The organism is Pseudomonas sp. BF-R-24 (assembly GCF_019947335.1).
Classification (GTDB): domain Bacteria; phylum Pseudomonadota; class Gammaproteobacteria; order Pseudomonadales; family Pseudomonadaceae; genus Aquipseudomonas; species Aquipseudomonas jessenii.
Genome location: NZ_JAGYGG010000001.1, coordinates 55,391 through 112,143 on the forward strand (window position 1 = coordinate 55,391; position 56,753 = coordinate 112,143).

General features: G+C 61.6%; 53 protein-coding genes (2 of these 53 running past the window's edge). 28 read left to right on the forward strand and 25 right to left on the reverse strand.

The annotated features are described in order from the left end of the window. Window positions 1–3,218, reverse strand: the 5' portion of a protein-coding gene (locus KGA98_RS00330) for a DEAD/DEAH box helicase (protein ID WP_223499962.1). Its footprint begins 1,099 nt before the window's first position; 3,218 of the gene's 4,317 nt are visible here — the first part of the coding sequence; it begins with the start codon at window positions 3,216–3,218; the stop codon falls past the left edge of the window. A 306-nt stretch (window positions 3,219–3,524) separates the two neighbouring features. Between KGA98_RS00330 and KGA98_RS00335 the strand changes: the two genes are divergently transcribed. After that, window positions 3,525–4,409, forward strand: coding sequence for a sugar nucleotide-binding protein (locus KGA98_RS00335; protein WP_008053852.1), 885 nt, complete (start codon window positions 3,525–3,527; stop codon window positions 4,407–4,409). After that, entirely contained in the window at window positions 4,402–5,331 is a 930-nt protein-coding gene (locus tag KGA98_RS00340; RefSeq protein WP_223499972.1) for an NAD-dependent epimerase/dehydratase family protein, read from the forward strand. Before KGA98_RS00335 ends, KGA98_RS00340 begins: the two co-directional genes overlap by 8 nt. A gap of 200 nt (window positions 5,332–5,531) precedes the next feature. Here the strand turns inward: KGA98_RS00340 and KGA98_RS00345 are convergent, their stop codons facing one another. The 5 genes from KGA98_RS00345 to KGA98_RS00365 form a co-directional block, all read right to left on the reverse strand. Further along, window positions 5,532–6,230, reverse strand: a complete 699-nt coding sequence (locus KGA98_RS00345; protein WP_090451676.1) for an OmpW/AlkL family protein — start codon at window positions 6,228–6,230, stop codon at window positions 5,532–5,534. A 221-nt stretch (window positions 6,231–6,451) separates the two neighbouring features. Continuing rightward, window positions 6,452–6,970 (reverse strand): DUF3299 domain-containing protein, encoded by a 519-nt coding sequence (locus tag KGA98_RS00350; RefSeq protein WP_057713118.1) that lies wholly within the window; start codon window positions 6,968–6,970, stop codon window positions 6,452–6,454. A gap of 11 nt (window positions 6,971–6,981) precedes the next feature. Further along, a complete protein-coding gene (locus KGA98_RS00355) occupies window positions 6,982–8,247 on the reverse strand; it encodes an ABC transporter permease (protein WP_223499974.1) in 1,266 nt (421 codons plus the stop codon). A 1-nt stretch (window position 8,248) separates the two neighbouring features. After that, window positions 8,249–8,959: an ABC transporter ATP-binding protein gene (locus tag KGA98_RS00360; RefSeq protein ID WP_223499976.1), complete on the reverse strand. Its 711-nt coding sequence runs from the start codon at window positions 8,957–8,959 to the stop codon at window positions 8,249–8,251. Between the two features lie 135 nt (window positions 8,960–9,094). Further along, window positions 9,095–9,685, reverse strand: coding sequence for a DUF2796 domain-containing protein (locus KGA98_RS00365; RefSeq protein ID WP_223499978.1), 591 nt, complete (start codon window positions 9,683–9,685; stop codon window positions 9,095–9,097). Between the two features lie 135 nt (window positions 9,686–9,820). On the opposite strand from KGA98_RS00365, the gene KGA98_RS00370 reads away from it, so the two are divergent. Next, on the forward strand, window positions 9,821–10,162 hold the full coding sequence (locus KGA98_RS00370) for a hypothetical protein (RefSeq protein WP_223499980.1): 342 nt from the start codon (window positions 9,821–9,823) through the stop codon (window positions 10,160–10,162). A 103-nt stretch (window positions 10,163–10,265) separates the two neighbouring features. On the opposite strand, the gene trxA is transcribed toward KGA98_RS00370, so the two are convergent. The 3 genes from trxA to KGA98_RS00385 form a co-directional block, all read right to left on the reverse strand. Next, window positions 10,266–11,138, reverse strand: a complete 873-nt coding sequence (gene trxA / locus KGA98_RS00375; protein WP_223499988.1) for a thioredoxin — start codon at window positions 11,136–11,138, stop codon at window positions 10,266–10,268. 183 nt (window positions 11,139–11,321) lie between these two features. Beyond that, window positions 11,322–11,975 (reverse strand): class I SAM-dependent methyltransferase, encoded by a 654-nt coding sequence (locus KGA98_RS00380; protein ID WP_223499996.1) that lies wholly within the window; start codon window positions 11,973–11,975, stop codon window positions 11,322–11,324. Further along, window positions 11,972–12,436, reverse strand: a complete 465-nt coding sequence (locus KGA98_RS00385; RefSeq protein WP_057713125.1) for a YbaY family lipoprotein — start codon at window positions 12,434–12,436, stop codon at window positions 11,972–11,974. The genes KGA98_RS00380 and KGA98_RS00385 overlap by 4 nt, the downstream gene beginning before the upstream one ends. Before the next feature lie 127 nt (window positions 12,437–12,563). On the opposite strand from KGA98_RS00385, the gene nrdR reads away from it, so the two are divergent. From nrdR to KGA98_RS00445, 12 genes are all read left to right on the forward strand, one after another. Further along, complete coding sequence (gene nrdR / locus KGA98_RS00390) at window positions 12,564–13,028, forward strand: transcriptional regulator NrdR (RefSeq protein ID WP_003228656.1); 465 nt, start codon at window positions 12,564–12,566, stop codon at window positions 13,026–13,028. Continuing rightward, on the forward strand, window positions 13,025–14,158 hold the full coding sequence (gene ribD, locus KGA98_RS00395) for a bifunctional diaminohydroxyphosphoribosylaminopyrimidine deaminase/5-amino-6-(5-phosphoribosylamino)uracil reductase RibD (RefSeq protein WP_223499998.1): 1,134 nt from the start codon (window positions 13,025–13,027) through the stop codon (window positions 14,156–14,158). The genes nrdR and ribD overlap by 4 nt, the downstream gene beginning before the upstream one ends. 47 nt (window positions 14,159–14,205) lie before the next feature. Beyond that, window positions 14,206–14,871, forward strand: a complete 666-nt coding sequence (locus KGA98_RS00400; protein WP_008018158.1) for a riboflavin synthase — start codon at window positions 14,206–14,208, stop codon at window positions 14,869–14,871. Between the two features lie 16 nt (window positions 14,872–14,887). Then, window positions 14,888–15,979, forward strand: coding sequence for a bifunctional 3,4-dihydroxy-2-butanone-4-phosphate synthase/GTP cyclohydrolase II (ribBA, locus tag KGA98_RS00405; protein WP_090451662.1), 1,092 nt, complete (start codon window positions 14,888–14,890; stop codon window positions 15,977–15,979). A 91-nt stretch (window positions 15,980–16,070) separates the two neighbouring features. Then, a complete protein-coding gene (ribE, locus tag KGA98_RS00410) occupies window positions 16,071–16,547 on the forward strand; it encodes a 6,7-dimethyl-8-ribityllumazine synthase (RefSeq protein WP_003228649.1) in 477 nt (158 codons plus the stop codon). Then, the gene (gene nusB / locus KGA98_RS00415; protein WP_057713127.1) at window positions 16,544–17,044 is read left to right on the forward strand and encodes a transcription antitermination factor NusB; all 501 of its coding nucleotides are present in this window, start codon (window positions 16,544–16,546) and stop codon (window positions 17,042–17,044) included. Before ribE ends, nusB begins: the two co-directional genes overlap by 4 nt. A 176-nt stretch (window positions 17,045–17,220) precedes the next feature. Then, complete coding sequence (gene thiL, locus KGA98_RS00420; RefSeq protein ID WP_154862096.1) at window positions 17,221–18,186, forward strand: thiamine-phosphate kinase; 966 nt, start codon at window positions 17,221–17,223, stop codon at window positions 18,184–18,186. Next, window positions 18,183–18,686, forward strand: coding sequence for a phosphatidylglycerophosphatase A (locus KGA98_RS00425; protein WP_007970166.1), 504 nt, complete (start codon window positions 18,183–18,185; stop codon window positions 18,684–18,686). The genes thiL and KGA98_RS00425 overlap by 4 nt, the downstream gene beginning before the upstream one ends. 53 nt (window positions 18,687–18,739) lie before the next feature. Continuing rightward, window positions 18,740–19,480, forward strand: coding sequence for a substrate-binding periplasmic protein (locus tag KGA98_RS00430; protein ID WP_223500000.1), 741 nt, complete (start codon window positions 18,740–18,742; stop codon window positions 19,478–19,480). A 251-nt stretch (window positions 19,481–19,731) separates the two neighbouring features. Beyond that, entirely contained in the window at window positions 19,732–20,349 is a 618-nt protein-coding gene (ribA, locus tag KGA98_RS00435) for a GTP cyclohydrolase II (protein WP_008053837.1), read from the forward strand. Further along, entirely contained in the window at window positions 20,346–20,765 is a 420-nt protein-coding gene (locus tag KGA98_RS00440) for a hypothetical protein (protein WP_057713130.1), read from the forward strand. The genes ribA and KGA98_RS00440 overlap by 4 nt, the downstream gene beginning before the upstream one ends. Continuing rightward, window positions 20,765–21,610, forward strand: coding sequence for a cobalamin-binding protein (locus KGA98_RS00445; protein ID WP_223500002.1), 846 nt, complete (start codon window positions 20,765–20,767; stop codon window positions 21,608–21,610). The genes KGA98_RS00440 and KGA98_RS00445 overlap by 1 nt, the downstream gene beginning before the upstream one ends. Window positions 21,611–21,705: 95 nt before the next feature. Here the strand turns inward: KGA98_RS00445 and KGA98_RS00450 are convergent, their stop codons facing one another. The 4 genes from KGA98_RS00450 to KGA98_RS00465 all read right to left on the reverse strand — a co-directional run bounded on the left by KGA98_RS00450 (window position 21,706) and on the right by KGA98_RS00465 (window position 26,861). Further along, window positions 21,706–23,589, reverse strand: a complete 1,884-nt coding sequence (locus tag KGA98_RS00450; RefSeq protein ID WP_223500013.1) for a TonB-dependent receptor domain-containing protein — start codon at window positions 23,587–23,589, stop codon at window positions 21,706–21,708. A gap of 152 nt (window positions 23,590–23,741) precedes the next feature. After that, entirely contained in the window at window positions 23,742–25,643 is a 1,902-nt protein-coding gene (gene dxs, locus KGA98_RS00455; protein ID WP_223500022.1) for a 1-deoxy-D-xylulose-5-phosphate synthase, read from the reverse strand. Between the two features lie 91 nt (window positions 25,644–25,734). After that, a complete protein-coding gene (ispA, locus tag KGA98_RS00460) occupies window positions 25,735–26,622 on the reverse strand; it encodes a (2E,6E)-farnesyl diphosphate synthase (protein ID WP_154862102.1) in 888 nt (295 codons plus the stop codon). Next, window positions 26,619–26,861, reverse strand: coding sequence for an exodeoxyribonuclease VII small subunit (locus KGA98_RS00465; protein ID WP_007970180.1), 243 nt, complete (start codon window positions 26,859–26,861; stop codon window positions 26,619–26,621). Before KGA98_RS00465 ends, ispA begins: the two co-directional genes overlap by 4 nt. Before the next feature lie 463 nt (window positions 26,862–27,324). On the opposite strand from KGA98_RS00465, the gene KGA98_RS00470 reads away from it, so the two are divergent. The 6 genes from KGA98_RS00470 to KGA98_RS00495 are packed head-to-tail and all read left to right on the forward strand — an operon-like array spanning window position 27,325 to window position 37,493. Continuing rightward, window positions 27,325–28,113: a YfaP family protein gene (locus tag KGA98_RS00470; protein WP_223500033.1), complete on the forward strand. Its 789-nt coding sequence runs from the start codon at window positions 27,325–27,327 to the stop codon at window positions 28,111–28,113. A gap of 39 nt (window positions 28,114–28,152) precedes the next feature. After that, on the forward strand, window positions 28,153–29,865 hold the full coding sequence (locus KGA98_RS00475; RefSeq protein ID WP_223500042.1) for a DUF2138 domain-containing protein: 1,713 nt from the start codon (window positions 28,153–28,155) through the stop codon (window positions 29,863–29,865). After that, window positions 29,862–30,500 (forward strand): DUF1175 domain-containing protein, encoded by a 639-nt coding sequence (locus KGA98_RS00480; protein ID WP_223500051.1) that lies wholly within the window; start codon window positions 29,862–29,864, stop codon window positions 30,498–30,500. Before KGA98_RS00475 ends, KGA98_RS00480 begins: the two co-directional genes overlap by 4 nt. Further along, on the forward strand, window positions 30,497–35,056 hold the full coding sequence (locus KGA98_RS00485) for an alpha-2-macroglobulin family protein (RefSeq protein WP_223500059.1): 4,560 nt from the start codon (window positions 30,497–30,499) through the stop codon (window positions 35,054–35,056). Before KGA98_RS00480 ends, KGA98_RS00485 begins: the two co-directional genes overlap by 4 nt. A 1-nt stretch (window position 35,057) precedes the next feature. After that, window positions 35,058–36,677 (forward strand): DUF2300 domain-containing protein, encoded by a 1,620-nt coding sequence (locus tag KGA98_RS00490; RefSeq protein ID WP_223500075.1) that lies wholly within the window; start codon window positions 35,058–35,060, stop codon window positions 36,675–36,677. Between the two features lie 3 nt (window positions 36,678–36,680). Then, window positions 36,681–37,493: a YfaP family protein gene (locus KGA98_RS00495; RefSeq protein WP_223500090.1), complete on the forward strand. Its 813-nt coding sequence runs from the start codon at window positions 36,681–36,683 to the stop codon at window positions 37,491–37,493. A 337-nt stretch (window positions 37,494–37,830) separates the two neighbouring features. On the opposite strand, the gene KGA98_RS00500 is transcribed toward KGA98_RS00495, so the two are convergent. From KGA98_RS00500 to KGA98_RS00540, 9 genes are all read right to left on the reverse strand, one after another. Then, window positions 37,831–38,577, reverse strand: coding sequence for a S24 family peptidase (locus tag KGA98_RS00500; protein WP_057713140.1), 747 nt, complete (start codon window positions 38,575–38,577; stop codon window positions 37,831–37,833). Between the two features lie 229 nt (window positions 38,578–38,806). Continuing rightward, entirely contained in the window at window positions 38,807–39,334 is a 528-nt protein-coding gene (gene ppa, locus KGA98_RS00505) for an inorganic diphosphatase (protein ID WP_007990564.1), read from the reverse strand. Window positions 39,335–39,447: 113 nt separating this feature from the next. After that, complete coding sequence (locus KGA98_RS00510; RefSeq protein WP_057713141.1) at window positions 39,448–40,260, reverse strand: zinc-dependent peptidase; 813 nt, start codon at window positions 40,258–40,260, stop codon at window positions 39,448–39,450. Between the two features lie 4 nt (window positions 40,261–40,264). Further along, window positions 40,265–40,921: a DedA family protein gene (locus KGA98_RS00515; protein ID WP_090451611.1), complete on the reverse strand. Its 657-nt coding sequence runs from the start codon at window positions 40,919–40,921 to the stop codon at window positions 40,265–40,267. A gap of 270 nt (window positions 40,922–41,191) precedes the next feature. Beyond that, window positions 41,192–41,653, reverse strand: coding sequence for a GNAT family N-acetyltransferase (locus KGA98_RS00520; protein WP_007990572.1), 462 nt, complete (start codon window positions 41,651–41,653; stop codon window positions 41,192–41,194). A 114-nt stretch (window positions 41,654–41,767) separates the two neighbouring features. Beyond that, on the reverse strand, window positions 41,768–42,592 hold the full coding sequence (gene eutC, locus KGA98_RS00525) for an ethanolamine ammonia-lyase subunit EutC (protein ID WP_090451709.1): 825 nt from the start codon (window positions 42,590–42,592) through the stop codon (window positions 41,768–41,770). Window positions 42,593–42,600: 8 nt separating this feature from the next. Then, window positions 42,601–43,995, reverse strand: a complete 1,395-nt coding sequence (locus KGA98_RS00530) for an ethanolamine ammonia-lyase subunit EutB (RefSeq protein ID WP_223500092.1) — start codon at window positions 43,993–43,995, stop codon at window positions 42,601–42,603. Between the two features lie 190 nt (window positions 43,996–44,185). Further along, window positions 44,186–45,559: an ethanolamine permease gene (gene eat, locus KGA98_RS00535; protein WP_057713144.1), complete on the reverse strand. Its 1,374-nt coding sequence runs from the start codon at window positions 45,557–45,559 to the stop codon at window positions 44,186–44,188. A gap of 271 nt (window positions 45,560–45,830) precedes the next feature. Further along, window positions 45,831–47,351: an aldehyde dehydrogenase family protein gene (locus KGA98_RS00540; protein ID WP_034148108.1), complete on the reverse strand. Its 1,521-nt coding sequence runs from the start codon at window positions 47,349–47,351 to the stop codon at window positions 45,831–45,833. Between the two features lie 299 nt (window positions 47,352–47,650). On the opposite strand from KGA98_RS00540, the gene KGA98_RS00545 reads away from it, so the two are divergent. The 4 genes from KGA98_RS00545 to KGA98_RS00560 all read left to right on the forward strand — a co-directional run bounded on the left by KGA98_RS00545 (window position 47,651) and on the right by KGA98_RS00560 (window position 51,977). Next, the gene (locus KGA98_RS00545; protein ID WP_223500094.1) at window positions 47,651–49,564 is read left to right on the forward strand and encodes a sigma-54-dependent Fis family transcriptional regulator; all 1,914 of its coding nucleotides are present in this window, start codon (window positions 47,651–47,653) and stop codon (window positions 49,562–49,564) included. A 157-nt stretch (window positions 49,565–49,721) separates the two neighbouring features. After that, complete coding sequence (gene mpl, locus KGA98_RS00550; RefSeq protein ID WP_090451605.1) at window positions 49,722–51,071, forward strand: UDP-N-acetylmuramate:L-alanyl-gamma-D-glutamyl-meso-diaminopimelate ligase; 1,350 nt, start codon at window positions 49,722–49,724, stop codon at window positions 51,069–51,071. Next, entirely contained in the window at window positions 51,068–51,700 is a 633-nt protein-coding gene (gene ubiX / locus KGA98_RS00555) for a flavin prenyltransferase UbiX (RefSeq protein WP_057713147.1), read from the forward strand. Before mpl ends, ubiX begins: the two co-directional genes overlap by 4 nt. Continuing rightward, window positions 51,693–51,977, forward strand: coding sequence for a YceK/YidQ family lipoprotein (locus KGA98_RS00560; RefSeq protein WP_090451603.1), 285 nt, complete (start codon window positions 51,693–51,695; stop codon window positions 51,975–51,977). Before ubiX ends, KGA98_RS00560 begins: the two co-directional genes overlap by 8 nt. Window positions 51,978–52,162: 185 nt before the next feature. Here KGA98_RS00560 and KGA98_RS00565 read toward each other — a convergent pair whose 3' ends face one another. The 3 genes from KGA98_RS00565 to KGA98_RS00575 all read right to left on the reverse strand — a co-directional run bounded on the left by KGA98_RS00565 (window position 52,163) and on the right by KGA98_RS00575 (window position 55,121). Beyond that, on the reverse strand, window positions 52,163–52,804 hold the full coding sequence (locus tag KGA98_RS00565; protein WP_057713149.1) for an oxidoreductase: 642 nt from the start codon (window positions 52,802–52,804) through the stop codon (window positions 52,163–52,165). A gap of 27 nt (window positions 52,805–52,831) precedes the next feature. Continuing rightward, window positions 52,832–54,550: a C13 family peptidase gene (locus KGA98_RS00570; protein WP_223500103.1), complete on the reverse strand. Its 1,719-nt coding sequence runs from the start codon at window positions 54,548–54,550 to the stop codon at window positions 52,832–52,834. 115 nt (window positions 54,551–54,665) lie between these two features. Further along, window positions 54,666–55,121, reverse strand: a complete 456-nt coding sequence (locus KGA98_RS00575) for a MaoC family dehydratase (RefSeq protein WP_057713151.1) — start codon at window positions 55,119–55,121, stop codon at window positions 54,666–54,668. A 193-nt stretch (window positions 55,122–55,314) separates the two neighbouring features. Between KGA98_RS00575 and KGA98_RS00580 the strand changes: the two genes are divergently transcribed. The 3 genes in view from KGA98_RS00580 to KGA98_RS00590 are tightly spaced (at most 10 nt apart) and all read left to right on the forward strand, a layout consistent with a single transcriptional unit that may run on beyond the window. Then, the gene (locus KGA98_RS00580) at window positions 55,315–55,677 is read left to right on the forward strand and encodes a CidA/LrgA family protein (RefSeq protein WP_057713152.1); all 363 of its coding nucleotides are present in this window, start codon (window positions 55,315–55,317) and stop codon (window positions 55,675–55,677) included. Then, complete coding sequence (locus KGA98_RS00585) at window positions 55,674–56,390, forward strand: LrgB family protein (RefSeq protein WP_057713153.1); 717 nt, start codon at window positions 55,674–55,676, stop codon at window positions 56,388–56,390. Before KGA98_RS00580 ends, KGA98_RS00585 begins: the two co-directional genes overlap by 4 nt. Window positions 56,391–56,400: 10 nt before the next feature. Then, on the forward strand, window positions 56,401–56,753 hold the 5' portion of the coding sequence (locus KGA98_RS00590; protein WP_218497955.1) for an LON peptidase substrate-binding domain-containing protein. Its footprint extends 238 nt past the window's final position; the window shows 353 of its 591 coding nt (coding positions 1–353); its start codon is at window positions 56,401–56,403; its stop codon lies off the right edge, out of view.

Genomic DNA, 56,753 nt, shown 5'->3' on the forward strand with positions numbered 1-56,753 from the left:
ATGAAATCCTGCAACGCCACCGGTTCGATTTCCCGGCGCAGGCGCTTGACCGTATAACGGTGAATCCGCGCCAGCAAATGCCGCTCGCACCATTCTTCCCGGGTGGCACCCGGGGTAAAGCGACCGCGCAGCACATAGCCTTCGCGTTCCAGTTGCGCCAGGGCCTGGTTGACCTGCGCAGCGGGCAAGCCGAGTGGTTCGGCAATTCGATCGAGCGCCAGCGGCCCGAAGGCACTGAGCCGCGCGCGGATCAGTTCGAGGATGGCGTCGTCGGCTTCCCAGACCTCGTCGAAGTCCGGCAGCGCTTGCAGCGACGGCGTCAATTCGGCCTGGGGATAAATCGCCTGCAGGCAGGTCAGGCGCTCCAGCGCCAGCCACAGCGATTGCCCGGCGTTGATCTGCAAACGGCTCGCGCGGCCGCTGTCGGCCAGGGTCTTGAGCCAGTCGAGCCACTGCGGATTGGCGCCGGCCTCGGTATCGGTGATGCACGCCAGGCTCATCAAGGCCTCGTGCATTTCGTCGACCCCGCAGGGCGCCGGCCAGGCTTCGTTGCGCACGGCGGCAATCGGCTCGGCGTCCAGGGTGCCGAGGTCGTCGGTGGATTGCGGGTCGCTCCAGCGCCGATTGAGCACTGCCTGGGTTCTACGTTCCTCCAGTGGCGCATCGTCGAGAAAGGTATAGGGCCGGGCGCTGAGAATCTCCGCCGCCAGCGGTGAAGGCGCCGGCAAGTCGCGGCTGATCAGGCGAATGTCGCCGCGTTCCATGCGCCGCAACAAGGCCAGCCAGCCTTGGCTGTCCATGGCTTCGTGCAGGCAATCGTCGAGGGTCTGTTCCACCAGCGGATGGTCGGGAATCTCCCGTTCGCCGGCGAGGTTCTCCACGCAGGCGATCTGATCGGGAAACACGCTGGCGATCAGGTCTTCGCTTTTCATCCGCTGGATCTGCGGTGGGACTTTGCGCCCGCCGCTGTAGCGCGGCAGCGCCAGGGCCACGCCGGCATTCCAGCGCCAGCGCACGCCGAACAGCGGCGCGTCGAGCACGGCTTGAATCAGGATGTGTTCGGCACTGTTGCTGTGCAAGTAGCGCCAGACGTCGTCCAGTTCAAAACTGTGGCTGGTGGACAGCGACAGCACGATGGCGTCTTCGCTGGCGGCGGCCTGCAATTCGAAATTGAAGGTGCGACAGAAACGCTTGCGCAGGGCCAGGCCCCAGGCGCGGTTGATGCGGCTGCCGAACGGCGTGTGAATGACCAGTTGCGTGCCGCCGGACTCGTCGAAAAAGCGCTCCATCAGCAGCGTGTCTTGGGATGGCAGGGCACCCAGCGTTTGTCGCGCACGGGCCAGGTAATCCACCAGTTGTTCGGCGCTGGCGATGTTCAAACCCAGGGTCTCGGTCAGCCAGTCGAGCGCTGGCTGCAAGTTACCTGGCGCAGCCCCCAGCAGGTCATCGAGTTGTGCCTGCAAGCGCGCCACCGCCGAGGACAATTCGGCACTGCGCCCCGGTGCTTCACCGAGCCAGAACGGAATGGTTGGCGGTTGGCCCTGGGCATCCTCGACCCGGACTTTGCCGGTTTCCACCCGCAGGATCCGATAGGACGTGTTGCCTAACTGGAAGATATCCCCGGCAATGCTTTCCACGGCGAAGTCTTCGTTGATGGTGCCGATGTTCAGCCCTTGAGGCTCCAGCAGCACGTTGTAGTCGGCGTTGTCCGGAATGGTCCCGCCACTGGTCACCGCTGTCAGTTTCGCGCCCCGGCGGCCGCGCAGGGTGCGGCTCATAGCGTCGCGATGCAGGTAGGCGCTACGGATGCCCTGACGACCGTTGTAACCCTCGGCGAGCATGTGCAGCAGCGCCTGGTAGTGTTTGTCGTCGAGTCCGGCGTAGGGCGAGGCGCGGCGCAGCATCTCCAGTAGCGCTTGTTCCGGCCACTCCTGGCAACTGACCTCGGCGATGATCTGCTGCGCCAGCACGTCCAGCGGCGCTTGCGGGATCAGCAAGGTATCGAGTTCGCCCCGGCGCACGCAGTCGAGCAGCGCGGCGCATTCGATCAGGTCGTCCCGGGTGGTGGCGAACAAACGGCCCTTGGGCGTGCCGCCGACCTGGTGCCCGGAACGGCCGACCCGCTGCAGAAACCCGGCAATCGAACGCGGCGAGGCGATCTGGCACACCAGGTCGACGTCGCCGATGTCGATCCCCAGTTCCAGCGACGCCGTGGCGATCAGCACTTGCAGGTCGCCGCGCTTGAGTCGCTGCTCGGCATCCAGGCGAAATTCCTTGGCCAGGCTGCCGTGGTGGGCGGCCACGGCATCCTTGCCCAGGCGCTCGCTCAGGTGCCGGCTCAGGCGTTCGGCCAGACGTCGAGTGTTGACGAAGATCAGCGTGGTCCGGTGTTCCCGGGCGAGGGCGGCGAGGCGGTCGTAGACCAACTCCCAGACATCGTTGGCCATCACGGCCGATAGCGGCACGGGCGGTACTTCGATGTCCAGGTCGCGGGGGCGGGCGTGGCCGATGTCGACGATCTCGCACGGGCGGTCGCGACCGACAAGGAAGCGCGAGACCGCTTCGATGGGCTTTTGCGTGGCCGACAGCCCGATGCGCAGCAGTGGCTCCGGGCAGAGGGCTTGCAGGCGTTCAAGGCTCAGTGCCAGGTGGCTGCCGCGTTTGCTGGCAGCCATGGCGTGGATCTCGTCGACGATCACTGTTTGTGCGGTGCCGAGCATCTGCCGGCCAGAGTCGGAACCGAGCAGCACATACAGGGATTCCGGCGTGGTCACCAGTATGTGCGGCGCGGTCTTGCGCATTGCCGAACGATCTTTCTGCGGTGTATCGCCGGTGCGCACGGCGGTGCTGATCTGCAGTTCGGGCAGGCCCATCACGCGCAATTGCTCGGTAATGCCGGCCAGCGGGTTTTGCAGGTTGATCTGGATGTCGTTGGACAGGGCCTTGAGGGGCGAGACGTAGACCACCAGGGTTGCGTCGGGCAAGCCTTCGGGGCTTTCCAGGCCGCGGTGCACCAGGTCATCGATGACGGCGAGAAAGGCGGTGAGGGTCTTGCCGGAACCGGTGGGCGCGGCGACCAGGGTTGAGCGACGCTGGCGGATCAACGGCCACGCCCGGGCCTGGGCGGCGGTGACCGCCGGGAACGTGTGGCTGAACCAGGCGCTGACGGCAGGGTGGAAGCCGCTCAGGGCACTGTCTGCGGGAATGGGCAGGTTCATGCAGCAAGTTATGCGGGTGGGGACGGGAAGTTGCAAGTACCGCTCAAGACCTTCGCTGGTCTTCAGGGCCTCTTCGCGAGCAGGCTCGCTCCCACCAAGGATTTGTGTTCACCGCCCCTCTGTGGGAGCGAGCCTGCTCGCGAAGGGGCCGGAGGCAGCACCACAAATCCCGGACATCTACACTTTACGGGTGACGGTTGCGCACTAAACCCGCAAAATGCAACGATTCCGGCAATTATCAACGACATCGCCTGGGCGCGATGTCGATAAAGCCATCGTTTCAATCAGACTGGGCCTGCTGACTCTATGCGAATGCGCCTTATGTTACTGGGCGGCGGAAATGCCCTTGGGCAGGCGCTGATTCGCCTCGGTGCGGAGGAAGACATCGGTTTCCTCGCCCCCCGCCCGCCCGAAGACGGCTGGGATGCCGCGAGCCTGACACAACTGCTCGACGACACCCGTCCCGATGCATTGATCAACCTTGCCTACTACTTCGACTGGTTTCAGGCCGAGGCGGTGAGCGAATCGCGCCTGGCCGGCCAGGAGCGCGCGATCGAGCGTCTGGCGGAACTGTGCCAGCACCACAACATCGTCCTGCTGCAACCCTCCAGCTATCGCGTGTTCGACGGCTCCCGCGCCACCGCCTACAGCGAAAAAGACGAACCGGTGCCCCTGGGCCTGCGGGGTCAGGCGTTGTGGCGGATCGAGCAAAGCGTGCGCGCCACCTGCCCGCAACACGTGCTGCTGCGTTTCGGCTGGCTGCTGGACGACAGCCCGGACGGTGCCCTTGGCCGCTTCCTCGCCCGTGCCGAACAACCCGAAGAGCTGCTGATGGCCGACGACCGGCGCGGCAATCCGACGCCGGTCGACGATGCTGCCCGTGTGATCATATCAGTGCTCAAGCAACTCGATTGCGCGGCGCCGCTGTGGGGCACCTACCACTACGCCGGGCATGAGGCGACCACGCCGCTGGCGCTGGGGCAGGCGATTCTGACCGAAGCCCGCAGCCTGCATCCGCTGGCCATCGAAGCCCCGACCGCCCAGGCCCACGCCGCGCGTCCGGATGCCGCCGAAGAACCGCAACACGCGGTACTGGCCTGCAAAAAAATTCTGCACACCTTTGGAATCAAACCACGCGCCTGGCGTGCGGCGCTTCCCGGTCTACTGGACAGGTTCTATCGCCATGGCTGACAGCCCCGTTTTGATCACCGGTGGTGCCGGTTTCATTGGTTCACACCTGACTGACGCCCTGCTTGCCAGGGGCCATGCGGTGCGGATTCTCGATGACCTGTCCACCGGCAAGCACAGCAATCTGCCGCTGGATAATCCCAGGGTCGAACTGATCGTCGGCGACGTGGCCGATGCGGCTTTGGTTGCCCAGGCGATGGCCGGATGCAGCGCCGTGGCGCACCTGGCCGCCGTGGCTTCGGTGCAGGCCTCGGTGGACGATCCGGTGCGCACACACCAGAGCAACTTCATCGGCACGCTGAACGTCTGCGAAGCCATGCGCCAGACCGGGGTCAAACGCGTGCTGTTTGCCTCCAGTGCGGCGGTATATGGCAACAATGGCGAAGGTGAGTCGATCGACGAAGACACGCCCAAGGCGCCGTTGACGCCTTATGCGGTGGACAAGCTGGCCAGCGAGCAATACTTCGACTTCTACCATCGCCAGCATGGGCTGGAACCGGTGATTTTCCGCTTCTTCAACATCTACGGCCCACGCCAGGATCCGTCCTCGCCGTACTCCGGGGTGATCAGCATTTTCAGCGAGCGCGCCCTGAAGGGCTTGCCGATCACGGTGTTCGGCGATGGCGAGCAGACCCGGGATTTTGTCTACGTCGAAGACCTGGTCGACTTGCTGGTGCAGGCCATCGAAATGCCCCGGGTCGAAGTCGGTGCGGTCAACGTTGGCTGGAACCAGGCGACGACCCTCAAGCAAATGCTCGAAGCGCTCGAAGCCGTGGTCGGCAAGTTGCCACCGGTGAGCTACGGCCCGGCGCGCTCCGGTGACATTCGTCATTCCCGGGCGAACAACCGGCGCCTGTTGGAACGCTTCAGTACCACAGAGCAGACACCGATGCGCGTGGGGCTGACGCGGTTGCTGGGGCGATAGATCGCTTCCCTGCGGACATGAAAAAGGCGCCTTTTTACAGGCGCCTTTTTCACGGCCGGAATTTACTTTCAGCTTGTGTAATTCCTGTGGCGAGGGGGCTCGTCGGATCGCCGCATCGCCCCCGTTCGACTGCGCAGCAGTCGCCGTCATTTTTAAGTCTGCTCACCACCAAGCCTCATTCACCACCACGTGAACGTTCTTTAGAACTTGTAACCCAGACCCACCATGTAGATGAACGGGTCTACATCGACGTCCACCCGTGCCCGGGTGCCTGGTGCGATCGAGTTGTTCTCGACGGTGGCGCGGGTATCGATGTCGATGTAGCGCACCTGGGCGTTGATCATGATGTTATCGGTCAGCATGTAGTCAGCACCGACCTGCCACGCCAGACCCCAGGAGTTTTCCGCCTTGAAGTTGCTGAAACCGGCGGACTGGGCCTGGCTGCCAACGTGTTCGTCGTAGATATAGGTGTAGTTGATGCCGCCGCCGACGTACGGCTGGAAGGCCGACTTCGGATCCAGCGGGTAGTACACCAGGCTCAAGGTCGGTGGCAGGTGCTTGAGGGTGCCGAGTTTGCCGTTGGCCGCGCTCAGGGCCGTGCCCTTGAGTTTCACGTCATGCTCGAACGGTGTGGCCGCCAGCAGCTCGATACCCAGGTGGTTGGTGAGCATGTAGGCGAAGTTCAAGCCCAGTTGCGTGTCGCTGCTCATGGTCGCCTTGCCGCCCAGGTCGGCGCCCGCCAGCGGGCCTTGATCGACCTTGACGCTGGAGCTGTCGGCTTCCGGGTTGACGGTGATGGCGCCGGCACGAAGGAGGATGTCACCGGCTTCGAAGGCATTGGCGAGCGGGGCTGCGAGCGCAAGGGCAACCAGCGAAGCGCTGAGCATGGACTTGTTCATGGGGGCTCCAGAGGACGTTAAAAATTTTGATGTCCAATGGTAAGGCGGCTAACGATTTGGTCTTTTGATGTAGCTCAATGAAAGTGGCAAGGACTGGAGTTTGTAGCGATTTCGAGGGCCCCTTCGCGAGCAAGCCCGCTCCCACAGGGGGGAACGCATTCCAGTGTGGGAGCGGGCTTGCTCGCGAAGGCGGTATTTCTGACAACACAAAACCACCGGACTCACTCCGGCAGTTCATACAGATAAATCTTGTCCGCCTCCATCTGATACCCGGCATCCGCCAACTCGCTGGTGGACGCCTTGACCTGCAACGCGCCTTCGATCCAGTAAGGCTGATACAGCTCGTCCAGCTTCACGCCGACTTCGCTCTTGACGTGCACGATCTGGTTCGATGGCGGTGGCGGCACATGGATGCAGGCGCCGAAATACGGCACCAGCAGAAACTCCGTGGTACGTCCTTCCTCGCTCACCTCCAGCGGCACGATGTAACCCGGCAGGCGAATGTTCTGGCCGTCGAGGGTCTTGACCACCGGTGCGTTGGGCATGTCCTGCTTGGCTGCTGGCGCCGACTCTGCAGAGAGCGTGCTGCTCATCTGCGACAGATCATGCAACGGCGTCATGTTCGGCACTTCTTTCGGCGCGTCGGGCGGGATCATCTCCGACCAGGCCAGGTCTTTTGGCTGGGCCGCCCACAGGGGCAGGGCGACCAGCATCAACAGCGCAAGTACAGCGCGGGGCATTTTCAACGTCCTCATAAACGGATCGACAAGCCATCGGCCAGGGATTGGCGATAGGCGCGCCAGGCCGGCACGCTGCCCATCAGCAACGCGGCGATCAGGATGCCACCGAGCAGCGTCCATTCATACTCGCTCGGCCAGGACAGCGGCAGGAACAGGCCGTAGTTGGCTTGCACATAACCTTGGGCCGCCGCGATGCACACATACAGCAACGCCACGCCGGCGATCACGCCCGACAGCGCCAGGGCAAAGGCTTCGAGTACCAACAGCGTCGCGATGTGCCAGGGGCGTGCGCCCACCGAGCGCAGGATCGCCATTTCCCGACGGCGCTCGTTGAGGCTGGTGAGAATCGCTGTGAGCATGCCGATCAACCCGGTCAGCACCACAAACAGCGATACCACGAACAAGGCTTTTTCTGCAGTGCCCATCAGACTCCACAGCTCTTGCAACGCTACGCCTGGCAGGATCGCCAGCATCGGCTCGCCACGGAACTCGTTGATTTCCCGTTGCAGGGCAAAGGTCGAAATCTTGTTGTTGAGGCCGAGCATGAACGCGGTGATCGCTTGCGGCGTGAGGTCCATGTTGCGCGCCTGATCAGCCGTGATGCGGCCCTCGCCCCGGGCCGGTACGCCGTTATGCCAGTCGATGTGAATCGCTTCCATGCCACCGAGGCTGATGTGCAGCGTGCGGTCCACCGGTGTGCCGGTGCGCTTGAGAATGCCGACCACAGTGAACGGTTTGTCGTCGTGCTTGACCAGGCTGATCGCCGCCACGCCGTGGGCCAGCACCAGTTTGTCACCGAGTCTGTAGTGCAGTGCATCGGCCACTTCGGCACCGAGCACCACTTCGAACGGGTCGGTTTCGAAGGCGCGGCCATCGCTCAGTTGCAGGTGTTGCTGGCGCCCGTACTGGTAATGCTCGAAGTAGGCTTCGGTGGTGCCCATCACCCGGTAGCCGCGATGGGAGTCGCCGAGGGACATCGGGATCGCCCACTTCACTTTCGGGTTGCTGGCGAAGTGTTCGAAACTGTCCCAGCGGATGTTGTTGGTGGCGTTGCCGATGCGGAACACCGAGTACAGCAACAGGTTCACCGAGCCCGAGCGGGCGCCGACGATCAGGTCGGTGCCGCTTATTGTGCTGGCGAAACTGGCCTTGGCTTCGGTGCGCACACGCTCCACTGCCAGCAACAGGCACACCGACAGGGCGATGGCGAACGCCGTGAGGATCGCGGTGAAACGACGGTTAGCCAGGCTGGCCATGGCTAGACGAAACAGATACATCTCAGACCTCGGACGGGGTAGCGGCTCGATTGAGTTCGGCCAGCGACAGGTTGTGGTCGAACAGCGGCGCCAGGCTCTGGTCGTGGCTGACGAACAACAGGCTCGAGCCGGCTTCGCGGCACTCGGCGAACAGCAGGCGAATGAAGTTCTCGCGGGCGTCGTAATCGAGGGCCGAGGTCGGTTCGTCGGCGATCACCAGTTCCGGTTGACCGATCAGTGCGCGGGCGGCGGCGACCCGTTGCTGCTGGCCGATGGACAACGAATCGGCGCGGCGACTGAGGATGTTTTCATCCTTCAAACCCAGATGGGCGAGCAGTGTGGCGGCGGCTTTGTCGACGCTGCCGTGACGTTGTTTCGCTCGTTCGGCGCGCAGTTTCGAGAAGTGGCAGGGCAGTTCGACGTTTTCACGCACCGACAGAAACGGCAGCAGGTTGAACTGCTGAAAGATGTAGCCGGTGTGATCGACACGGAAGTGGTCGCGGGCGCCGGCCGAGAGTTGCGTCAGCTCCTGGCCGAGCAGGCGGATGCTGCCGCGATCAGGCTTTTGCACGCCGCCCAGCAGACCGAGCAGGGTGGTCTTGCCGCTGCCGCTCGGGCCTTTGAGGAACAGGGTTTCGCCGCGCTCCAGGCGAAACGCCGGGATGTCCAGCAGCGGCGGGTGACCGGGCCAGCTGAAGCCCAGGTCGGACAGTTCGATGAGTGCTTGGGTCATGTGAAACCGGTCAGGTTGGTGGTGAACCCTTGTAGGAGCGAGCCTGCTCGCGAAAAACCTGAGAGCACCGAGGTGAATCAGGTTGCCCGCGTTATCGTTGGCGTCCATCGCGAGCAAGCTCGCTCCTACAGTGGGTCAGAATTTCAGCGCGGCAGCCTTGTCCGTCACTTCAACGCCTTGCTGCCCGCTCGGGCCGATCAGTTGTACCTGAATTTTCCGGGTGGCCGGGAAGCTGGTGAATATATTCGCCAGGTCCAGCGACTTCAGGGCCGCCGGTGTGGCGCAGGTGAACTGATAACGCGCGTGGATTTCGGTGTGATCATGGTGATGTTCGTGGTCGTCTTCGTCCTTGGCGTCTTCATCGTGATCATCGTCGGCATCGGGTTTATCACCGAACAACGGGCTTTCCAGTTCCTGGTTTTCCACCACGCAACCCGCGGCTTTTGGCAGGTTGAACAGGGCCAGCGGTTGCTCCAGTCGGGCGCGGGCGGCGGCGACTTTGGCTTTGTCTGCGTCGCTGGTGGCGACGTGCTCGAACCCCACCAGGTTCATGGCCGGGCTTTCCAGTTCCAGCTCCAGGGTCTTGCCGTCCAGCGCCGCATTCAGGCGTCCCACGCCATGTTCGTGGGCACCCAGGCTGCCATGCTCATGGTCGTGTTCGTCGGCGGCATGGGCGACAGCCAGCGGCAACATGGCAAACGGCAGGGCGAGAAACAGACGACGCATGACGAGTCTCCGAAAAGTAAAATGAAGAAATTGTTATGTAATCTTATAACGTAATTGCGCAGAGTTTGACTGTCTGCTTGGCGTTGCACAAGTCCCATGGGAGCATGCAGGGAAGAAATGTGCGGGAGCAGACCCATGTTGCGAATTCGCGGAAGCATCGGCGACTGGCCGGTGGATTTGACTCTGGAGATGGACGACGCGGACTGGGCGCGACTAGGGGCGCAGTTGCAGGTGGAAAAAACCCCGGTCAGCGTGCCAGCGGCGAAACCGTTGAACCAGGATGATGCGCTGTGGCAGATCGCCCGGGATTTGCTGCGCAAGGCTGGGCAGCTCAGTGGGCCGGACCTGCTCGATCAACTGGAAGGACTGACTGGCAGCGCGGCGGCGGGCAAGCGCCTGTTGGTGCGCCTGCGCCACAGTTCGGATGTGAAGGTGGAAAGCGGCGGGGATACACCGCTGTATCGCTGGTTGGTGTAGGAGCGAGCTTGCTCGCGATGGGCGTCAACGATAACGCGGGAAACCTGATTCACCTCGGTGCTCTCAGGTTTTTCGCGAGCAAGCTCGCTCCTACAGGGTCGGCTTAGTACAGCGCAGCAAACAACTTGCGGCGGTACGTGCTGACCAGCGGATGATCGTTGCCCAACAACTCGAACACCTGCAACAAGGTCTTGTGCGGCAAGCCTTCGCTGTAGCTGCGGTTGCGGGTGAACAACTTCAGCAATGCATCCAGCGCGGCGTCGTACTGTTGACGGGCCAGTTGCTGGATCGCCAGTTGATAGACCGCCTCATCGTCCAGCGGGTCTTTCGCCAGTCGGGCCTTCAGGTCGGCGGCATCCGGCAAGTCCCTGGCCAGCCCGAGAAACTTGATCTGTGCCTTGGCGCCGGCCAGCGCGGCCTTGTGCTCATCGCTCTTGACCGCATCCAGCACGGTTTGCGCTTCGCCCAGTTCACCGCGCTCGGTCAGGCAGCGGGCGTACAGGATCAGTGCCTTGGCGTTGGTGTTGTCTTCACCCAGGATCACTTTGAGCTGCGCTTCGGCATCGGCAAAACGGCTGTCGTCGAACAGCGCCTGGGCCTGTTCGAACGGATCGGCGGCGGCCGGTGGCGGCATCTGCACATGGGGTTCGAGCAGGGCACGCACGGCCGACTCCGGCTGCGCACCGGCAAAGCCATCGACAGGCTGGCCGTCCTTGAACAGCACCACGGTCGGCAGGCTGCGGATGCCGAAGCGGGCGACGATGTCTTGTTCGATGTCACAGTTGACCTTGGCCAGCAGCAACTCACCCTGATAGCTCTCGGCAATGCTCTGCAGCATCGGCATCAGCACTTTGCAGGGCGCGCACCATTCGGCCCAGAAATCCACCAGCACCGGCTTGTGGAAAGAGTTCTCGATCACCGACTGGTCGAAATCGGCAGTCGTGACGTCGAAGATGTACGGCGTTTCCTGACTCATGGGGGATCTCTTGGAAGCGTGAATGGGGCAACTATACGACTTGGCGGGGGGCGGCCGGAAGCGGGGTGGCTGTGAGAGGTGCATTGCCTGACCGGGCGCCTTCGCGAGCAAGCCCGCTCCCACACTGGATCTATGTCGTTCATTAATCCTCTGTGGGAGCGAGTCTGCTCGCGAAGCTTTTAGCTAGCGCTGCGCGTGGTACAGGCTCACATGCCGAAACTCGTGGGGCTCGGCCAGATCCGGCAGGGTCATGGCTTCGAGCATTTCGATGCGCCGGTACAACGGATGACGGAAATCCCTGACGCGGGAGTCCGCCACCAGCGCCTCTCGGCCGCGACTGAGGAACTGGTCGAGCAGCGGCAGGTTGGCCCGGTCGTACAGCACATCCGCCACCAGGATCAGATCGAAGCGATCGGCCTCGGCGAAAAAGTCCGTCGAGTAATTGAGCTGTACGTTATTGAGCTCGGCATTGGCCCGACACGCGGCAATCGCCAGCGGGTCGAGGTCGCATGCCAGTACTTCGAGTGCCCCGGCCTTCGCCGCCGCAATCCCCGCCACCCCGGAGCCGGCACCGAAATCCAGCACCCGCTTGCCTTCGACCCAATGGGGGTTTTCGGCCAGATAGCGGGCCACGGCCAGGCCGCTGGCCCAGCAGAAACTCCAGTACGGCGGCTCATGCAGGATGCGCCGGGTCTCTTCCGGGCTGAAGGCGCGGTCCATGTTGTCGCCGTCGATCAGCCACAACTTCAGGTCGGTCCCTGGTAACTCACAGGCGACCAATTGCGCATCACCGAGCAATTCACCCAACGCCTTTTGCAGGTCGAGCGGTGCACTCATGGGGCTTTGACGAATTGCAGTTGGCCCAGGGCCTGGGTGGTCGGCTGGGTAATCAGTTGCGACGGCAGGTGCAGGATCAACTGCCCGGACTGACTGGCGCGGCCTCGCAGTTCAACGCGGGCCCCGGCCGGGAAGGATTCCGGATTGAAGCGCAGGTGAAACGGCAGAACCTGGTTGTTGCCGATCAGGCTGGAGCTGGCGAGCAATTGTTGCGGGCGGTCCTTATCGTCGATCACCAGCAATGCCAGTTCGACTTCAGCGCCAGCTGGAACGCCTTGCAAGGTGCCGCTCAGTTCACGCTGATGGGCGGGCAGAGGGCCGAGCGCGGCGGCCTCCCGGGCTTTCTTCTGCGCTTGCTGCGGCACCGGGCCAGGCGTTGGCGGCTGGGGCTTGGGTGCATCGCTGCTGCAGGCCACCAGCAGGCTGAAAACACTGAGCAAAATGAGCGGACGTAACGACATTGGTGGCTCCATAACGCTGAATTCCATGGATCAAGTGATCATCCCGTCTGTATACCGCAAACCCTATGGCTTGTCTTGCCACGGGGATGCGCTACCATGGCCCTCCCTTTTTTTGTTGCCTGCCACCATGCACTGTCCCTTCTGCGGTGCCAACGACACCAAGGTCATCGACTCGCGTCTGGTCGCCGAGGGCGAACAGGTGCGCCGCCGGCGTGAATGCCTGGCCTGCGGCGAGCGTTTCACGACGTTCGAGACGGCTGAACTGGTGTTGCCGCGCCTGATCAAAACCGACGGCAGTCGCCAGCCGTTCGACGAAGAAAAACTCCGCGCCGGCATGCAGCGCGCGCTGGAAAAGCGCCCGGTGAGTGTCGAGCGCCTCGAGTCGTCGCTGGTGCACATCAAACACAAACTGCGCGCCACCGGCGAACGCGAGGTCAAATCCCTCGTGGTCGGCGAACTGGTGATGGCCGAGCTGCAGAAGCTCGACGAAGTCGCCTACATCCGCTTCGCCTCGGTGTATCGCCGCTTCCAGGACCTCAACGAGTTCCGCGAAGAGATCGATCGCCTGGCCCGTGAACCGGTGAAAGAATGACCACTTGCGCCGAACAAGCCATCCTCGACGCCCATTTCATGGCCCGTGCCCTGGAACTGGCGCGCAAGGGGCATTACACGACGCACCCCAATCCGCGGGTCGGTTGCGTGATCGTGCAGGGCGGGCAGATTGTCGGCGAAGGCTGGCACGAGCGCGCCGGCGAGCCCCACGCTGAAGTCCACGCCCTGCGCGCGGCCGGTGAGCAGGCTCGTGGCGCCACCGCTTACGTGACGCTTGAACCTTGCAGCCATCACGGCCGTACGCCGCCCTGTGCCGATGCACTGGTCAATGCCGGTGTGGCCCGCGTGGTCGCGGCAATGCAGGACCCGAACCCGGAAGTCGCCGGTCGCGGTCTTCAACGCCTGGCCCAAGCCGGTATCGCCACCGAAAGCGGCGTGCTGGAAGGCGAGGCGCGCAAGGTTAATCAAGGCTTTCTGAAACGCATGGAACACGGCTTGCCGTTCGTGCGGGTCAAGTTGGCCATGAGCCTCGACGGACGAACCGCCATGGAAAGCGGCGAAAGCCAGTGGATCACCGGCCCGGCGGCGCGCTCGGCAGTGCAGCGTCTGCGCGCGCAAGCCAGTGTGGTACTGACCGGCGCCGATACGGTGCTGGCGGACAACGCACGGTTGACCGTGCGCGCCGATGAGTTGGGGCTGGATGCAGAGCAAACAGCCTTGGCCATGAGCCGTCCGCCGCTGCGGGTGTTGGTCGACGGCCGCCTGCGGGTGCCGCTGGATGCACCGTTCTTCAAGGCAGGCCCGGCGCTGGTCGCCACCTGCGTGGCGGTTGAAGAGCAATATGCCAACGGTCCGGAGTGCCTGATCGTGCCGGGCTACGACGGTCAGGTCGATCTGCGTCAACTATTGGTTGAACTCGCAACCCGTGGCGTCAATGAAGTGCTGGTCGAAGCCGGCCCGCGCCTGGCAGGTGCCTTTGCCCAACTCGGTCTGGTGGACGAGTTCCAGATTTTCATTGCCGGCAAGTTCCTGGGTTCCTCGGCGCGGCCGCTGCTGGACTGGCCGCTCGTGCAAATGAAGGATGCGCCCGAGCTCAAAATCATCGAAATTCGTGCCGTTGGCGATGACTGGCGAGTCATCGCCATTCCTTTGCCAGCAGCAAGCGTATAATTTCCGGCCATCGCGCAAGCTTTGGCTTTGTTCTCGAGGAGAACCTCATGTTTACCGGCATCATCGAATCCATCGGCAGTATTCGTGCATTGACCCCAAAGGGCGGTGATGTGCGGGTTCACGTCGAAACCGGCAAGCTCGACCTGAGCGATGTCAAACTGGGCGACAGCATCGCGGTCAATGGCGTGTGCCTGACTGCCGTTGAATTGCCGGGCAATGGCTTTGCGGCGGACGTCAGTCGCGAAACCCTCGACTGCACCGCCATGAACGACCTGAAAAGCGGCAGCCCGGTCAATCTGGAAAAAGCCCTGACCCCGACCACTCGCCTCGGCGGGCATCTGGTCAGCGGTCACGTCGACGGCGTGGGCGAAGTGGTTGCCCGTACCGAAAATGCGCGCGCCGTGGAATTCCGCATCCGCGCGCCAAAGGACCTGGCCAAGTACATCGCCCATAAAGGCTCGATCACCGTCGACGGCACCAGCCTCACCGTGAACGCAGTCGATGGCGCCGAGTTCCTGCTGACCATCATTCCCCACACCCTGAGCGAAACCATCATGGCGTCGTACCAGCCAGGCCGTCGGGTGAACCTGGAAGTGGACTTGCTGGCCCGTTACCTGGAGCGTCTGCTGCTGGGCGACAAGGCCGCAGAACCGACTGCCGGCAGCACCATTACCGAAAGCTTTCTGGCCGCCAACGGCTACCTCAAATCCTGACCCAAGGGGGTGCCTTGTGGCGCTCAATAGCATCGAAGAACTGGTTGAAGACATCCGCCAAGGCAAGATGGTCATCCTCATGGATGACGAAGACCGCGAGAACGAAGGCGACCTGATCATGGCCGCCGAGTGCTGCAAGCCCGAGCACATCAACTTCATGGCCAAGCACGCCCGTGGCCTGATCTGCATGCCGATGAGCCGCGAGCGCTGCGAACTGCTCAAGCTGCCGTTGATGGCGCCGCGCAACGGGTCCGGTTTCGGCACCAAGTTCACCGTATCGATCGAAGCGGCCACCGGCGTGACCACCGGCATTTCCGCTGCCGACCGTGCGCGCACCGTGCAGGCCGCCGCCGCCCGTGATGCCAAGGCTGAAGACATCGTCAGCCCGGGCCACATCTTCCCGCTGATGGCTCAGGCCGGCGGCACCCTGGCCCGTGCCGGCCACACCGAAGCGGCGTGCGACCTGGCGCGCATGGCCGGTTACGAGCCTAGCGGGGTGATCTGCGAAGTGATGAACGACGACGGCACCATGTCCCGTCGCGCCGAGCTGGAAGCCTTTGCCGCCGAACACGACATCAAGATCGGCACCATCGCCGACCTGATTCACTACCGGATGATCCACGAACGTACCGTTCAGCGGATTGCCGAGCAGCCACTGGACAGCGAACTGGGCCAATTCAACCTGGTGACCTATCGTGATTCCGTGGAAGGCGACGTGCACATGGCACTGACCCTGGGCAACGTGTGTGCCGAAGAGCCGACCCTGGTTCGCGTGCACAACATGGACCCGCTGCGTGACCTGCTGATGGTCAAGCAACCGGGCCGCTGGAGCCTGCGCGCCGCCATGTCCGCGGTTGCCGAGGCTGGTAGCGGCGTGGTGCTGTTGCTCGGTCACCCGCTCGATGGCGACGTGTTGCTGGCGCATATCCGCGAAACCGCCGATCACGCCGCAGTGAAAAAGCCGACCACCTACAGCACTGTCGGTGCCGGTTCGCAGATCCTGCGCGACCTTGGCGTACGCAAAATGCGCCTGATGTCGGCACCGATGAAATTTAATGCGATATCCGGTTTCGATCTGGAAGTTGTAGAATACGTGCCCTCCGAATAATGACCGGTTGTTCCCGGCCTTGAATTCGCGGCAAATAAATCACTGAGGGGCGCGTAGAAGACGCGTCCCGGCTCTTTAAGAGATCTAACGAATGACCCTGAAGACCATCGAAGGTACCTTCATCGCCCCTAAAGGCCGCTACGCTCTGGTAGTGGGCCGTTTCAACAGCTTCGTCGTTGAAAGCCTGGTCAGCGGTGCAGTTGATGCCCTGGTTCGCCACGGCGTGAGCGAAAGCGACATCACCATCATCCGCGCACCTGGCGCCTTCGAAATTCCGCTGGTTGCGCAGAAAGTCGCCCAGAAAGGCGAGTTCGCGGCAATCATCGCCCTGGGCGCGGTCATTCGTGGCGGCACTCCGCACTTCGAATACGTGGCTGGCGAGTGCACCAAGGGCCTGGCCCAGGTGTCCATGGAGTTCGGCGTTCCGGTCGCTTTCGGCGTCCTGACCGTTGATTCCATCGAGCAAGCCATCGAACGTTCCGGCACCAAGGCCGGCAACAAAGGTGCTGAAGCTGCCCTGTCCGCTCTGGAAATGGTCAGCCTGCTGGCGCAGTTGGAGGCCAAGTGATTAGCGACGAAAGCGATCGTTTCAACCCGCGCGATCCAAAGCCTGCGGATGCCGGCAAGCCATCGAAAAGCGCCAAGCGCCGCGAAGCCCGTCAGCTCGCGACCCAGGCGCTGTACCAATGGCACATGGCCAAGCAGTCGCTGAACGAGATCGAAGCGCAGTTCCGGGTCGATAACGATTTCAGCGATGTCGACGGCGCGTACTTCCGCGAAATCCTGCACGGGGTTCCGCAGTTCAAGACCGAAATCGACACCGCGCTCACGCCATGCCTGGACTTGACCATCGAAGAGCTGGACCCGGTTGAACTGGCTGTTCTGCGCCTGTCGACCTGGGAACTGCTCAAGCGCGTCGACGTGCCGTACCGCGTTGTGATCAACGAGGGTATCGAACTGGCCAAGGTCTTCGGTTCCACCGACGGCCACAAGTTCGTCAACGGTGTGCTCGACAAGCTGGCCCCGCGTCTGCGTGAAGCTGAAGTGAAGGCGTTCAAACGCTGATTGGCGTTTGGACAGTGTCCTGTCTCGCCGATACGTTCGTTTTTTAGCGAGTGGCTGGTGTTGCCAGACAAGGCGCCGCGACGAGTCATAGCGTGCTATGGCGAGGAGCGGCAACGCAGTATGGCGACACCAGACGCCGCTAAAAAATGAACAGTATTGGTGAGACAGGATACCTGATGGGCGAGTTTGAGCTGATCCGCAATTTCTTCGCCGCCGCGCCTTGTGCGCAGGGCGGCGAAGGCGTTGCCCTCGGGATTGGCGATGACTGCGCTTTGCTGGCTGTTCCCTCCGGGGAGCAGATGGCGATTTCTACCGATACGTTGGTGGCCGGCGTGCATTTCGCCGATCCCTGCGATCCGTTTCTGCTCGGTCAGCGCTCGCTGGCCGTGGCCGTCAGCGACCTGGCCGCCATGGGCGCCACCCCGATTGCCTTTACCCTTGCCCTGACCTTGCCGACGGTGACCGCCGATTGGCTGCAAGCCTATGCCCGTGGTTTGAACCAGATGGCGCAAAGCTGCGGCGTGGCGCTGGTGGGCGGTGACACGACCCGCGGGCCGCTGAGCCTGACCATGACCGTGTTCGGCCGCGTGCCGGCCGGTCAGGCGCTGACCCGCAGCGGTGCGCAACCGGGCGACCTGCTGTGTGTCGGCGGCAACCTGGGCAATGCCGCCGGTGCCTTGCCCTTGGTGCTCGGCCAGCGCACGGCCGAAGCGCGCATTGCCGAGCCGTTGCTGGCGCATTACTGGTCGCCGCAACCGCAGCTCGGTTTGGGGCAGGCGCTACGGGGCAAGGCGACTTCGGCGATGGATATCTCCGACGGCCTGCTCGCTGATTGCGGGCATATCGCGCTGGCGTCGAAGGTCGGTATCGAAGTCGAGCGGGATCGTTTGCCACTGTCGCAGAGCCTGGTCGACTTTCTCGGCCAATCGGACGCACAGGTTGCGGCCCTGAGCGGCGGCGACGACTACGTCCTGGCCTTCACCTTACCGTCCGTCGAGTTGCCGCTATTGCTGGCCGATGGCTGGCCGATCCATGTGATTGGTCAAGTGGTGACGGGGCAGGGCGTGAAGCTGCTGGACGCCGATGGCAAAGACATCACCCCGCAAACCCGGGGCTATCAACATTTTCGGGAGTCACCGTGACAGATCATCCCAAACAGGTCCCGGCGGAATTCGTACCGCCGTCGGTCTGGCGTAATCCATGGCATTTCCTGGCGTTCGGCTTTGGCTCGGGCACCTTGCCAAAGGCGCCCGGCACTTGGGGGTCGTTGGTTGCGCTGCCCTTTATTCCGTTGTGGCAGATGCTGCCGGACTGGGGTTACTGGCTGATGCTGGGCATCACCATGCTGTTCGGCTTCTGGCTGTGCGGCAAAGTGGCCGACGATTTGCGGGTACACGACCATGAAGGCATCGTCTGGGACGAAATGGTCGGGATGTGGATCACCCTGTGGCTGGTGCCGGAAGGCTGGCAGTGGTTGCTGGCGGGTTTCTTGATGTTCCGCTTCTTCGACATTCTCAAGCCATGGCCGATACGCTGGATTGACCGGCACGTACATGGCGGCGTCGGCATCATGCTCGATGATGTCCTGGCCGGGGTGTTCGCCTGGTTGGCGATGCAGGGGCTGGTGTGGTTTTTCGCCTGACCGGGGATTTCCAGGCGTTGATCATGAGAGCTGTTTATCGGGGGAAGCGGGGGATGACTGTACGCGGATTGATGGTGATGGCGTTCGCGATGTTTTGCTCTTTTGTCCAGGCGGGAGGAGGGGGTGCTACGCCGCCGTCGGTGATTCATCTGGCCAGCGAAGAGTGGGAAGGCTACACCGCCGCTGACGGTCATGGACTGGGTTGGGACGTGCTACGGCAAGTGTTCGAGCCGGCGGGCGTCAAGGTCGACATCCGCACCGAGCCCTACGTACGTTCGCTGGGCCTGGCCGAACGTGGCGAGGTCGATGCCTGCGTCGGTTCCTATCGTGACGATTCTGAGGGTGTGCTCTATCCCCATTGGAACTTCGACACCGATCACATCTATGCCCTGGGCCTGGCCAGCAGTCCGGTACCCACTCTGGAAACCCTGGGCAATTATCGACTGGCCTGGGTTCGCGGCTACGACTACCAGGATTACTTGCCCAATGTGCGCCACTTCGACGAAGTGCAGCGGCGTACCGGCATCGAGTCGATGCTGATCCACAATCGTGCCGACTTTTACATCGATGCCCTGACCGAAGTCGATGACGTCATCAAGCGCGCCAGGGATCCGTCCCAACTGCGGCGCACCCATATCGCCGAGTTGCCGCTGTACCTTTGCTTTGCCAAGACCCCTAAGGCGCGCGCGTTAATGGCCCTGTTCGACCAGCGCATGGAGCAACTGGTGAAAAGCGGCGAGTTGAAACCGATTTTTGAACGCTGGAAACAGCCTTATCCGTTTGATTCGAACTGACACGGTTCTTACGGCTGACGATGTACCCATTGTGGGAGCGGGCTTGCTCGCGAAAGCGGTGTGCCATGCAGCAATGATGTCGACTGACACGATGCCTTCGCGAGCAAGCCCGCTCCCACATTGATTGCGGTGCGGCGTATATCAAACATTTTGATAGTTATCGCCGATAATTCAGCCTAAGCGTCCTCCGGAACCTGCTGTTACAATGCCGGCTCTGCGAATCTTCAGACTTTTAGATCAGGAGCACACCGGTGCCTGTCGTTTTTGTCGCCGCTTCCAAGCTGCCAACGCCTTTTGCGCAATTCACCATGCATGGCTTTCTCGATGAAGCCACCGGCCGCGAGCACGTTGTGCTGAGCCTGGGTGAATTCGACGATGGTGCCCCGGTACTCGGCCGGTTGCACTCCGAATGCCTGACGGGCGATGCCCTGTTCAGCCAGCGTTGCGACTGCGGCTCGCAACTGGAGGCCGCCTTGCAGGCCATCGCCCGCGAAGGTCGTGGCGTATTGCTCTACCTGCGACAGGAAGGCCGGGGCATTGGTCTGCTGAACAAGATCCGCGCCTATGAGCTGCAGGACGGTGGCGCCGACACCGTTGAAGCCAACGAGCGCCTGGGCTTTGCCGCCGACCAGCGTGACTACGCCATGTGCCTGCCGATGCTGGAGCACCTGGGCGTGAAGTCACTGCGCCTGATGACCAACAACCCGCGCAAGGTCAAAGCCTTGACCGACATGGGTATCGTGGTCGCCGAGCGCGTGCCGCTGCACACCGGCCACAATCCGCATAACCGACTCTACCTGGCGACCAAGGCCAGCAAGCTCGATCACATGATGGGCAATGAGCATCAGGGCGAGGTAGACCGGGCGTGACCCGCGGTCAGGTGCGGCGGCGACTGTCCGTCAACTGGTGGCAATACCTGGCACTGGCCTTGTTGCCCCTGTTTGTGATCAACGCGGTGTTCGGCCAGAGCGAAGCCATTCTGCCGGTGCTGGCGATGCCGTTGTTCATCGCCGGAGTTGCCTCGATGTTTGTCAGCCTGAAGTTTTTCGGCGCCTACAAACACGCACTGATCGCCACCCAGAAAGCCCTCGATACCCCTGAAGAACCTGCTGCCTGGATCAGTCTGGCGGCCAAGCGGCGCACGGCATTCCTGGCTGCCGGGCTGCCGGCCTGGATCGCTGCCCTGGCGGTGTTCGTCGGTCTCGAAGCCGTGCCGCTGATGCTGCTGGCACTGTCGACCGCCGTGTTGTTCTACCTCTACCGTATTCCGCGTCAACTCGGTTGATGCGCGCGCTCTGGCTGGCGGTGTTGCTGCTGGCCGCCAGTGGCTCGGCCGTCGCGGTCGAACGGGTTGTCAGCCTCGCACCGTCGCTCTCTGAAATCGTCGTTGAACTGGGCTCCGCCGACCTCCTGGTCGGTGTGCTGGACGCCGGTGAGCGACCTGCCGAACTCAAGGATCTGCCCTCCGTTGGCCGCTATGGCCAGCTGGACATGGAGCGCTTGCTCAGCCTGAAGCCCGATCTGTTGCTGCTATGGCCCGGTAGTGTCGGCCCGGCCCAGCGTGACCAGCTCAAGCGACTGAATATTCCCACCTACGTCGCCGAACCCCGCAGCCTGGACCAGCTCACGGTGCAGATCGAAGCCATTGCTGCTCAGCTGGATCGGCCTGAACGCGGAGTTTCATTGGCCAGCGATCTACGCCAGCGGCTGGATGAATTGCGTCAGCGCTATCGCCGGGACAAGCCGTTACGAGTGTTCTATCAGGTCTGGGATCGGCCGCTGTATACGGTTGGCGGCGAGCAGATCATCAGCGATGCGCTGGAGGCCTGCGGTGCGCAAAACGTGTTTGCCGACCTGAAGCTGCCGGCACCGCAAGTCAGTGTGGAGGCGGTGTTGCAGCGTAATCCCGAGGTGATTCTGGCCAGCGATCAGGCGCAGCTTGATGCGTGGAAATCCTGGCCACAGGTGGCGGCGGTATCACAAGGACAATTGCGCCTGGTGACGGACAAGGGCCTGGAGCGGCCGAGTGGGCAGATGATCGAGGCAACTGCAAAGCTTTGTCATTTGATTGCGCCCTGTGGCGAGGGGGCTTGCCCCCGTTCGGGTGCGCAGCACCCGCAATCAGATTAATGCGATGTACCTGAGAAATAGGGGTATAGGATTTTGGGGCTGCTTCGCAGCCCAACGGGGGCAAGCCCCCTCGCCACAAATGATCGAGTCTGGCTTTAGATCTCTGGTGTCCACGTCACCCCGAACATCCACGCCCGACCTTCCTCGCGATACCCATACTGGCTACCTTGGTAGCTGTACAGCGCCCGGCTGTAACCCTTGTCCAGCAGGTTATCGACCTTCAGCTCCAGCTGGATTTCACGATTGAGCTCCCAACTGCTGCGCAACCCCAACAGGGCATAACCACCCAACGGCTGTTGATTGTTCAAGTCGTCATAGCTGCTGCTGACTGCTTGCCAGCTGGCGCCGAGGCCCAGGCGATCGAACTGTCGGTCCAGGTCCAGGCTCAAGGTGCGCCGCGCACGACGGGCCAGGGTGTGGCCCGTATCACGGTCGCGTGGGTCGATGATCGCCACGCCAAGGTTGCTCTGCCAGCCGAACAGTTCCTGCTTCAGCGCTGCTTCGAAGCCGTTGATCCGTGCCGAGGCAACATTTTCGGGGCGTGAGTTGCTGCCGAAAATGATCGCGTCTTCAAGGTCGGTGCGATACAGCGACGTCTCCAGGCGACTGCTCTCGGTCAATTGGCTGCGCCATTGCAGCTCATAGCTCTTGGATGTTTCGGGTTTCAAATCCGGGTTGCTGAAATCCGGGTAATACAGATCGTTGAACGTCGGCGCGCGGAAGCCTTCGCTATAGGTCAGCAGCACTTCGTTGTCCGGGTTCAGCGGCAGGGTGAAGGTGCCGCTCCAGGTGTTCTGGCTGCCGAACTGCTGGTTATCGTCGTGACGCAGACCCAACTCCGTAGAGAAACTGTCGGCCTGAAAGCGATGCTGGATAAACGCGGCGCGGTTCCAGCGGCTGTCTTCGTCGAACGCTGTGGTGCTGTTGATCCGGTCTTCGTACCAGTCGCCACCGAGCATCAGGCTGTTGCGCTCGTTCAGCGCCAGATCGTTCTGCCAGTTGACCGAGTCGCGGTAAGTATTGAAAACACTGCGCTCATCGCTGAGCTTGTCGAGAGTTGTCTCGCGGTTTTCGCTGTGACCGAGTTCGACGCGGGTTTTCCAGACCTCACTGATCTGTGCATCAATGTAGCTGCTGACGCTGCTCACATTGAAGTCGTTGTAGGGTTGCTGTTGATAGGACTTGTCCGTCACGTAATCGTAACGGCCGAACGGACTATCAAACTCGCTCTTGCCACGGTTATCCAGCACGTTGGCGCCGACTTCGATGTCTTCCGTCAGGGCATGACTCAGGCTCAGGCTGAGGGATTTGTTGCGGTAGGCGTCGTGATCGCCATCACTGGGATACGACTCGTGGGTGCGATTGATCCCGGCGGTTTCGTCGAGGCTGGCGCCGAGGTTGAAGCGGGTTCGCTCATCACCACCAGACAGGCCAAGGCTGCGCTCCCAAGTCTGATTACTGCCAAAACCGGTGTGTATGCGCGGTTGCAGGCCTTGTTGACCGCCGCGGCGGGTGAAGATCTGGATCACCCCGCCAATCGCATCGCTGCCGTAAATCACCGAGCGGGAGCCGCGCAGCACCTCCACGCGCTCGACCTGTTCGATATTGATGTGTTGCAGGTTGCTGTCGCCGGAGGTCGAACTGCCGATGCGTTGGCCATCCACCAGCACCAGGCTCTGGGCCGACTGGGTGCCGCGGATGTAGACCCCCGGAATGCTGCCGCGCCCGCCGGACTGCGAGACTTGCACACCCGGTACCCGACGCAGCAGGTCAGTGACGCTATCGGGTTGCAGGCGATCGATGTCGTCGCGGGTGAACACGGTGTTGGCCGCGCTGCTGTCATTGCGTGCTTCGACCTGGCGGTTGGCGCTGATCAACACGTCGGGCAGCTTCAGGGCCTGGTCGCGTTCGAAGGTGTCGGCAAGGGCGTAGGCGGTGGGCAGCAGAAAAAGAGGCAGGGCGAGGCGGGAAAACTTCATGGGTAGTCCGATGGTGTTTCGTGGAGCACACAAATCAAATGTGGGAGCGGGCTTGCTCGCGAAGGCGGAGTGTCAGTCAACTTCTCAGTTGAATGATCCGACGCTTTCGCGAGCAAGCCCGCTCCCACAGGGTGTTGCATGTATCCAGGGATTTAGATGTTGAGCAGTTGCAGGCGCTCGCGGATCGAAGCCTCGATCCCGGCTTCATCCAGCCCGCACTCAGCCAGCATTTGCGCAGGCTTGGCGTGTTCGACGTAAATGTCCGGCAAGCCCAGGTGCAGCATCGACTTGAGGATGTTTTCGCGGGCGAGGAATTCGCTGACCGCGCCACCGGCGCCGCCCATGATTGCGTTTTCTTCGACAGTGACCAGTAGCTCGTGGCTGCCAGCGATTTCGCGAACCAGTTCTTCATCCAGCGGCTTGACGAAACGCATGTCGACCACGGTCGCGTCCAGCGTCTCGGCGACTTTCAGGGCTTCGGCCAGTTGCACGCCGAACACCAGCAGGGCGACTTTGCTGCCCTGGCGGCGGACTACGCCCTTGCCGATCTCGATCGGTTCGAGGTCTTTCTCGATGGTCGCGTTCGGGCCGTTGCCGCGAGGGTAACGCACCGCCGCCGGGCCTTCGTACAGGTGACCGGTGGTGAGCATCTTGCGCAGCTCGTTTTCATCGCTCGGGGTCATCACCAGCATGCCGGGGATGCAGCGCAGGAACGACAAATCGAAGCTGCCGGCGTGGGTTGGGCCGTCTTCGCCGACCAGGCCTGCGCGGTCGATGGCGAACAGCACGTCGAGGTTCTGTACGGCGACGTCATGCACCAACTGGTCGTAGCCGCGTTGCAGGAAGGTCGAGTAGATGGCCACCACGGGTTTGGCGCCTTCGCAGGCCATGCCGGCCGCGAGAGTGACGGCGTGCTGCTCGGCAATGGCGACGTCGAAGTAGCGCAGCGGGAAGCGTTCGCTGAAAGCGACCAGGTCCGAGCCTTCCTTCATCGCCGGGGTAATCCCGACCAGACGCGGATCGGCCGCCGCCATGTCGCACAGCCACTCGCCGAACACACCGGAGTACTTGGGCCCGCTGCTGGCCTTTTTCGGCGCGGCGGCCGGGGCGTCCAGCGGTTCGAGTTTGGTGATGGCGTGGTAACCGATCGGGTCGACTTCCGCCGGAGCGAAGCCTTTGCCTTTCTTTGTGACAACGTGCAGGAACTGCGGGCCTTTCAGATCGCGCATGTTGCGCAGGGTGGCGATCAGGGTCGGCAGGTCGTGGCCATCGATGGGGCCGATGTAGTTCCAGCCCAGTTCTTCGAACAGCGTGCCGGGAACCAGCATGCCTTTGGCATATTCTTCGGTCCGGCGGGCGATTTCCCAGGCACCGGGGAGGCGCGACAGCACTTTCTTGCTGCCTTCGCGCATGCTCGCGTAGGTGCGGCTGGAAAGGATCTTCGCCAGGTAGTTCGACAAGCCACCGACGTTGCGCGAGATCGACATGTCGTTGTCATTGAGGATCACCAGCATGTTGGCGTTCACTTCCGGCGCATGGTTCAGCGCCTCGAACGCCATGCCCGCGGTCAACGCGCCGTCGCCGATCACCGCGATCGCCTTGCGCTCGCTGTTTTGCAGGCGGGCGGCAATCGCCATGCCCAGCGCGGCACTGATCGAGGTGCTGGAGTGGCCGACGCCAAAGGTGTCGTACTCGCTCTCGGAACGGCGCGGGAAGGCGGCGACGCCGTCTTTCTGGCGCAGGGTGCCCATGCGCTCGCGACGACCGGTGAGGATCTTGTGTGGATAAGCCTGATGACCCACGTCCCACACCAGCCGGTCGTCCGGGGTATCGAAGACGTAATGCAGCGCGATGGTCAGCTCGATCACGCCCAGGCCGGCACCGAAATGCCCACCGGTCTGGCCGACCGTGTAGAGCAATTCCAGGCGCAACTCATCGGCCAGGGTTTCCAGCTCGGCTTCGCCTAACCGGCGCAGGCCGTCCGGCGTGTTCGCGCGATCGAGCAGGGGCGTGGTCGGGCGCTTGCGGGGAATCTCATGAAACGTCGTGGGCATCAGGCGAATCGTTATAGGTATAAAAGATGCGGCAGTTTACCTGATGCATCGTCCCCTGCCCACGCGTTGGTCTTTTTTGACGGATTTGCCGTCAGCTGCGGCGATCGACGATATACCGGGCCAGATCACGCAACGGCTCGGCCGCCGCGTCAAACGGTCGCAGGGCGTGCAGGGCCTGGTCGCGCAGCTCCAAGGCATAGGCCTTGGCGGCGTCGAGGCCGAGCAGGGCGGGGTAGGTCGGTTTGTCCCGGGCAATGTCGGCGCCCTGGCGTTTGCCGAGGGTTTCGGTATCGCTTTCGACGTCGAGAATGTCGTCTTGCACCTGGAATGCCAGACCGATGGCCTGTGCATAAGTCTGCAGGGACTTGAGTTCGTCTTTCTCGGCACGGCCGCTGGCCAGGGCGCCGAGTTTGACGCTGGCCTCGATCAGCGCGCCGGTCTTGTGCCGGTGCATGTACTCCAGGGCTTTCTGGTCGAGCTTCAGACCGACCGAGCCGAGGTCGATGGCCTGACCGCCAACCATGCCCGCCGGGCCTGCCGCCAACGCCAGGGCACTGACCATTTGCAGGCGGATTTCGGCATCCGACGCGCTCAGGCGTGGATCGAGCAGGGCGCTGAAAGCCAGGCTCTGCAAGCCGTCGCCGGCGAGGATCGCGCAGGCTTCATCGAATTTCTTGTGGGTGGTTGGCTGGCCGCGGCGCAGATCGTCATCGTCCATCGCCGGCAAATCGTCATGCACCAGCGAGTAAGCGTGGATCAATTCCACCGCACAGGCCGCACCGTTGGCTTGCTCGGCCTTGCCGCCCAATGCTTCGCACGCGGCGTAGGCCAGCAGTGGACGCACGCGTTTGCCGCCATTCATAACGCTGTAGCGCATGGCTTCGTACAGCCGCGCCAGCTCGGGGCTCGGTGCGGTGAACAGGGTTTCCAGCGCTGTATTGACGCGGGCCTGGCTGGAGGCCGAGTACGCTGCAATCATTCTGGCTGATCCGCGTCGAAGGGTTCCTCGGCCAACTCGCCATCACGCTCGAGCAGCACCTGAACCTTTTGTTCGGCCTGGGCCAGCGCCGCCTGGCAATCGCGTGTAAGACCGATGCCCTGCTCGAAAGCGGCCAGCGAGTCCTCCAGCGACAATTCGCCATTCTCCAAGCGCTCCACCAGCGTTTGCAGGTCGGCGAGGGATTGTTCGAAATCCAGTGCAGCTTTTTTGCGGGCCATGGCGGCGATTTCCGGTTGACGTTAAACCGGCGCGACACTAGCAGATAGGGGGGTTATGGGCAAATGAGCAGGGGTTAGATGGCACCGACTCTTGCGTGAAAACGACCCTGTCACAAGGGACTTGGCTCTGGCCCCCTGTAGGAGCGAGCTCGCTCGCGAAAAACCAGAGGCATCGCTGGGCACCCGGTTTCACCCGTTATCGTTCACGACCTTCGCGAGCAGGCTCGCTCCCACAGGAGTGACGAGCCATATGTACGAATTATTCGGCTCACCGTCCATCCACAACCGTGATTCTCACCGCATTATAGGAAGTGCCCGATTGTTATGAACGGACTGAGCGTCTAATCTTCGCGTCATCGACGACCCGCCATTCACGGGTCTTTCAGACGAAACGCAGTATCCACATCTGTAATGCGCTCAGGATCAGGCGCAAGGTTTCGTCATGCATGGCAGGAGGCGTCGCATGCGCTCATTTCTTTTGCTGCTGATCGGGTTGGTCTGTGTGCCGGTTCTGGCCGCACCAAGTGCCGAGGTGTCGGAACCGGTGGGCGGCTGGCGCTTCAACGGGTTGTTGGATCGTACGGAAAATCCCCGAGTCGCCTATCCCACGCCACCCATCGACCGAGGCGTGCAGCGCAATCGCACGATGATCGAAGGCCGGCTCAAGGCCCTCGGCACTCAGCGCGGGCCGCATACGTTGGCGGTCAACGGCAATCCGCTGAACCTCTATACCGACGAACAAGGGCGTTTCGCCCGACCCTATGCGTTTGGCGCCGGTTCCAACAGCGTCGAAGTGCGCAGCGCCGAAGGCCAGTCTCTCAAGCGTGTTCAGTTCTATGAAGCCAACAACCTGCGCACCCCGGCGCGGATTCGCGTGGTGCTGGGTTGGGACGATCCGAAAGCCGAACTCGACCTGCATATTGTCACGCCTGATGGCCAGCATGCCTTCTGGGCGCATTCGGCCTTGACCAATGGCGGCGGCCTCGACCCCGACGGTGTCGATGGCCCGGGTCCGGAAATGTTCACCATGACCGCACCGCTGCGTGGCACCTATCTGGTTTACGTGAACTATTGGGGCAACTTCGGCAGCGGCGGCTATAACTTCGATGAGACCAGCAACCAGAACGAGGTGATTACCTCGCAGATCAACCTGGTGCTCAACGAAAACACCGTCGATGAAAAACGCGAGACGTTCATCGTGCCCCTGCGCGCAATCGGCGACCTGCTGCTGGTCAAGACTTTCAACTACTAAGCATCCCCGCTCCACGGATGAAATTCGGGTTTTGTGAACATGAGTGATAGCACTGTTACTCCGGCCGCTGGCGCACCCGCGGCCAAACCTCCCCTGCATTGGCCGACGCTGCTGATCGGGATATGCCTGGTCGTTGTCGTGGCCGGTGGGTTGGGGTGGTTCATGCACAAGCCCAAGGCCCCGGCCCCCGTGTTGGCCAGTGACAAACTGGGCATGAGCCGCCCGGATGGCCTATTGGAAACCCACTCCCTGAGCCAGTTGCCCAAGGACTTGCTGGCGGTGCCGTTCCTCAAGGAAACCCTGACCGAAGATTTCGTCTTCTATTACGAAACCCATGCCGATCGCTTGGGCTTGATCGGCAGCTTGCGGCGGATCATCTACGAACACGACCTGAAACTGCAGGACACCTTGATCGAGCAGTTGTTCGATCAGCCTGCCGATGTAGCGTTGTGGCGCGGGGCGGATGGGCGGCTCAAGGATTTCCTGCTGGTGATGGATCGCGGCGGGCTGGCCAAGGTGCTGGAGCCGCTGGCCAAAGTGGCGCTGGGCGACTCCCAGCTAAGCAAGGTCGCTGACGTGAAGGTCGGTACCGACGACGTGGCGCTCTATCAACTCAACTACAACGCGAGCAAGGCGCTGCTGTTCGCGTCCCGTGGCGACAAACTGGTGGTGTTGTCCAATCCGGCGAAACTCTACGACCCGCAAAGTGGCGCAACGGAAGAATCGGGCAGCGTGTCGACCACGGCCATTGCTGCGCTGCTCAATGGCGACAAACTGTTTCCCGAAGCCTTCGGCCTGGCACCTCGTGAGCCGCAAGTGAAACAACGCCTGTCGGTGAATGCCAGCGTGCTGGCCATGGGTTACCAGCGTTTCATCCCTAACTTCGCCGGCCTGCGTTTTGACATGGACGACAAGGGCTGGCACAGCTTCCTGGCCATGGATGAACTGGAGAATCAGCCAGACTTCGATTTCAAACCGATCTGGCAAGCCATGCCCATGGGCGCCAGCGCTTGCGTGGCGTTGCCGCTGGCGGCCGAACAACAGACACCGCTGCTGGTGAAACTCGGTGCGCAGGAGAAGGTGGCCCAGGCATTGACCGAACACATGGCCGGCGCGGCAGGCCTGTGCTGGTATGCCGATTCGCGGTTGTACACGCCCTTGCTGGTGGCCAGCCTCAATGATGACGACAGCGGCAAACTCGATGGGGATTTGGGCAGCCTGTTTGGCTCGATGGTCGGTGCCTATGAGAGCAAGGTCGAGGACGGCGCCTTCCCGGTGATGGAGAAACAGGCAGGCCAGAGCCACCAGTGGCAACGCCAGGTCAGCTCCAGTTTCGGTCCCTATGCGGCCAAGGAGGCCGAAAACCCCGACGCGATCACCGGCAAGACGTTCATGAAAGTCAGCCTGGCGCGGCATGGCTCGACGTTGCTTTTCTCCCTCGACGACAAGCTGGTGGACAAGGCTCTCGGCACCCTCGACAAACGCTTCCCGCCGATGGCCGACGTGGTACCGAAAGACCTGCTGATGCCGGTCTATTTTGGCCCGGACTCCATGGCCCAACTGATGCAGCAGGAAACCCTCGACAGCCTGCCCCAGGATATGGAACCGGTGTTCTATAACGCCGCGCAAACCTGGCTGATCCCGAAACTGCGCAAGCTCGGCGGCTACGGCAAATACGCCCTGACCTTACCTGAAGGCAGCGAGCCAGACGGCCACTGGCAGTGGCTGCCGCTGGAGTGGAAAGCCCTGTGACGGCATTGATCCGAAGTCTCGGCCTGCTGGCGTTGTTGCTGAGCGCGGGTGCCCGCGCTGTCGAGGCACCGTCGCTCGACCCACAGCAATCCCAGGTGTTTCGTGCCTGGTTCGTGCGCATTGCCCAGGAGCAACTGAGCCAGGGCCCGAGCCCGCGCTGGTATCAACAAGACTGTGCCGGGCTGGTGCGCTTCGCCGCTAACGAAGCGCTGAAAGTCCATGACGACAAATGGCTGCGCAGCAATGGCCTGTCCAATCGCTACCTGCCGCCGGAACTGCAATTGAGCGACGCCCAGCGCGGTCTTGCCCAGCAATGGCAGCAGGGCGGCGGCAAGGTCGGGCCATACGTCAATGCGATCAAATTGATCCAGCTCAACAGCCATCTGGTCAGCCGCGATGTGTCTCAAGCGCGCCCTGGCGACCTGATGTTTTTCGACCAGGGCGACGACCAGCACCTGATGATCTGGATGGGCCGTTACATCGCCTATCACACCGGCACCAGCACACCCACCGACAACGGCATGCGTTCGGCAAGCCTGCAGCAACTCATGACATGGAAGGACACCCGATGGATACCCGACGCAGCCAACCCCAACTTCATCGGCGTCTATCGACTGAATTTTCTTTCCCAATGACCGGTGCCCGCATGCTGCGTTTTCTGTCTCTGATGTTGGTATTGGTGCTGCCGTTCTCGGCGGTAAACGCCGAAGACTCGGTCCCGGCCAGCGGCTATGCGCCAGTGGCCGGCGAGAGTTTTTTCCTGCTGGCCGACAGCAGCTTTGCCAGCGATGAACAGGCGATGGTGCGCCTTGAAGCGCCGGGTCGCGACTATCGCCGGTTTCGCATGGAGCCCTACGGCGGCGCCGACATTCGGGTGTATCGCATCGACAAGCCGCTGGACTTCCTCAAGCGCCAGAAGAACCTGCATCGGGTGGTCAGCGATGGCCAGTTCAAGGGGGAGGGGCTGTCCAATACCCTCGCGTACCTGTGGGACAACTGGTATCGCAAATCCCGTCGGGTGATGCAGCGGGCGTTTTCCTACGAGTCGCGTAAACAAGTCACCGAGGAAGTGCCGGAACTGAAGATGGGCAACGCGATGGCCGCGCCAACGCCCTACGATGCGCAGCCGCAATTTGCACTGATACCGGGTTTGCCGGTGGTCAGCCAGTTCCGTTATCCGTTGTGGCAGGCCAAGCCGATCCAGCCACCTGCCGGGGTGAACCTGGCCGGTTCTTCCAGCGAGTTCGTCAGCGTCGCGCCGGGCAACGTGTACATCCCGTTGGGCAATCTCAAGCCGGGTCTTTATCTGGTGGAAGCGCTGATCGGCAAGTACCGCGCCACCACCATGGTGTTCGTCTCCAACACCGTGGCGGTGAGCAAGATCGCCGGTGACGAATTGCTGGTGTGGGCCGCGCGCAAACACGAAGGCAGCTCGGTGCCGAAGGTCAATGTGCTGTGGACCGATGGCCTGGGCGTGATGAGCAGCGGCGCCACCGATACCGATGGCTTGCTGCGCTTGAAACACGTCAGCCCCGAGCGTTCGTTCGTGATCGGCGAAGACGAAGAGGGCGGGGTGTTCGTCTCCGAGAATTTCTACTACGACAGCGAAATCTACGACACCAAACTCTATGCCTTCACCGACCGGCCGCTGTATCGACCGGGGGATTGGGTGTCGCTGAAAATCGTCGGGCGGGAGTTCAAGAACGCGCGGGACTCGGTGCAGCCAAGCGCGGCCGACGTCAATGTGACCGTGCTGGATGCGACCGGCACGGCGCTGCAATCCCTCGATCTGAAGCTCGATTCCAAGGCTGGCACCCAGGGCCGATTCCAGTTGCCCGATAACGCTGTGGCCGGTGGCTATGAACTGCGTTTCAACTACAAGGATCAGGCCTACAGCAGCGCCTTCCGCGTCGCTGAATACATCAAGCCGCACTTCGAGATTTCGCTCAATCTGGCCAAGCAGGATTACCGCACAGGCGAACCGGTCAAGGGCAGCCTGGTGCTGCTGTACCCGGATGGAAAACCGGTGGCCAATGCGAAACTGAGCCTGAGCCTGCGCGCCCAACAGCTGTCGATGGTCGACAACGAACTGCAATACCTCGGGCAGTTTCCGGTGGAACTGACCAGCACCGAATTGACCACCGACGCCAAGGGCAGCGCGTCCCTCGACTTGCCGGCAGCGGACAAGCCCAGTCGCTACATGCTCACGGTATTTGCCAGCGACGGTGCGGCGTATCGGGTCAAGACCACCAAGGAAATCCTCATCGACCGTGGCGCGGCGAATTTCCGCTTGAGCGCGCCTCAACGCTTCAGCGCGGTGGGTGACAAGGTTGCCTTCAGCTACGCCCGCGAAGGCGAGCAAGCCGATGCCGTTACGCCAGGCAGCTATGGCTGGGTGCGTTTGGAGGACCAGAGCACCGGCGAAGGCAAGCTCGCGGCAACCGACAAAGGTTTCACCCTGGCCTTTGACCGCCCAGGCACCTACAACCTGACGCTCAAGGATGATCATGGCCGGGCGGTCGGCGCCACTGGCCATTCGGTGACCGGCGATGGTGTCAAAGCTGTACCCGGCACCGTGGAAATCGTCCTCGACAAGCCCGAGTACATCGCAGGCGATGAAGCGCTGGCGCTGATCACTTTCCCCGAGCCAGTGAGCGATGCGCTGTTATCTCTGGAACGCGACAAGGTCGAAGCCACTGCGCTACTTTCCAAGGGCGGCGACTGGCTGACGATGGAAAAACTCAGCGATACCCAATACCGCGCGCGCATCCCGGTGAAAGACGGTTTCGCGCCGAACCTGACCTTCTCGGTGTTGTACACCAAGGGTGGCCAATACAGTTTCCAGAACGCCGGCATCAAGGTGGTAACGCCACAGATCGACGTGGCAATCGCCACCGACAAAGAAACCTACCTGCCGGGTGAAACCGTCTCGGTGGACCTGACCACCCGGTTCGCCGGCAAAGCGATTCCCGCGCATCTGACGGTCAGCGTGGTCGATGAAATGGTCTACGCCCTGCAACCGGAAGTCGCGCCGAGCATCGACCAGTTCTTCTATCACCCACGGCGCAACAACGTGCGCACCAGTGCCAGTTTGTCGTTCATCAGCTATGACGTTGCCTTGCCGGGCAGCCCCGGTGCACCGGGCAAGGCCAATCGCAGTGAGCGCGGTGTGAAGGTGCTGGAGCGGCCGCGTCGCGAAGACGTCGACACGGCGGCGTGGCAACCTGAATTGCTGACCGATGCCAACGGCAAAACCCGCTTCACCTTCAAGATGCCCGACTCCCTGACCCGCTGGCGCATCACCGCCAGGGCCATCGCCGATGACGGTCAGGTCGGGCAGAAGAAGCAGTTCGTACGCTCGGAAAAACCGCTGTACCTGAAGTGGAGCGGGCCGACCCGATTCCGCGCCGGAGACAAACCGGACCTCGGTGTGTTCGCCTTCAGTCAGGCCGAGAAACCGGTCAAGGCCGAACTGGTGACCCGTTACGCCGGCAACGAACAGCGCGTGCCTGTAACTCTGAACAGTGGCATCAACTACATCCCGTTGCCGACCTTTGAACTGGTCAATGGCGAGTGGAGCGCCGAGCTGATGCAGGATGGCAAAACCGCTGATGCCCTGGCGGTGCGCCTGAGCGCAACCGGTGAAGGCTGGCAGGTGACTCAAACCCAGAGCCTTGATGTGGGTGAGGGCGATACGCCGCTGACGTTGCCGACAGACGCCAGTGATATCCGCCTGCGTCTGGACGACAGTCCGCAAGCGTTGTTCCGTTCTGCACTCGACGATCTGTTGAGCTACCCCTACGGTGGCGTCGAGCAGACCGCCAGCGGCCTGCTGCCATTGAGCATCGCCTACCCGACGCTGGCGGCGAATCCGCAGATCCGTGATCGCCTGCGTCTGATCATGCAAAACAGTCGCTTGCGTCTGGTACAAATGGCCGGCCCTTCGGCGAGCTTCACCTGGTGGGGCATGGATGGCGAACCGGATGCATTCCTCACCGCCTATGCCTACTACGCCGACTGGCACGCCAGCCAGGTGCTGGAACTGAGCCTGCCGCCGGAGCATTGGCAGCGGGTGCTGGAGGTCTACGCCAAACAGGCGAAGAACACGCCGCTGTTGCAGCGGGCGCTGATCCTGTCGTTCGCCAAACAGATGCAGTTGCCGGTCAACACCTTGCTCAGTGGCTTGATGGACGACCTGGCGAAAGCGGGCGAGGGCACCGCGGCGAACCTGATGGAGAACGGCGAAGACAGCCTCGTCATGAGCGATCCGGATTCAGCCTTGGGGCTGGCGGCTGCACGCGTGCTGACGGCATCGTTGGCCAGGCAAGCGAAGGTCGCTTTACCGGACGCGTTCAATCGGCAACTGGCCGACGCGCAGCAACGTCTGGCGGTCAGTTCCCAGCCGTTTGCCGAAGCGCTGAACCTGTCGCTGCAACCCTTCGATCAGGCTCACGCCAAGGCCTTGCTGCAACGTTTGCTGCCTCAGCAATCGACCCTGGAACGTGCGTTGGCGTTGACCTGGCTGCAACGCAGCATCGAGCAGGCATCGCCCACCATTGCATTGGCGCCGGGTGAAGGCTGGAAGAAACAGTACGGGGTTTCTGGGGAGATGTATTGGACGTGGCAGGGGGCTGCGCCAGTGCCGACGGTATTGACGCTGACCGGCGCACAAGAGCGTCCGCTACGCGCTGCATTGAGTTACCGCAGCCAACAGCCGGCGGTCGATCCGATGGCCTTGACCATCACCCGTCGCCTGTCGCGATTGGTGCCGGGGGATGCAGCTTTCACCTTCAAACTTGAAGCGGTCGGCAACTCGCCAATGTCCAGCGACAACCTCTATCTCGATGAGGTGATCGTCACCAGCCAAGCCGCCAGACCGTTGCGTTACGGGATGCTGGAAGTGCCGCTGCCGCCGGGCGCCGATGTCGAGCGCACGACCTGGGGCATCAAACTCATGGGCAAGGCCGGCACCGAGCCGACGTCCCTGGAGAAGGCGCGTTTCGAACCGGGGCAAATGGCTTACGCCATTCCGGTCGATGCCTTGAGTGGTGAATTGCGCCTGCGGCATTTGGTGCGTTTCTCGCAGAAAGGGCAGTTCAACTTGCCGCCGGTGCGTTTCACTCAGGTTTATGCGCCGCAGCATCAGGCGATGGAACAAAAGGCAGCCCTTGGCCAGGTCACGGTTCACTGACGTGCACAGGCGGCTGACAGGTTGGTTGTTGTGTTTGATCCCTGTGCTGGTAACGGCGCAGGACGAACCTTTGCGCCTGGCCTTCAAGGGCGATTTGTTGTCGCTGAGTCGAACGCAGGTGATCACCCGCGAGCCGTTGCCGCAGACGTTGCAGTCGCCATTGGGCAGTGTGTGGAAGTTGTTCGTCTACGCCTGGCTGGTGGACACCGGTGCGCGTGAGCCAGCTTATGAATGCCGGGGCCAGTCGAAGGAAGAGGTTTACTGCTGCTCGGCGGGCGGCAGGATCGAGCGTGATCAGGCGTTGGTGAAGTCATGCGGTCTGTATTTCGAACCCGCGCGGTTGGGCATCAGCGATGCCGACTGGCGAGCCTATTGGCAGACGCGGCAGGCGCCGCAATGGTTGCTGGATTTGCCTTCGTTGCAACCGGCTACCCGGGTTTCGGTGGCGGAACTGTTGAAGATGTTGGCCGTGCTGCCGGCGCAGGATCAAGCCCGGCGTGTGTTGCTCGATGTGATGCTCAATGCCGCCGATGGCCAGGTCGTCGGCGAACTCGGAAGCCGTCTGCGGGTGAAGACCTGGAGCTGGCTGGCGGATCAGGATGCAACATCGCGACAGGGTGGGTTTGCCGGTTGGACGGCGGATGGTACACCGGTCTGGGCCGGCGGGCGCGGTACCAGTCAACGGGTACTGCGTGATTACGCGCAGGCACTGTCTACGGTGATTCCTGTTGCATGGCCTGTGGATGCAGGGCAGTGCGTAGAGGTCGACCTGTTCTCTCGCTATCCACTTCGGCGCGTGCTGTCAGGGGGCACCGCAGTGACTTCCGGGGCATTGCAGGGTGACTACCGCGTCGAATTCGCCAACGGTAATGCGCTGGATATCCACAGCGACGGTGAACTGTTTCTGCTGAGCGACAAGCTCGTGGCTCGTCTGAATCGCGAAGAGTACGTTGCCCGTGTGCTCCAGCGCGAAGCCAGTACCGAACCGGTCGAAGCCGCCAAAGCCCTGGCCGTGGCCATCCGCACTTACCTGCTTCAAAACGCCACGCGCAGCGGTGACTGCCTGAGCATCGACGACAGCAGCAGTCGTCAGCGGGTCGCACCGCGTCCGGCGTCGTCCGAGTCTCGCGACATCGCCGCCTGGACCAGCGACCTGGTGCTGGCCGGCAGCACCATCACCTACCATTCCGATCAACCCGGCCCGGACAAACTGTCCTGGCAGCAAGCCGTCGAACAGGCCCGTGCCGGCCAGCGCTACGACGCCATCCTGCTGCACGCCTACCCACGCGCCAGTCTCAGTCGCTGGGACAACCCGGTCGCCTCCTGCGAAGCGTTGCCCGCCGCACAAGAATGGCTGCAAAAACAACGGCGCGGCTGGCGCCAAAAACTTGAAAGCGAAACCGGCTACAACGAAGTCAGCACCTTCGCCGTATGCCGCCTGGCATTCGGCCGCCCCTATGTCGACCGCGAACGCCAGCGTATCTACGTGCGTGGCGCGCAGACACTGCAAGACCGCCTCGACCTGACCCACGAATACCTGCACCTGGCCTTCGAAGCACACCCCAATGGCCAGGATGAAACCTACATCGAAGGGCTCGCCCGCCACCTCTTGCTGGAATAGACCATGAAACTCCGTTATCCACAGGTCTTGCTGTTGCTCTGTTCGTTGGTGGCGTTGCCATCGGTGATGGCGGCTGACAGCGTCAAACTCGACACGCCCGCAGGCGGCTGGCGCACCGGCGCGCCTGAGGGCGAAGGGGAAAACTTCCGGCAGACCGTCAACTACCCGGCCTCATCGGTGAATACCCCGACAGGGCAGGCCAACACGGCTCGCATCAGCGGGCAGATCAAAGCTACAGCCAAATCCACAGAGCCCGGCCGTCTGATCGTCAACGGGGTCAGCATGCCGCTGAAAATCGACCCGGCAGGGCGCTTCGATCGCCCGTTTTCATTCCCCAACGGCAGCAACAGTGTCGAGGTTCGCAGCCCTGATGGCCAACAACGTCAGCGCACGCAATTTCTCAACAGCAGCGGCGGCGCGACCCCGGCCAAATTGCGCGTTTTGCTGTCCTGGGACAGCGACAACACCGACCTTGACCTGCACCTGATCACCCCCGACGGCGCGCACATCTGGTACGGCGACCGCGTCGTCCCCAACGGCGCAGCGCTCGACGTCGACGTCACCACCGGCTACGGCCCGGAAATCTTCGCCATGCCTGCGCCGATCAAGGGGCAATATCTGGTGTATGTGAATTACTTCGGTGGCGGGTACAGCAGTGATGAGGAGGGGCAGGAAAATGCGGTGCAGGCGCTGACCACGGCCCAGGTGACGGTGATTACCGAGGAAGGCACGCCGAGCGAGAAGATGGAGACGTTCCTGGTGCCGATGCGGGCGGTGGGGGAGTTGACGTTTGTGAAGGGGTTTAGTTATCCGTGAGGGGGATAGTGACAGCGCTGCTGAGACAAATGCAGGTTCTGGGCAGTTAACTTTTTTCGGGCATTAAAAAGCCGGCTTGTGGCCGGCTTCTCGGGGACTGGCTTGGATCATTTTTGGTAAACCGCGCCAGCCTTCAAAACGTACACCCGGATCTTGCGTCCGGCTGTGGGACCTGGTGAGAAAGTCATCTGCCAGGCCAGTGCATCTGAGCCGCAGGGCGGGTCGATGCACAAATGTGGGGCGCAGCATACGCAGGTTTGACGGAAATTCCCAGCGGGAAGTGCCGGGCAGAGCCTTTGGCCACCGGGGTGGGTGGCCGATGGGCGTTCTGGAGCGCTTAAAGAAAGGGCACCGTCGGCCGTCGTTTGTTCAGGGTCGACCACCAGAACACCCAGCCCAGCACCCTGATGTTCTGCTCTTCGATTTGTGCGGCCCTGAAGATTTCATCCGGGTATTCGGCGCGGTTGTGGCTGCGCAGTCGCAGGGAGTTGCCCGGTAGTCGGTGCAGGTACTTGATGCGCAGCATGCCGTCATGTTCGATGGCGTAGATCTCGCCATCGACAATTTGGGTCAGGCCACGGTCAATCGCCAGGGTCGAACCGTCTTCAATTTTCTCACCCATGCTATTGCCGCTCATCAGGGTGCAGATGGCGTCGGCGTGGTTGATTTCCAGGGAGTCGAGGTGGCTGCGGGGCAGGCGGATGGATTTCTCGGGATCTTCTATGACATGGGTTTTGTTGGATCCCGGGGCGGTGACAGCTTCTTTGAGGAATGGCAGTTCGACGTCGACAGGCTCTATGACCGTGTAGACACCGCGGATGGTCTGGGCATCGAAGGTGTTGCCGGACTCGTCGAGCAGGCGCAGGTGTTGGGCGTCTTTCGAGCCTTCGCCGGTTTTCAGCCAGTCGCTGCTGACGGAGAGTTTTCTGGCGACTTCTTCCATGCAATGGGCAGGCACACCGCGGGTGTACCAGTTATGTACATTTTGCGGAGCCGTATCCAGGAATTCGGCAAATCCGGTGGTCGTGATGTTCGCTGCTTCGAGGAGCGCTTTGAAGCGTGGGCCGCTAGTGTTCTTTTTCATGAACGCGAGTCTACTGGCGGCTAACAAGGGTTTGAATAAACGCTTCGTTCAAATTTCGCGGGAAATTTACGACCGGATGTAAGACGCTCCAGGGGAATTTTAAACAGGCAAAAACCATGGGTAGGCCTGTTTAAACGTAGTGTGTGGTGTGCTTGTCAGGCACCCACAAAAAACCCCGGATCATCCGGGGTTTTTCTTGCCGCTTGCAGCTAAAAGCCTGCAGCCGGGCTTAGCCTTTGTAGGCAGCAACCGACTTGGTGATCGCTTCGCGGGCGGCGTCTGCGCCGGCCCAGCCTTCGATCTTCACCCATTTGCCTTTTTCGAGATCTTTGTAGTTCGCGAAGAAGTGCTCGATCTGCTGGATAAGCAGCGCTGGCAGGTCGGTGTATTCCTTCACGTCGACGTACAGTTGGGACAGCTTGTCGTGTGGGACTGCGATGACTTTGGCATCGCCGCCGCCGTCGTCGGTCATGTTCAGGATGCCGACCGGACGGGCGCGGATTACCGAACCTGGAGCAACCGGGTAAGGGGTTACGACCAGCACGTCGAGGGGATCACCGTCGTCAGCCAGGGTGTTCGGGATGTAACCGTAGTTGGCCGGGTAGAACATTGGGGTGGCCATGAAACGGTCAACGAACAGGCAATCGCTGTCTTTGTCGATTTCGTATTTGATCGGCGCGTGGTTGGCCGGGATCTCGATCGCGACGTAGATGTCGTTCGGCAGGTCTTTGCCAGCCGGAATCTTGCTGTAGCTCATTGGGCGTTGCCCCCGTTAGTTGACCAAAAACACTTGGCCGGATTGACCAAAAAGTGGCGGCGATTATAGGCATATTCCTGTGTCGACGCCATGGACCAGAAGTCGTATGGCGCTCACTGGTGTGCCTGATAGACAGGGTCATGCGCCTGAAGTTGCTTCAACCTCGCCAGCGGATCCTGGCGATAGAACAGCTTCAACTGCTGGTACACCTGTGGATAAGCCTCGTGCAGCAAATCCGGGGCGCTGAAGAAGTATTCGCTGGTGACGGCGAAGAACTCGGCAGGATTTTCGGCGGCATACGGATCGATGGCGGTTTCGGCATCGGGATTGCGTTCCAGTTGCCGGTCTAGGTCGTCGTAGGCCTCTTGCATGACGTTGGCCCAGTCGCTGACGCGCATGTCGGCATGCAGCGGCGGCAGGCCGTTGGCGACGCCGTTGAGCATGTCGAGCTTGTGCGCCAGTTCGTGGATCACCAGGTTGTAGCCTTCCCAGCCTCCGCTAGCCATTACGCCGGGCCAGGCGAGGATGATCGGGCCTTGCTGCCAGGCTTCACCGCTGTGCTCACCGTCCCATTCGTGCTCGACACCGCTGGCATCGCGATGGCGCTGGGGGCTGAGGAAGTCGTCTGGGTAGAGGATGATTTCGTGGAAGCCCTGATACCAGTTCAGGTCGCCGAGGTGCAGCAGCGGCAATTGCGCCTGGGCGGCGAGCAGCAAGCGTTGTTCCTGATGCAGTTCGACGCCGGGCAGGGCGCTCAGGTGCTTGTCTTCGAGGAACAGCACGCAGGCTTCGCGCAGCCATTGGTCTTCGGCGGCGCTGATGCCATCGAGAAAACTCAGGTGATGGCGCACCCGTTGCCACATGTCGTCGGCAATCGGGTGTTTTGCCAGGGTGCGCTGGCGACGCCAGGCGCTCAGGGACCACATCGTGTCAGCGCGATTCGGCTTTGGAATTCGAACCGGCAAGGCGGTTACGCACCATGCCAATGATCATCGGCACCAGCGAGAGCAGGATGATGCCGACTACCAGTAGCGACAGGTTCTTCTTGATGAACGGCACGTTGCCGAAGAAGTAACCGAGCGTCACCAGGCCGCCGACCCATAGGATGGTGCCCAGCACGCTGAAGGCAAAGAAACGCGGATAAGGCATTCTCCCCACGCCGGCGACGAACGGTGCAAAAGTACGGATGATCGGCAGGAAGCGCGCCAGGGTCACGGTTTTGCCGCCGTGCTTGTCGTAGAAGTCGTGGGTTTGTTGCAGGTAGTCACGACGGAAGATCTTCGAGTCCGGATTGCTGAACAGCTTTTCACCTGCCGTTCGTCCGATGATGTAGTTGGTACTGTCGCCCAGGATCGCCGCCAGCATCAGCAGGCCGGCGAGCAGTACCGGATCCATGCCGCCACCGGCCGCCACGGCGCCAGCGATGAACAGCAGGGAGTCGCCCGGCAGGAAGGGCATGACCACAAGGCCGGTTTCACAAAAGATCACCATGAACAGAATGGCGTAGATCCATGCCCCGTAGTTGGTTACAAGCATGTCGAGGTAGACGTCGAGATGCAGGACAATGTCGATCGGGTTGAAATCCATGGAAAGCACCTGTGGTGACGGTCCGACTCAGCAGACCTGTGCGGATGACTTCGCGTAAGACTACAGATAGGGGTAGTTTTTCTTACAAGCCGGGAATATCGGGATTATACGAGGCGAGTGGTGAAAATCGCGTCGAGATTGTAGCGGGGAATGTCATGACAGGGCTGATGTTTGATAACGAACAGGTGGGAGCGAGCCTGCTCACGATGCCGTTACTTCGTTGGACCATTGTAATCCAGTCGATGCCATCGCGAGCAGGGTGCAGGTGATTCAGAGTTCGTCGCTGATCGGCAGCACGTAGTTCTTGAATTCGGTGTCTTCCTTGAATCCGATGGACTCGTAGGTTTTCTGCGCGACTTCGTTGTTGCTGCTGGTGGAAACACGCATGCGCACGGCATTGGTTTCCTTGGCCATTTTTTTTGCGGTGCGGATCAGGTTGTCGGCCACCAACTGGCGGCGGGCGTCTTCGGCGACATAAATATCGTTGAGGATCCACACACGTTTGAGCGAAAGCGAGGAGAAGCTCGGGTACAGCTGGCAGAAACCCATCAGTTTGTTGCTGTCATCATCGGACAGCGCCAGGTAGATCACCGACTCCTTGCGACGCAGGCGTTTCTCGAGGAACGCCCGGGACGAGTCCGGATACGGCAGGGAACCATAAAACTCGCGATATTTGACGAACAAGGGGGTCAGCAGGTCCAGGTGTTCGAGGGTCGCTTGAATAATCCGCATGGTAGGTCTCGTCTTCAAGTGGCTGTCTTACGTCTCTGACGGCGATGGGAAACCCTTGGCGGCCGCGCAACGATCCTGCCTGAAACTGGTACGAATGTGCAATGCGCAAGCGGTTCAGGCATTCGGCGGTCCGAGCAGGAAATTTCCTTTCATGTCGCCTCCCGTGTCCGAGTCCAGTGTCTGAACCTGCGCTTCGTCCTTCAGATTGACCCCTGATAACTGCCGCCGGCAGGCTTCGCGCATCAAATACAGCAAACGGTGTGCCGCCATGCCGTAGCTCAGGCCTTCGAGCCGGACATTGGAGATGCAATTACGGTAGGCATCGGTAAGGCCGACCTTGGGATTGTAGGTGAAATATAATCCCAGGCTGTCCGGGGAGCTGAGGCCAGGGCGCTCGCCGATGAGGATCACGGTCATTTTTGCGCCAAGCAACTCACCGATCTCATCGGCGACGGCCACCCGGCCCTGTTCTACGAGTACGACTGGCGCAACTGTCCAGCCGTCGCCGGTCATTTGCTCTTCGAAGCGCGCCAGAAACGGCAGGGTATGGCGATGAACGGCCAATGCCGACAGGCCGTCGGCGACCACGATCACCAGGTCCACGCCTCCCGGATGAGCCACCGCGTAATCACGCAGGGCCTGCGCCGAGGCATCACTGAGTTTTCGCCCCAGGTCGGGGCGTTGCAGGTACGTGTTGCGATCCGTCGCCGCACTGTGCAGCAAAAGGCACTCGCGATCACGTTCGGCCAATTGCGCGCTGAGGGAGGCATGGTCAAACGGCAAGTGCACCGCATCCCGCGCCTGAGCGTGGGCGTATTGGAAGTCCAGTTGTGCGCGGGTGGGAATGCTGGTGCCGGTGCGGCCCAGGGCAATTCGCGCCGGCGTCAGGCGTCGTAGCTCCAGCCAAGGGTTGTGTGGATCGAAGGGTAATTTATCCATGTCAATGCTCATCCCAGTTGCGCCAAGGCCTGCCGGAAGGCTGGCGGCAGGCTGTCGCCGAAGAGAACCCTGCCATCGGCTTGAGTGAAGATGCCCATTCTCGCCAGCCACTGTTCGAATTCCGGTGCGGGCTTCAATCCCAGGGTTTGCCGGGCGTAGAGCGCATCGTGGAACGAAGTGGTCTGGTAGTTGAGCATGATGTCGTCGGAGCCGGGGATGCCCATGATGAAGTTGATCCCGGCGACGCCCAGCAGGGTCAGCAGGGTGTCCATGTCGTCCTGGTCGGCTTCGGCGTGGTTGGTGTAGCAGATGTCGCAACCCATGGGCACGCCGAGCAATTTGCCGCAGAAGTGGTCTTCGAGGCCGGCGCGGATGATCTGTTTGCCGTTGTACAGGTATTCCGGGCCGATGAAGCCGACGACGGTGTTCACCAGAAACGGTTTGAAATGCCGCGCCACGGCGTAGGCCCGGGTTTCGCAGGTTTGCTGATCGACGCCGTGATGGGCGTTGGCCGACAGGGCACTGCCCTGGCCGGTTTCGAAGTACATCAGGTTCTGGCCCAGCGTGCCGCGATTGAGGCTCAAACCTGCGTCGTAACCTTCCTGCAATATATTGAGGTTGATGCCGAAACTGGCGTTGGCCGCTTCGGTGCCGGCGATCGACTGGAACACCAGGTCCAATGGGACGCCGCGATTGATCGCTTCGATCGACGTGGTGACATGGGTCAGCACGCACGCCTGGGTCGGGATTTCGTAGCGCTGGATGATCGCGTCGAGCATTTCCAGCATGGCGCAAATCGAGGCGATGCTGTCGGTGGCCGGGTTGATGCCGATCATGGCATCGCCGTTGCCGTGCAGCAGGCCGTCGAGAATGCTTGCGGCGATACCGGCCGGTTCGTCGGTGGGGTGGTTCGGTTGCAGGCGCGTGGACAGTCGCCCGCGCAGGCCGAGGGTGCCGCGGAATTTCGTGACCACACGGATTTTCTGCGCCACCAGCACCAGATCCTGCACGCGCATGATCTTCGATACGGCGGCAACCATTTCCGGGGTCAGGCCGGGGGCGAGGGCGCGCAGAACCTGCTCGTCGGCGGCATCGCTGAGCAGCCAATCGCGAAAGCCGCCGACGGTAAGGTGGCTGACGACCGAGAAGGCTTGTTTGTCGTGGGTGTCGATGATCAGGCGGGTGACTTCATCGGACTCATAGGGAATCAACACTTCTTGCAGGAAGTGGGATAGCGGAATATCGGCCAAAGTCATCTGTGCCGCGACGCGCTCGCCGTCATTGAGGGCCGCGACGCCGGCCAGAAAATCCCCGGAGCGCGCTGGGCTGGCCTTGGCCATCACATCCTTGAGGCTGTCGAAGCGATAGGTCTGGGCGCCGACGGAATGGGCGAATGCGGCCATGGGGCGGAGTCCTCCAATAATTACTGCGATCTGCTTTTCCTGTGGGAGCGGGCTTGCTCGCGAATGCGGTGTGTCATTCAAAATAAATGTCGACTGACACGCTGCCTTCGCGAGCAAGCCCGCTCCCACATGGGAACTGCGTGCACTTCAATATGGCCGGCACCGGGCAGTGAGCACGGTGCCGGTGCATTCAGATACCTTCGAGCATAGCGTCTGCCGGTGCCTCGGAACGTTGCTTGGCAGTCAACTGGAAGTACAGGTACCCGGCAACCATGAAGCCGAGGAAGACCAGGCCGATCAAGGTGTTGAACCAGGCCATCGCCACCAGGCACACCACCGCCAGGAACAGCGCGATCCCCGGCACGATCGGATAGCCCGGCGCGCGGAAGGTGCGCTCCAGGTTCGGTTCGGTCTTACGCAGCTTGAACAGGCTCAGCATACTGATGATGTACATCACGATGGCGCCGAATACCGACATGGTGATCATCGCAGCCGTCAGGCTCATGCCTTGCAGGTTGACCAGACCGTCGCTGTAGATCGCCGCGATGCCGATCACGCCGCCGGCCAGAATCGCCCGATGCGGCGTCTGGAAGCGCGAGAGTTTGGCCAGCCCCTTGGGCAAGTAACCGGCGCGAGCCAGGGCGAAGAACTGCCGGGAATAGCCAAGAATGATCCCGTGGAAACTTGCCACCAGACCGAACAGACCGATCCATACCAGCATGTGCATCCAGGTCGAATTATCGCCGACCACGGCTTTCATCGCCTGGGGCAGCGGATCGTTGATGTTCGACAGTTGACGCCAGTCGCCGACGCCGCCGGCCATCACCATCACGCCGATGGCCAGGAACACCAGGGTCAGAATGCCGCTGACATAGGCTCTGGGGATCGTGCGTTTCGGGTCCTTGGCTTCCTCGGCGGCCATGGCCGCGCCTTCGATGGCGAGGAAAAACCAGATCGCAAAGGGGATCGCCGCAAAAATCCCGGGAATCGAGCCCATCGTGAACTCGTTCGAACCCGACCAGCCATTGAGCACGAAGTTGCTGAAGCTGAAGCCCGGGGCGACCACGCCCATGAATACCAGCAACTCAGCGACTGCCAGCACGGTGACCACCAACTCGAAGGTGGCCGCGATGCTGACACCTAGGATATTCAGGCCCATGAACACGAAATAGGCGCCAACGGCGGCGATCTTCGGGTCCAGTTCCGGGTATTGCACGTTGAGGTAGGCACCGATGGCCATGGCGATGGCCGGTGGCGCAAAGACGAATTCGATCAGGGTGGCGATGCCGGCGATCAACCCGCCTTTCTCACCAAAGGCCCGGCGGCTGTAGGCAAACGGCCCGCCAGCGTGGGGAATCGCCGTCGTCAGTTCGGTAAAACTGAAGATGAAGCAGGTGTACATCGTCGCCACCATCAACGCGGTGACGAGAAAACCCAGTGTGCCTGCGGTGCCCCAGCCGTAACTCCAGCCGAAGTACTCGCCGGAAATCACCAGGCCGACGGCAATGCCCCATAAATGCAGGGTGCCGAGTGTGGGTTTGAGCTGTGTGGAAGAAATAGTCATAAGTCCTCTCTAATTTTTATTGTTCGATCTTTTGGACTTTCGGGTGCGACGGGTTGGGTGCAATTCCTGAATGACGGGTACGCAAGGCCCGTGCCAGAGCGGCCAGCCTTTTGTGTTGTGTCATTTAAGTCGCTATCGCGAGCAAGCTCGCTCCCACAGGGTTCTGTGTCAGGTCTCAACAGCTGGATTCACCACAAAAACCTGTGGGAGCGGGCTTGCTCGCGAAGGCGGTAGAAAGGGCGACACAGAGTTACCTGTGTCGCCCCCGGTTTTAGAAGAAGCCCAGCGGATTGATGTCGTAGCTCACCAGCAGGTTTTTGGTCTGCTGATAGTGGTCGAGCATCATCTTGTGGGTTTCACGACCGACGCCGGACTTCTTGTACCCGCCGAACGCGGCGTGCGCCGGGTACAGGTGGTAGCAGTTGGTCCACACCCGACCGGCCTTGATGGCGCGGCCCATGCGGTAGGCGCGGTTGATGTCGCGGGTCCAGAGGCCGGCGCCCAGGCCGAACTCGGTGTCGTTGGCGATGGCCAGGGCTTCGGCTTCGTCCTTGAAGGTGGTGATGCTCACCACCGGACCGAAGATTTCTTCCTGGAACACGCGCATTTTGTTGGTGCCCTTGAGCAGCGTCGGCTGGATGTAATACCCGCTCGCCAGGTTGCCCTCGAGTTTTTCCACCTTGCCGCCGGTCAGCAGCTCGGCGCCTTCGCCCTTGGCGATTTCCAGGTACGAAAGGATTTTGTCGAATTGCTGTTCGGACGCCTGGGCGCCGACCATGGTGTCGGTGTCCAGCGGGTCGCCACGTTTGATTTGCAGGACTTTTTTCATCACGACGGCCATGAACTCGTCGTAGATCGACTCTTGCACCAGCGCCCGGGAAGGGCAGGTGCAGACTTCGCCCTGGTTGAAGAACGCCAACACCAGGCCTTCAGCGGCTTTCTCGATGAAGGATGGTTCGGCTTTCATGATGTCTTCGAAGAAGATGTTCGGCGACTTGCCACCCAGCTCCACGGTGGACGGAATGATGTTTTCGGCCGCGCATTTCATGATGTGCGAACCGACCGGGGTCGAGCCGGTGAAGGCAATCTTGGCGATGCGTTTGCTGGTGGCCAGGGCTTCGCCAGCTTCTTTGCCGAAGCCTTGCACGATGTTCAGCACGCCCGGCGGCAGCAGGTCGCCGATCAGTTCGACCAGCACGGTGATGCCCAGCGGGGTTTGCTCGGCGGGTTTGAGCACCACGCAGTTGCCGGCAGCCAGCGCCGGGGCGAGTTTCCAGGCGGCCATCAGGATCGGGAAGTTCCACGGAATGATCTGCCCGACCACGCCCAGCGGTTCATGGATGTGATAGGCCACGGTGTTGCCGTCGATTTCGGCGGCGCTGCCTTCCTGGGCGCGGATGCAACCGGCGAAGTAGCGGAAGTGGTCGGCGGCCAGAGGGATGTCTGCGTTGAGGGTTTCGCGAACGGCTTTGCCGTTGTCCCAGGATTCGGTGATCGCCAGCAGTTCGAGGTTCTGTTCGATGCGGTCGGCGATTTTCAGCAGCACCAGCGAACGTGCCTGGGCGGACGTGGCGCCCCAGGCATCGGCCGCCGCGTGGGCAGCGTCCAGGGCCTTGTCGATGTCTTCGGCCGTGGAGCGGGGGAATTCGGCAATCGGTTGGCCATTCACTGGCGAGGTATTGGTGAAGTACTGACCTTTGACAGGCGCGACGAACTCGCCGCCGATGTAGTTACCGTATTTGGCTTTGAACGAAACGATAGCGCCTTCAGTACCGGGGTGAGCGTAACGCATGGTGGTCTCTCCTTGCTTTTGTGCTTATAGGGAGTCGCGCATGTGCGCTTGCTTTAAGCGTAGAGCAAGGGGCGGGCCAGTGCCTTGCATGTCAGGTAAATCAAGGCCTTGCGAGGTTTTTGTCGGACGGGCGGGTAGCGCCTGTGACGCTTTCGGTACAGCCTGGGTGACACTTTGTACCCTTTGTGGCACAGCTTGTGACCAACCGGTCTTGCAGGCATTGCAATGCGGGCCGGGCTGGAGGATGCTCGGCATCACCTCATGCACGGGTCGCCGAGCCCCGGGGAGAATAATAAGAAATGCACGACAACCATTTGAGTCGCCATGCCCAGCAAGTATTGACGGTGACCCAGGGCAAGACCCACCTGCACGGTCCGGGTAGCGATCCGTCCATCGCCCGTTCCTGGCTGCGCTGCCTTGAGGACTATCACCTAGATCCGGCCCTGAGCATCGCGCCGACGGTGCTGGAACATGGCCGTGTCCTGGAAAGCCGCGAGCGCTTGCAGCAAGTGCTGCACATCGCCGGCAATGAAATGACCAGCCTGCATCAACAGCTCTCCGGCGCCGGTCATGCAGTGCTGCTGACCGACGCCCGCGGCGTGATCCTCAACTGCGTCACCGCGCCCGCCGAACGCCAGATCTTCGAGCGCGCCGGCCTTTGGCTCGGGGCCGACTGGAGCGAGGCCTGCGAAGGCACTAACGGCATCGGCACCTGTCTGGTGGAGCGTCAGTCGCTGACCATCCATCAGGACGAACACTTTCGCGGCCGCCACACCGGCCTGACCTGCTCGGCGAGCCCGGTCTTCGATCCCCATGGCGAATTGCTGGCGGTGCTCGACGTGTCGTCGGCGCGGCGCGATGTGTCGCGGCAAAGCCAGTTCCACACCATGGCACTCGTCAATCTGTCGGCGAAGATGATCGAGAGCTGCTACTTCCTGCGCTGCTTCGACAACCAATGGTTGTTGCGTTTTCACTTGCAAGCCGAGTCCGTCGGTTTGTTCAGCGAAGGGCTGCTGGCGTTCGACGGGGAAGGGCGCATTTGCGCGGTCAACCAGAGTGCGCTGAACCTGCTGGGACATATTCGCGGCGGCTTGCTGGGTAAGCCGGTGGAGGCATTTTTCGATTGCTCGCTCGATGAGTTGCTCGGTCGCGCGAGCACCAGTGCCGCCGCCAGTTGGCCGTTGCGCACCCGTGATGGACGCAAGCTGTTTGCGGTATTGCGCGGTGAGGCACGGCGGCCGCTGCCAACTCCGTTGGTGCCAGCGGCCAAGGTCGCACAAGCACCGCGCCTGTCGGGCATTTGCCTGGATGACGCGACGTTGCAGGCGGACTTCCGCAAAGCCTTGCGCGTTTACGAGCGCGACGTACCGCTGCTGATCAACGGCGAAACCGGGTCCGGCAAGGAGGCCTTTGCCAAAGCGGTGCACCACGCCAGCCAGCGGGCGGAAAAGGCCTTCGTTGCCCTCAATTGCGCAGCCATTCCCGAAAGCCTGATCGAAAGCGAGCTGTTCGGATATCGCGGCGGCAGCTTTACCGGTGCACGCAAGGAGGGTATGCGCGGCAAGTTGCAACAGGCCGATGGCGGGACCTTGTTCCTCGATGAAATCGGTGACATGCCACTGGCCTTGCAGACGCGTTTGCTGAGGGTGCTCGAAGACCGACAAGTGGTGCCGATCGGCGGCGAGCCGGAATCGGTGAATGTGCGGATCATCAGTGCCACTCACCGTAAGTTGCTGGATCGTGTGCAGGACGGCAGCTTCCGTGAGGATTTGTATTACCGGCTCAACGGGCTGGAAGTCGCGTTGCCGGCCTTGCGTGATCGTAGCGACAAATCCCGGTTGCTCGACTTTTTGCTGGCCGAGGAGGCGGGCGGAGAAACCGTATTGATCGACGGGCCGGCGCGGGAGGCCTTATTGGGGTTCGCCTGGCCGGGTAACGTGCGGCAGTTGCGAAATGTGCTGCGTACGTTGGCAGCACTGTGTGAGGACGGGCGGATTGGCCTGGAGGATTTGCCGGCGATGATTCGCCAGGCGCAGCCGGTAGTGTCGACGATTGAAGAAACTTCGGAGCATCCGCTGGAAGATGCCGAGCGGCTGGCGCTACTCACGGCGCTGGAGCAGACGCGCTGGCATATGACGCATACAGCGGAGCAGTTGGGGGTCAGTCGCAATACCCTTTATCGCAAGCTGCGCAAGCACGGTATCGCCCGGTAAACCGCGTCGCACCATTCGCGAGCAAGCCCGCTCCCACAGGATACACGCGGTCCCTGTGGGAGAGGGCTTGCTCGCGAAGGCGCCCTCAACTCTGAAACATCAGGTGCGATTTTCCCCTCCCTAAGCTAACCTGCGACCAAGTTTTACGAGGTCGACTATGCACATTCATATTCTTGGTATCTGCGGCACTTTCATGGGGTCAATGGCGGTTCTGGCCAAAGAGCTGGGCCATCACGTGACGGGCTCCGATGCCAACGTCTATCCGCCGATGAGCACTCAGCTGGAAGCCCAGGGCATTGAATTGACCCAAGGCTACGACCCGGCGCAACTCGATCCGGCCCCTGATCTGGTGGTGATCGGCAACGCCATGTCCCGGGGCAACCCGGCTGTGGAGTACGTGCTGAACAAAGGCCTGCCCTACGTCTCCGGCCCACAATGGCTGGCCGATCACGTGCTGCAAGGTCGCTGGGTACTGGCGGTTGCCGGTACGCACGGCAAGACCACCACCAGTAGCATGTTGGCCTGGGTGCTGGAACACGCGGGCATGAGTCCGGGCTTCCTGATCGGTGGCGTGCCGCAGAATTTCTCGGTGTCGGCGCGCCTGGGTGGCACGCCGTTCTTCGTCATCGAAGCCGACGAATACGACAGCGCCTTTTTCGACAAGCGCTCCAAGTTCGTGCACTACCGCCCGCGCACGGCAATCCTGAACAATCTCGAATTCGATCACGCGGATATTTTCCCGGACCTGCCGGCCATCGAGCGGCAGTTCCATCACTTGGTGCGGACCATTCCGAGCGAAGGCCTGGTGATTCATCCGACCACCGAGCCGGCGCTGCAGCGTGTCATCGAGATGGGCTGCTGGACTCCGGTGCAGACCACGGGTGCCGGCGGCCAGTGGCAGGTCAAGTTGCTCAGCGAAGATGGCTCGGCCTTCGAAGTGATGTTTGAAGGTGTTTCCCAAGGCGTGGTCGAGTGGGACATGACCGGTCAGCACAACGTCGCCAACGCACTGGCTACCCTGGCCGCGGCGCGCCACGTCGGCGTCGTGCCGTCCATGGGCATCGCCGCGTTGAGCGCCTTCAAAAGCGTGAAGCGCCGGATGGAAAAAGTCGCGGAAGTGGGTGGCGTCACCATTTATGACGACTTCGCTCACCACCCGACCGCCATTGCCACCACACTGGATGGCCTGCGCAAACGCATCGGCGATGCGCCGTTGATCGCGATCATCGAGCCGCGATCCAACTCCATGAAGCTTGGCGCGCACCGCGACGGATTGCCGGAAAGCGTGGTCGATGCCGATCAGGTGATCTGGTACGCCCCGGCCAACCTCGGCTGGGACCTGGCGGCCACGGCGGCGCTGTGCACCGTGCCGTCGATTGTCAGCGACTCCCTGGAAGGCATCATCGAACGCGTGAAGAGTCAGGCGCAACCAGGCACTCACGTGGTGATCATGAGCAACGGCGGCTTCGGTGGCCTGCACGGCAAACTCGCCGAGGCGCTAAAATGAACAACGGCCCGGACCGCATCACCCTGGCGATGACCGGCGCTTCCGGTGCTCAGTACGGTTTGCGCCTGCTCGACTGCCTGGTGCGGGAAGATCGTGAAGTGCACTTCCTGATTTCCAAGGCGGCGCAATTGGTGATGGCCACCGAAACCGACGTCACGCTGCCGGCCAAGCCGCAGATGATGCAGGCGTTCCTCACCGAATACACGGGGGCTGCCGCCGGGCAGATTCGCGTGTATGGCAAGGAAGACTGGATGTCGCCGGTGGCTTCTGGCTCCGGTTCGCCGGCGGCGATGGTGGTGGTGCCGTGTTCCACCGGCACTCTGTCGGCTATTGCCACCGGTGCCTGCAACAACCTGATCGAGCGTGCCGCCGACGTGACGCTTAAAGAACGTCGGCAGTTGATCCTGGTACCCCGTGAAGCGCCGTATTCGAGCATCCATCTGGAGAACATGCTCAAATTGTCGAACATGGGCGTGACGATTCTGCCGGCATCGCCGGGCTTCTATCATCAACCGCAAACCATCGATGACCTGATCGACTTTGTCGTGGCGCGGATCCTTAACGTGCTCAATATTCCTCAGGACATGTTGCCGCGCTGGGGCGAGCATCATCTGACCAGCGATGAATAAGCTACTGGTGATGGTGCTGGCGCTGCAATTGGCCGGGTGCGCCACGGCGCGCACCCTCGATGCGGCCAAGCCGGGGGCGCCGGTGGTGTACGCCGGGACTCGTCTGGATTTGTACGCAATGAACGGTGGGTGCTGTGCGATGGACCGATTCGGCGCCGAAGCACCGAGCTATCCGGGTGTTGATCTGCCGGCCAGTGCGTTGCTCGACACGCTGCTGTTGCCGCTGTCGTTGCTGACGGTGATAGGGGTGAGTTTTCAGGCGACGGGTGGATTGTAGGTATAGCGCTTTTGTGGCGAGGGGGCTTGTCGGAACGCCGCACCGCCCCGTTGGGCTGCGAAGCAGCCCCAAAACCGGCCATCTCAATTTTTCTGATACATCGCGAGTTCCATATTTACGACTGCTACGCAGCCGAACGGGGCGGTGCGGTGTTTCGACAAGCCCCCTCGCCACAGGTTCGCGGTTTACTTGCCCAACTTCCTCAGCTCATCCGACTCGACAATCCTGATCCCGTCCTGCTCTTCCAGCGCCAGGCGCCACATCGCGCGAGCCAGTTGGCAGGCCTCGATACCATGGTATTTACCAGGGATCAGCCGAGATAACGGGCCGGCGACTTTCTCGCCCAGTCGCGGCTCGGTGCGATCACCCAGCAACAGCGAAGGGCGGCAGATGGTCAGCTGCGGCCAGTCCTGCGCACGCAGTGCGTACTCCATCTCGCCTTTGACCCGGTTGTAGAGAATCGAGGATCTGCGATCGGCTCCCAGAGCACTGATCACGATCAGGTGCCGTGCGCCCATCTCCCGTGCGCGTTTGGCAAAGGCCACGACCATGTCCAGGTCCACCGCGCGGAACGCCTGTTCCGAGCCTGCCTGTTTGATGGTGGTGCCCAGGCAGCAGTAGGCGATGTCGACACGGCCGTTCAACTGCGGCAGAAACTCTGCCGGGTCGCCGACGGGGTTTTCAAGGTGCGGGTGCTCGGCCAATGGCCTGCGTGAGGGGGCCAATACCCGTGTAATCGTCGGCTCGTTAAGCAGGCGATCAAGCAGATGTTCACCGGTCAGGCCGGTGGCTCCGGCAAGCAATACGTGCTGAGGCGTCAAGTACATAGTGTTTCTCCCTTGATACTATTCAGCTTAGTTGCTGTTTGCATCCTTGCTTTCGATGGACGCACTTTGCAGCGCTTTTCGTGCCTGCTGTTTGCGCAGGAGTTGCCAATGCGAGAGGACGGTTTTCGGTGCCCAGATCTGTGGTTCGGACGCTTCGAAACCGTCCGCCAGCTCACGTTCGGCGACAGTGGCCTTGGCCAGTTTGAAGGCTTGCTCCAGGTCATCGGTCTGGTTCAGGGCCTGGGCGAACAGGGCATCTCCGAAATAAGTGAAGTTGGCTTCCTCCGAACAACCGAAGGACACTCGGTCGGCCCGCGAGGCCGTCATGATCAGGGTCCGCTCATCCTTGAGGGCGGGAATGAAACCGCCGGAGTAGCAGGACGAAATCACGATGATCTTGTCGCGATTTTTCAGGGGGGCGAGAACAGCGGCCAATTCGTCGGCTGGCAGATCGGCCAATTCCATGCGTGGCTGGTCAAGCACCAGTTCGTGTTCGCTGGTGCCGTGGCTGCTCAGGTAGATGAAAACCAGGTCTTCCGGACCGCTGCGTTCGGCCAGCGTCAGGGCAGCCCGGCGCAGGTTTTCCCGGGTAGCCATCGGGCGGTCGGCGAGGTGGTCACGATGGTTCACCAGGCGGATCTGGCCAAGGGTGCCAAAACGGGTGGTGAGCATGTTGGCGACGTAGTCGGATTCGCGCAGAAACACGCTTTGCTTGCCATCACCCCCCAGGGTCAACGAATACAGCTCCACCGCCGGCGTCGAGTGTGGAACGTTGGCCAGCGCTGCGTCGAGCAGGCGGCCCTGGGCCAGCAGGCCGAGCTCCAGGGTGTCGGGCAATAATTTGCCCTCGGTGTCGCGTACGCGCTGGCCGTTGATCCAGGTGCCGCTGAGCACGGTGCCATCGGTCAACACCAATGTGCCGCGCCCTTGGTAACTGTCGTTGTCGAACTGGCCGGTGTAAAAGCTGCCGTCGGACAGGTTCAGGCGGCCCTGGCCGGAAAAACGCCAGTCATTGAACTGGCCGATGTAGTGGCTGCCGTCAGTGCCGATCAACTCGCCCTTGCCGTTCAGCGAGCCTTCCTTGAACTGTCCCAGCCAGACATCGCCGTCGGCGTTTTCGTAGCGGCCCTTGCCGTGCAGTTGATTGTTCTTGAAGCTGCCAACATAGATGTCGCCGTCGGCGCTGTTGAAAGTCCCGTTGCCTTCCAGCTGGCCGTCGACGAAGTGCCCGGTGAACTGATTGCCGTTGCCGTCGCCGCGCTGGCCTTCGCCATTGGGTTTGCCGTGGGCGAACTGGCCCTGATAGGAGCTGCCGTCTTCGAGTTCGAGGCGACCCAGGCCGGCGTATTGATCGGCCTTGAACTCTCCGCGATAGCTCATGCCGTTTTCTTTGAGGGTACCTTCGCCGTTGCGCCGGCCGGCCTTGAAGCCGCCGCTGTAGCTGCTAGCGTTGGTGGTCAATGCCCCCTGGCCGTCGAACAGTCCCTGATTGAACTGACCGCGATAGACTTCGCCATTGCTGCCATGCCATTCGCCCTGGCCTTGCCACTGGCCCTTGTCGAATTCGCCGGCGTACCAGCTGCCGTTCGGGTAGTCGATACGCCCCTTGCCTTGCAGCAAGCCATTGACCAGGTCACCGCGATAACGTCCGCCGTCCGGCAGGCGGGCGTCAGGAGGAAATGGCGATTCGCCGTCGCCGCAAGCGGTGAGCATCAAGGTCAAGGCAAGGAGTGCAAGTGGGCGCATAGCGGATTCCGGGCAATTAGGCGAGGGAGTATGCCGCAGCTATGTGTCCTTAATATAGGGTGAGGTACCGCGTGAGGGCGCGAAACAGCATGAGCTGCTTCGCATCCGGCAAGGTTTATACGAAGCACAGAGACAGGGGCTCGGCGATGTACGCCGGTTTGTCCGAACCTTCGATTTCCAGGGTGGTGGTGGCCTTGAGCAGCCATTGGCCGGGTTTCTTCTCGATGACTTCGGTCAGGTCGACTTTCAGGCGCACTTTCGAATTGACCTTGACCGGCTGGATGAAACGCACGCTGTCGAGTCCGTAGTTGACCACCATCTTCAAGCCTTCGGGCATGACGAGGATGTCTTCCATCAGTTTCGGGATCAGCGACAACGACAGGAAGCCGTGAGCGATGGTGCCGCCAAATGGCGTTTGCGCAGCCTTGACCGGGTCGACGTGGATGAATTGAAAATCCCCTGTGGCTTCGGCGAACAGGTTGATGCGGTCCTGATCGATAGTGAGCCATTCGGAACGTCCAAGTTCCTTGCCGACATAATCTTTGAGCTCCGCAACTGGAACATAGGGCATTGAGACTCTCCTTGGGTTCATCGGTTTTATAGTTTTGGCTTGCGGGGATCTGACCTCCCGGCTTACTACTTTAGATCAACATGGCCAAACGCAGCGGTCAACTGACAATGCTTTTGGCGAATGCCGGTCTATAGCGCGAGCATGCCTATAATGCCCGGCCAATGCGGGTGACGGATTTTGCGGGAGAACTTTGATGTTGTTACGGGGCCTGACGTGGCTGGTGCTGTTCCAATTGCTCGGCACTGCGCTCAATCATTTGTTCTTGCCGGTGCTGCCGGGGCCGATTGTGGGGTTGCTGCTGTTGCTGGTGTACCTCATCTGTCGCGGGCAGGTTGGCGAGCCGCTGAACCTGGCGGCCAGTAGCCTGTTGCGTTACCTGCCGCTGTTGCTGGTGCCGCCGGCTGTGGGCGTGATGGTCTACGCCGCTGACATCGCGGCGGATTTCTGGGCCATTGTCGGTGCGCTGGTATTGTCGCTGCTGCTTTCCATGGCCTTCGCCGGGGTGCTGATGCATCGTATGGTCAAGGGGCACGCTCACTCCGAGGACAGCCAATGATCTTCGACTGGCACGGCGCCTGGACGTCGGTGATTCATCATCCCCTGTTTGGTATCGGCATTACTCTTGGCGCCTATCAACTCGTCCTGGCGGCATTCGAGAAAACCCGCTGGATTTTTTTGCAGCCGGTGTTGGTCTCCATGTTGTTGGTGATCGGCGTGCTGGTGGGCTGCGGCCTGACCTATGCCGAGTACCGCAAGAGCACCGAGATTCTCAGCATCCTGCTTGGCCCGGCCACTGTCGCGCTGGCGGTGCCGCTTTATCTCAACCTGCGACGGATTCGGCAGTTGTTCTGGCCGATATTTACTACGCTGGTGATAGGCGGGGTGGTGGCCACGGGGATGGGCGTGTTGCTGGGCTGGTCGTTCGGTGCCGAGCACATGATCCTGATGACCATGGCGCCGAAATCGGTGACTTCGCCTATCGCTATGTTGGTGGCCGAGCAGATCGGTGGTGTCGCGGCGCTGGCAGCGGTGTTCGTCTTGATTACGGGTGTGATCGGCGCGATTTTCGGCCCGGCGTTGTTGACCCGGCTGGGCGTGCATAGCCCGGAAGCCAGGGGTATGGCACTGGGCATGACGGCCCACGCGGTCGGCACGGCAGTGGCGATGCAGGAAAGTGAAGAGTGCGGCGCCTTCGCGGCGCTGGCGATGAGCCTGATGGGTGTGGCCACGGCGGTGCTCCTGCCGTTGGCGGTGTCGATGGTGGTGTAAGGAAATGTCTATGAGTCTGCCGCTTTTTCCGCTCAATACAGTGCTGTTTCCAGGCTGCATCCTCGACTTGCAGATCTTCGAGGCGCGCTATCTGGACATGATCGGCCGCTGCATGAAGCAGGGCGGCGGTTTCGGCGTGGTGTGCATCCTCGATGGCGAAGAAGTCGGGATCGCCCCGGCCGGCTATGCACTGGTGGGCTGCGAAGCGCTGATCACCGATTTCAAACAACAGGACAACGGCCTGCTGGGGATTCGGGTTCAGGGCGGACGGCGTTTCCATGTATTACGAACGGAAGTCCAGCGCGATCAGTTGATCGTCGCCGAGGTCGAGTGGCTGGAAGACGAACCCGAGCAGCCACTGCA

Coding starts and splice junctions, on each gene's coding strand:
- KGA98_RS00345 (WP_090451676.1), bottom strand. CDS start 6,230: ATGAACAAGTCCATGCTCAGCGCTTCGCTGGTTGCCCTTGCGCTCGCA.
- ribD (WP_223499998.1), top strand. CDS start 13,025: ATGACCACTTGCGCCGAACAAGCCATCCTCGACGCCCATTTCATGGCC.
- KGA98_RS00475 (WP_223500042.1), top strand. CDS start 28,153: ATGAGTGATAGCACTGTTACTCCGGCCGCTGGCGCACCCGCGGCCAAA.
- KGA98_RS00365 (WP_223499978.1), bottom strand. CDS start 9,685: ATGCGTCGTCTGTTTCTCGCCCTGCCGTTTGCCATGTTGCCGCTGGCT.
- KGA98_RS00570 (WP_223500103.1), bottom strand. CDS start 54,550: ATGCGCCCACTTGCACTCCTTGCCTTGACCTTGATGCTCACCGCTTGC.
- KGA98_RS00515 (WP_090451611.1), bottom strand. CDS start 40,921: ATGGATTTCAACCCGATCGACATTGTCCTGCATCTCGACGTCTACCTC.
- KGA98_RS00465 (WP_007970180.1), bottom strand. CDS start 26,861: ATGGCCCGCAAAAAAGCTGCACTGGATTTCGAACAATCCCTCGCCGAC.
- KGA98_RS00445 (WP_223500002.1), top strand. CDS start 20,765: ATGCGCGCGCTCTGGCTGGCGGTGTTGCTGCTGGCCGCCAGTGGCTCG.
- KGA98_RS00340 (WP_223499972.1), top strand. CDS start 4,402: ATGGCTGACAGCCCCGTTTTGATCACCGGTGGTGCCGGTTTCATTGGT.
- KGA98_RS00530 (WP_223500092.1), bottom strand. CDS start 43,995: ATGGCCGCATTCGCCCATTCCGTCGGCGCCCAGACCTATCGCTTCGAC.
- ppa (WP_007990564.1), bottom strand. CDS start 39,334: ATGAGCTACAGCAAGATTCCGGCTGGCAAAGACCTGCCGAACGACATC.
- KGA98_RS00400 (WP_008018158.1), top strand. CDS start 14,206: ATGTTTACCGGCATCATCGAATCCATCGGCAGTATTCGTGCATTGACC.
- KGA98_RS00575 (WP_057713151.1), bottom strand. CDS start 55,121: ATGCCCTATGTTCCAGTTGCGGAGCTCAAAGATTATGTCGGCAAGGAA.
- dxs (WP_223500022.1), bottom strand. CDS start 25,643: ATGCCCACGACGTTTCATGAGATTCCCCGCAAGCGCCCGACCACGCCC.
- KGA98_RS00370 (WP_223499980.1), top strand. CDS start 9,821: ATGTTGCGAATTCGCGGAAGCATCGGCGACTGGCCGGTGGATTTGACT.
- eutC (WP_090451709.1), bottom strand. CDS start 42,592: ATGGATAAATTACCCTTCGATCCACACAACCCTTGGCTGGAGCTACGA.
- KGA98_RS00430 (WP_223500000.1), top strand. CDS start 18,740: ATGACTGTACGCGGATTGATGGTGATGGCGTTCGCGATGTTTTGCTCT.
- KGA98_RS00470 (WP_223500033.1), top strand. CDS start 27,325: ATGCGCTCATTTCTTTTGCTGCTGATCGGGTTGGTCTGTGTGCCGGTT.
- ubiX (WP_057713147.1), top strand. CDS start 51,068: ATGAACAACGGCCCGGACCGCATCACCCTGGCGATGACCGGCGCTTCC.
- KGA98_RS00360 (WP_223499976.1), bottom strand. CDS start 8,959: ATGACCCAAGCACTCATCGAACTGTCCGACCTGGGCTTCAGCTGGCCC.
- KGA98_RS00520 (WP_007990572.1), bottom strand. CDS start 41,653: ATGCGGATTATTCAAGCGACCCTCGAACACCTGGACCTGCTGACCCCC.
- KGA98_RS00580 (WP_057713152.1), top strand. CDS start 55,315: ATGTTGTTACGGGGCCTGACGTGGCTGGTGCTGTTCCAATTGCTCGGC.
- eat (WP_057713144.1), bottom strand. CDS start 45,559: ATGACTATTTCTTCCACACAGCTCAAACCCACACTCGGCACCCTGCAT.
- ispA (WP_154862102.1), bottom strand. CDS start 26,622: ATGATTGCAGCGTACTCGGCCTCCAGCCAGGCCCGCGTCAATACAGCG.
- KGA98_RS00565 (WP_057713149.1), bottom strand. CDS start 52,804: ATGTACTTGACGCCTCAGCACGTATTGCTTGCCGGAGCCACCGGCCTG.
- trxA (WP_223499988.1), bottom strand. CDS start 11,138: ATGAGTCAGGAAACGCCGTACATCTTCGACGTCACGACTGCCGATTTC.
- thiL (WP_154862096.1), top strand. CDS start 17,221: ATGGGCGAGTTTGAGCTGATCCGCAATTTCTTCGCCGCCGCGCCTTGT.
- nrdR (WP_003228656.1), top strand. CDS start 12,564: ATGCACTGTCCCTTCTGCGGTGCCAACGACACCAAGGTCATCGACTCG.
- KGA98_RS00510 (WP_057713141.1), bottom strand. CDS start 40,260: ATGTGGTCCCTGAGCGCCTGGCGTCGCCAGCGCACCCTGGCAAAACAC.
- KGA98_RS00450 (WP_223500013.1), bottom strand. CDS start 23,589: ATGAAGTTTTCCCGCCTCGCCCTGCCTCTTTTTCTGCTGCCCACCGCC.
- KGA98_RS00350 (WP_057713118.1), bottom strand. CDS start 6,970: ATGCCCCGCGCTGTACTTGCGCTGTTGATGCTGGTCGCCCTGCCCCTG.
- KGA98_RS00585 (WP_057713153.1), top strand. CDS start 55,674: ATGATCTTCGACTGGCACGGCGCCTGGACGTCGGTGATTCATCATCCC.
- KGA98_RS00495 (WP_223500090.1), top strand. CDS start 36,681: ATGAAACTCCGTTATCCACAGGTCTTGCTGTTGCTCTGTTCGTTGGTG.
- mpl (WP_090451605.1), top strand. CDS start 49,722: ATGCACATTCATATTCTTGGTATCTGCGGCACTTTCATGGGGTCAATG.
- KGA98_RS00380 (WP_223499996.1), bottom strand. CDS start 11,975: ATGAGTGCACCGCTCGACCTGCAAAAGGCGTTGGGTGAATTGCTCGGT.
- KGA98_RS00335 (WP_008053852.1), top strand. CDS start 3,525: ATGCGAATGCGCCTTATGTTACTGGGCGGCGGAAATGCCCTTGGGCAG.
- KGA98_RS00355 (WP_223499974.1), bottom strand. CDS start 8,247: ATGTATCTGTTTCGTCTAGCCATGGCCAGCCTGGCTAACCGTCGTTTC.
- KGA98_RS00545 (WP_223500094.1), top strand. CDS start 47,651: ATGCACGACAACCATTTGAGTCGCCATGCCCAGCAAGTATTGACGGTG.
- KGA98_RS00485 (WP_223500059.1), top strand. CDS start 30,497: ATGACCGGTGCCCGCATGCTGCGTTTTCTGTCTCTGATGTTGGTATTG.
- KGA98_RS00385 (WP_057713125.1), bottom strand. CDS start 12,436: ATGTCGTTACGTCCGCTCATTTTGCTCAGTGTTTTCAGCCTGCTGGTG.
- KGA98_RS00560 (WP_090451603.1), top strand. CDS start 51,693: ATGAATAAGCTACTGGTGATGGTGCTGGCGCTGCAATTGGCCGGGTGC.
- KGA98_RS00540 (WP_034148108.1), bottom strand. CDS start 47,351: ATGCGTTACGCTCACCCCGGTACTGAAGGCGCTATCGTTTCGTTCAAA.
- KGA98_RS00500 (WP_057713140.1), bottom strand. CDS start 38,577: ATGAAAAAGAACACTAGCGGCCCACGCTTCAAAGCGCTCCTCGAAGCA.
- ribE (WP_003228649.1), top strand. CDS start 16,071: ATGACCCTGAAGACCATCGAAGGTACCTTCATCGCCCCTAAAGGCCGC.